The following is a 57,671-nucleotide window of genomic DNA, read 5'->3' on the forward strand; positions in this document are numbered from 1 at the left end:
GGATTAATCGCTTATTGCCATCAACCTAAGAAACCCAGCCTTCAGATGGAGTGGCTTTTATCTCAACCTGCTTAACCCGAACTCAGGTTACTTAAGTTGATAGCGATCGCCATTAAACAAATTGTATAATTTGATTCAAAAATCAGCTTGAGAATGTGAGATGAGCGAGCGAATTGGACGCAATAAATCAGCCGCATCAACTTTTACGAATCCATCACTTGCCTCCCCAGGTATTCCCACACTGGCGAATCCAATACGCGGCTTTGGCTCACAAATCAATACTGTCCCGCCTCAAACAGTAACTGAGGTAGCACCAGACCTTCAAGAGGCGCAGTCTGCTGATGAGCAATCTTTGGAGCCAGAAGTTATCCAAGAAAAGCCCCTTAGTCACGACATTAGTCGCATACCCTTGCGTCGTCCCCAAGCTAAACTTATGGTTGGGCAGCCAGAAGATCCTGACAAACAGCAAGCAGACTGGGTTTGTGACCGGATAATGCGTATGGTGACACCTTGGACGGCGAATCAAGTCATGCGTCAGGTTTTGCCAAGGCAACTTCACGTTTCTAGTGTGCAACCTATGCAAGAATCCTTGCAGCTAAAAAGTGCCGCCGATGATGGGTCAAAAATAATACAACGAGAAGATGTACCAGCCAAACAGGAAGATCCTTGGGATTTGATGGCTCAAGAATTAGGTAAAAATAGCTACGATGAATGTGTGGCTGAACTGAAAGAAACGACATTTTTGGGACAATCTGTTAAGCAGGTACATCCAGAACTAATAGATATGTTGCAGAAAGCTGAACCAAACATCAAACAAGCTTTGGGAAATGATTATAAGATTGGTGTCAGTAGTACCTTAAGAAGAAAACAAAGTTTGCATGGTTGGGGGCTAGCAATTGATTTTGATGTGTTACACAATCCCTATATACTCAACGAAGCTGGCGAACAAAAACTCGATCAAGAGTTAACCACAGCCTATGATGAGATTGCTAATTTTATGCTTGGTACTTCTTCATCTATCAATTCGATCAAACAAGGTAGAAGTGGATTTGGCAACTCAGTAGGTAATGCTTACGATAAGTTGAAATTAGAAAGTGATGCACAAAAACAGTATTTTGCCTTTATGAGTGACGAGAGTAAACTTAAAGAATTTTTATTGAATAATTGGCAGAGATTACACCCAGACAATGCAATGTCACCAAATGAAGATACATTAAACGCAGAAGTAAAAGAAGTACAAAATAAAATAAAGAATAATTATCTGATTCTTGGTGGTAAAGATGAAAACAATAAACCGTTACCAGTTAAGAGCGGAGGAGACCGACCTTTTGCACCTAACTCTGGTGGGGGTAAAGGCGACCCTAAAACAGGTTTTTTGAATATGCCAAAAGAGTTTGTTATTGCCATGACAGATGCTGGTTTTGCTTGGGGTGGTATAGACTTAGCAGGAGCATCGGGAGATATTCAGCATTTTGATACTCGCAAGGGTACATACGGCAGTACAGTTTTACCAATAATTCGGAAGTATAGACCTAAGAAAAAATAGACCTCTCTTTTTCTCGTAAGTGATTAGCCAGACTTGATATTACTATGACAGAGCTTTGAGCAGCGAGGTGGAAATTTTTTCGACTTGCTTCGGAGCTTTTATTTCAGTAAATAATTGAATTGCTCGATTAAAATTCATTTGACTTTCATTAAGCTTTACCATTTTTTGATAAGTTAAACCCAATTGAAAATAAGCTTCAGCTAGGTCACACTTTGCACCTATTTTATCTAAAAGTTCGATTGCTTCTGTCTGATTAACAAGAGCTAATGCAAAATCTGTTTGTTGTTGATGAATTTCTGCTAAACCATTGAGTGTTTTTGCTTTTACCTGTATATAATGACTTTCTTCAGCAAAAGTCAAAGCTTGGTAGAATATCTGATTTGCCTGGGAAAATTCGCCTAAATTGACGTAGGTTTGACCCAAAATTTGCATGAAATAGACAAATCTTCCGGTTTGTTCTACCAGTTTTTCATTTATTATATTTTGATAAGCTACATCTGCTAATGCAGAAGAGGCATCACGCAAACCTAAATAAGAATATACTAAAGCTAAACAGACTGAAGCTTTTTCTGCCCAGCGATGATGCTCAGTATTTTGAGCTAGATAAATCACTTGTTGAAATAGCTTTGCGGCTGCCTCTAGTTCCCACAAATCTATCTTGTAAAGACCAATACTTAATAAAGAATCTACCTCTAACATCCTCAGATAGTAAACTGTATGTTTATTTTTTGGCTGAGGTACAAGTGATTTGAGTGCTTGCGTTGCTAAAGTAATAGTCTTTTCTTGACAAGCAATCGCTTGACTAATTTTACCTGTTATCCAATATAAATCACCTAATATATTATAAAGTTCGCTGAGATTTTGGTCATCTTCCAGATTGTTAACAACTTGCTCAATTGCCGCAAGTATCGGTTGAATTAAACCCATTCGGTACAACGTACTTCCAAGAGGTAAAAACTGCTGCCATTGATTATTTCGGCTTTTTAAAATGACTTTACCTGCTAACTCAAATTCATTAATATCTATGTAGTGATAATATGCTTCTAAAGCTTGTAAAGCATCCTTAAAGGTTTCAATTTGTTTAACACTAATTGTCCAAAATTCTGCGGCTTTGTGGTTGGCAATTTCCCATTCATTGCTGGGGCGTAAACGTGCGATCGCTTCTTTTTGAATCACCGGATGTAACCAGTATTCACCTTTATCGCACTCCACTAAAGACCGATTTCTCAACGAGGCGATAATTTGGCGATGTTGCTCAGATGGGACATCCCAAAGCAAACAAAACAATCCTTGAGATGAAATGGTGGGTATATCTTGGTAACGATAGCATCCCAAACGACAAAGCAGGCGATATGCTTGGGGATCGAGGGCTTGCAGGCGATTAATTTGACTAACTGCTAAATTTTTTAAGTCGGTTGCTGCTAACGGATCGGCATGATTTTCTTGCCAATAAAGAACCATGTCACCATCGAAATCCTCCAGAATCGAACCACAGAGAATTCCCATTGCTTTAGCATTACCGCCATAAGTGCGATGCATGATTTGCAAAGTTGGTGAGTTGATAGCTAATCCCCGGTTGCTAAAAAACTGTTACCATACGCTTTCATCTAAGCCAGGAAGCCGATAGTGATTCACATTTAGCCCAGGTTCACAAAGGCGATCGCGACTGGTAATCAAGGTAACAGATTGCACTCTAGCATCAGCCAACACCCGTAATAGTTCTACATAGTTGCGGTGAGAAGCAATCAACCCACCTTGTCGATCTAATGCAGGTTCGAGATTGTCAATTAATACCCCAATCCGCCGATTGTGGAGTTCGCGCTTGAGTCGTCCCAATGTAACCCCAAATTCTACCCCAGGTTCTTGATCGAAATCTTGTTTGAGCCATTCCTCTACTACTCGTTCGGCGGGGGTGATATTCTGCGTTTCCTTCGCCATCAGCAGTTCTAAAACCAAGTCAAACCCCTGATGAAGATACTGCTGCGCTAGAGTGGTTTTGCCTAAACCTCCTTCACCTTGGATCACAATCACTTTCGATCCCTGATTTACCAAAGTATTCAGGTGAGCGATCGCTTCTGTTCGTCCAATAAAATTGGTATCCTCTAATTTTGGGATGGGTTGGGGCGTTCTGGAGTAATCAATCAGACTGGATGATATAGCAGTAGTTTTTCTCAGAACCCGTTCCAAAGTAGCGCGACAATTACTTTTGGTAATCTTTTCGCGCAATACTTTAGAAAGCAGCTTCCATAACTGAGAACCAGCATCCTTGGCGTGTCCTTCCGTACAACCGTAAGAATCAGCGATATCCAAGTATTTTCTACCCAACCAAACTTGCACAAGAATCACTTTTTGCAAATCGCTCAACCGTTCCCCAGTCTGAGGGGGAATTATGGCGTCTAACCATGCTAATGCTGCTTGGGCGTCCATTGTGTAACGAAGAGGGTAGGTCAGATTTTAAGGACAACTATAAATCAATCTACAGTTATGTTGCTGAAGTTTTCGGATAAGATTCTGTAAATCCGACTTTTTTCCCGACTTTTGCAAACTTTATTCAAAATTCAGCAACAAGTTGTTGAAAGGATTGCTGTTATGCCAACGGTAGGTATTCTAGAATAAAACTCATTAGGTAACATCAGCACCATTATTACTTATGGTGAAATCAGACCCCCGTCAATTGCCTAGTAGTGCTGAACTTCCTTGTTCAGACGATACCCCTGTGGATAACGAAGACCAGAATTTTATTCCCAACCTGCTTCTCTTTTTGCTGCAATACATTTGGGCAAACCGTAATGACTGGTTTTTCAGTGTGGATATGGGCGTTTACCATACCACAGGGGTTAGTCCATTTGTGCCGATTGTACCAGACGGATTTTTGAGCTTAGGTGTAGAACGCCGCAAGGAAGGTAAATCTCGTAAAAGCTATGTTGTTTGGGAAGAAAACAATATTGTGCCTATCTTGGCTTTAGAAATTGTCTCTTTAACTCCGGGTGGAGAATACGATAAAAAACTAGACATTTATGCCAAGTTAGGTGTACTGTACTACATTATTTACAATCCAGAGTATTGGCAAAGAGACCGTCACCAACCTTTTGAAGTTTATCGCTTAGTAGATGGTAGTTATCAATTGCAAATTGGTGAACCCTTTTGGATACCAGAAATTGGTTTGGGAATTGGGCGTTCGCAATACGTATCTGGTAATATACAGCGTCAGGTTTTGTATTGGTATGACCAACAAGGAAAGCGCTATCAAACATCAGAAGAACAGCTCGAATTAGCGCAAAAACAACTTGAGCGTTATCGTCAACAATTTGGGGAACTGCCAGAAGTGTAAGGCATAAGGCGGCAATCGCTCATATTTTTTATTAACAATAGATTAGCCCTCACCTATAAATATAGGATGAGGGCTGACATAGCTAATATAAAAAAATAACTAGTTAAATCTTAGGCATTCCTTTAATGTAAGGGCCGACAACAGTTCCATTTTTATTGATGTAGCTTTTAACAACTTTTATTTTAGTTATTTTAGGTGCTTTGGGTGGTTTTGGTGGCTTTGGTGTTTTAGACATTTTCTTGCTTCCTTCTAAATAAATAGCCTCTAAGACTGTTTTCTATCATGAACTTGGAAAGGGAAAACCACCTCAGCAAAAATTCTAATTTTTATAGATAACTCGTAAAGACAATATAAATATGTATGAAAAGCTTAAAAAGTACATAGTTTTTTTGATACTTTAAATTTTTCTTTTTATCTGATTAGCCCATTGTCAATTAGGACTTACGCAAAATATCTCTCAAGCTCTGATTTCTCCGTGCCCTCTGTGCCTCTGTGGTTCGTTATTCCGTAACTCGTGCGTAAGTCCTATCGATATCAAATCACCACAATTCAAATCCGACTTTTCCAACTCAATCAGATAAAACTGCCGACTTCAGCCGACTGACAAAAGCAAGTGCGATCGCTTAGGCTATTGGGCATAGAGATAACAATTTAAGTATAAAAATATGCTTAATACCCTTAGCCCAATTGCAGAAGACTTAGCAGGTAAAAGCTATCCTATTCCTGATTACTTGCAAACACAGCGCCGTATTCGTTCCCTCATAGATAAATATATTGCAGTCGAAAAACTACACGAGCGTCTGCAAGATTTACCCTTACAGTTTGCCAATCCTCAACCGCGTCCTTGGAAACTTATCGACTGGCAAACAATTAACCGCAATCAAATTATCGGCTTAGACGCAAATGTATTTCTATCTATATTGATCGGTGCGATGGATACAGAAGCTCCCATTCGCAGCTATACCCAAACAAGTCGCCAGTATTTGGAAAAATTGCATCCTCAGATGGCTCGGTTTGTTGGTGGAACTGTCAATGAAGATGGCGAATTGCTAAAACTTGGTTTATGGGAAAAGGAAGAACGTCAGCACACACCTGCATTAATCAAAATCTACACCCAATTAACAGGCGAGAAAATTACCCCAAAATTTCGTACTGTTAGAAGCTATCTCCCTACAGATAACGCTAAGGAAGACTTATATCGCCACGGCTTACACCGCATTGCCACAGAATACGGTGCTACCTGTCTTTATATTTGGCTCATGGCTCACACTACTGGCGCACTCCAGGATGTTCTAGAGGAACTAGCACAGGATGAAATCAATCATACGACCAAATTCTGGGGGTTTGGAGTCTGGGCTTTCCCTGATACTGGGTTGATGCGAATTGGACGCACGCTAATCAAAACGCGATCGCCAAACTATCAACGCAACAACCTCATGCGTACTCTTTGGCGGATGATGGGTACTCTCAACTGGAATGCTTGGTCATTAACCAACAAAATAACTCTCTTTTTCACCTTCACTTACACAATGCATCGCTTGTGGAGTTGGAACAATAGCCTCACACCAGACTATCTACAAAATTTATTTGAAACTAATTAGTCAAAACAAAGGACAAATCACAAATGACAAATGACAAATCAAAATTACCCACCGATTTAAACCCCCAAAAAATCCCCCAACATATTGCTGTGATCATGGATGGTAACGGACGATGGGCAACCAGTCGAGGATTACCACGCATTGCTGGACATCGCCAAGGAGCAAAGACACTCAAAGAACTATTGCGTTGCTGCAAAGATTGGGGAATCAAAGCGTTGACAGCTTATGCTTTTTCTACAGAAAATTGGCAGCGTCCCGTTGAAGAAGTGGATTTTCTCATGCATTTGTTTGAGCGATTACTACGCCGTGAGTTAGCTCAGATGCATCAAGAAGAAGTACGAATCTCGTTTATTGGAGATTTATCGGCTTTACCCAAGTCTCTACAGACAGAAATGGAACGTTCAATGATAGAGACGTTGAACAATCAAGCAATCCACTTTACAGTTGCAGTCAATTACGGTAGCCGCAACGAAATTGCTAGAGTTTGTCGTCAAGTGGCTCAACTGGTGGAACAAGGCGAACTCAGTGCCCAAAAAGTGAATGAAAGTCTTATAGAAGAACATCTCTACACGGCAGATACTCCAGAACCCGATTTACTGATTCGTACCAGTGGTGAAATGCGATTGAGTAATTTCCTCTTATGGCAAATGGCGTATACAGAGATGTATTTCACCGATATTCTTTGGCCAGATTTTAATCAAGAAGCATTTCATCAAGCATTGTTGAGTTACCAAAATCGCGATCGCCGTTTTGGTCAAGTCAAAGCTTCATTATCAGCTTAGTGTACTAAACACTAGACATCGTGTGAAGAAGGCAGGAGGCTGAGGGCAATATTCCTTCTGCCTTCTGCCTTTCTTGATAAAGTAAAAGCACCCACACTACCACGATGGTATATGAGCGCTCACAAATAAAACATTATCGAGGATAATCTATCTGCTATGACAGACCGAAGTAACTATAAGAATAGCAGGCGGTGGGTAAATAAACTGCAAGGGTAGTTACAAATGTTTTGTTAAAAATATTACTTCCCGTAAATATGATGCTTGATTTAAGCAAAATCCAATTGATTGCAAAATCCTATTATCCTCAAGAACTCTTTGCTGCCTTGGTTTGGCAGCGTCGGTTCAATGAGTTTGATGGCGAAGAAGTGATTACTGACCTTTCCAACCACAGAAATCTATGGGCAAGCTTTCTGTTCACAAAACCAATCTTTGCACCAGATGAAAACGGTTTAAGCTTTGGTGGTATGGTCGAGACCCTACTTGCAATGGCAAACTATCGTCCCATGCCTGAAACCAGCATCATCCATTTCATTGCCTATCCTGCCGATACACTATACATCCTTGCAGAGAACCAAGACACAAAAGTGTCACAGCTTTCAGACTGGGGCAAAAAATGGCGAGCTGATTCAATAGAAGTAAGTGATGGCACGAATGAAGATTATGGTTTGCGCCTGAAGCGCCGACTGAGAACTAGATTGGAAGGAGCGCTATGGGGTGAAGATGTTCAGCAAGATTGTGATGCGGTGGTTGTTGCCTATTGGTGGGATTAAATACTTGAAAGTTATTTCCACCGTTTTCCTTCCGATCTTAGCCTGCACCCAAATTGAGCAGCGATCGCAGCCTCTTAATTTTTTTGAGTCAATTATTCTTTATTAGGTATTGAGCCGAAATCCTCGGCTCAATACCTATATTCATATATCACAAAATCAGACTTATATAAATTATTCTTCTGTCAATAAGTAGGTCGGCAGAATAAAACCAAACTATGTTAACAAAAATGAACGAGGCTAAAACCCTCTTTTATCTTGCCTCCTGCCTCCTGTCCCCTGCCTTATCCCAACGACTAATATTTTTGTCCACTTACTTATAGCAATTCTTTTTTATATTTGAACAGAGAAAATTTGTAAGGTTTATGAATCAAGCATTTTACGCAATGCGTTGTTCAAAAACCATTCAGGATTGCTATCGTGATTATAGAAACTATCAATATGATGTATTGTTAATTCTTTCCGAAAATAGTATTTACTAGAATTTAATACCTGCGATATAAGCTGACGTTTTGGTAAGTTAATTCAGAAAAAATCCTGATATCCAAAATTTAAAGTTAACAAGACTCTCTTGCTAAATCTACTTTAAATTTACTTATCAATCCATTTTAAAATCGCAATGAATTTTTCCACTATTTTATAGGTGTTGGGAGTCATGATGGCAAAATATCTACTAGCTTTTGCTAGTGGGATGGGATTTTTATGTTTAATTGTCGGGTTATCACCTGTGCAAGCCCTTCCTAGTTTAAAAATTGCAGATAAAAACGTAGCTGTTAATCAAAATGACGGCAGCTATGAAAAGAATTATTCTCATCAAAGCAATTTAACAAATAATCTTTCCAGTAAATTGCTGATAGCTAATGAAACTCAAAAAAACTTACCCTCAGTCAATCAACAGCAAAGAATTCAAGATATAGGAGTAAATTCTGCTGTTAACTTGTCGCAGCCAATCATACCACAACCTGCAAGTTCATCTACAACCTCATACAAACTTGCACAAGTAACATCTGTATCCCAGTTGTCTGATGTACAGCCGAATGATTGGGCTTTTCAGGCACTCCAATCTTTAGTCGAGCGCTATGGTTGTATCGCAGGTTATCCCAATCAAACCTATCGTGGTAATCGGGCGATGACTCGCTATGAATTTGCTGCTGGCTTAAATGCTTGTTTAGACCGAATTAACGAATTGATTGCAACTGCAACTGGTGATTTGGTCAATAAACAAGATTTAGCCACGTTGCAGAAACTACAAGAACAATTTGCGGCGGAATTGGCAACATTGCGGGGTCGAGTAGATGCTGTAGAAGCTCGCACAGCAGAACTAGAGGCAAATCGGTTTTCTACTACAACCAAACTCACTGGAGAGGCAATTATTGCTGGTATTGGTGCTACTGGTGGCGCTCCTAATCAAGATGACCCGAACATCATCCTAGTCAATAGAGTGCGGTTAAATCTTACCACTAGCTTTACTGGTAAAGATTCATTAATTACTGGATTGCAAGCCTATAACTTTTTGGGTGGAGCTGATGGACAAGGTAGCCTGCAACAAAGTTTAGGATTAGCTTCGCCACTTTTAAGTGCAAGTAGCGCTCGTACCAGTTTTGAGCCGCAATTTCCGGGGTTAAATGTCAATACTTTGTCGGGTGTTGGCGCAAACAGTATTCAGGTTTATAAATTGCTGTATGTCTTTCCCGTCGCTAATAAATTAACCTTGTTTGCGGGAACCGCGGCAGAAACATCAGATGCTTTCCCAGTAATTACACCTTTTTATGGTGAAGGACAAGAGTCAATATCTCGTTTTGGCAACTTGAATCCTGTGCTACGAGTTTCTGGTGGAACTTCGGGTACTGGTTTAGCATCGGCAGCGGGATTTATTTTTAACATTTCGCCAAACTTTGATTTAAGAGCTTTATACGGCAGTGTAAATGCCAATTTACCTGAAAAATCTGCTAATGAAGCAGTACCAGGAGTTTCTACTACACCTTTGGGAGCAGGTTTATTCAGTGGTAGTAGTATTATTGCTACACAGTTAACCTTCAAGCCAAGTTCTGCTCTGGATATTGGTTTAAACTATGCCCACAGTTATCACGAAATCAATATTTTGGCTACAGGATTAGTTAGTAGTGATATCGGTGCTTTATCAGGAGTTGCAGTTGGAACACCGCTCACACTCAACTCTGTTGGCGGTACGGTAACATGGCGATTGTCTCCCAAAATAGCATTATCTGGCTACGGTGCAGCAATATTTGTTGATGCTGCTTCCAATGCCGTGGATGCTTCGACCACCTTTACAAGTTGGATGGCGGGAATTCACTTTAAAGATTTATTCAAGTCAGGAAATACTGCCGGGATTCTTTTTGGTCAGCCGCTTTTCCGTAGTGATACTGGTGGTGCTGCTCAACTTACGCCCGCAGGCGACAATCGGGCAACTCCTTATCATCTAGAAGCCTATTACCGCCTTCAAGTTAGCGATAATATCAGCATTACCCCTGGTGCGTTTGTTCTCTTTAACCCAGAAGGTAACAGCAACAATGATACTACGACTGTAGGTGTACTTCGGACTACTTTTACGTTTTAAGAGATTGGGAGTAGGCAGTCAAAATCCCCCAAGAAATTGGGGGATTTTGAGATTGGATAACAAAGTTTACAGTAGACCTCTTGCATAAATCAACAATAAAGAATTCGACTCCACATTTGAGTAATCTGTGGCTATCCATTAGTCACATTTTTAAATGGAGTGTCGAGGATAAAATAATAACTAATAAATACGTAAAAATTCGGTGAGGTTTTTTGAATAATATTGTTTGGTTGTTAACAGAAATATAGTCGCATCGCCCAAAATCTGTTATGCAAAACTAGTGCGATGTTTATGGTGGTGACTGAGCTTACCGAATGGCCAAAGTGCGGGCTACATTAAAAATAAACTGTGTAGGTGTAGCTCATCGTAGATATCGCCCCACAGATAACCTAATTATTTCTTTTACCTAATTTAGCAGTTTGATTTGAAAGGTGGTGCTTTTGTATAACCCGCTCAATCTGGCAAGTCACCGCATCTATTCTATTTTTAACCTTATCAAAATCAATATTCGCCCAAATATAGGCTTTCTCAAGTCTTTGCTGCTTTCTTTTCATATATGGTTTTACTTGTCAATATGTTTTGTTATATCTATACAATATAGTCTTTTCAATTTCTGAACTACTTTCTCTAGATATATAAGTAAATATGCTTAACATTTGCTTAAGGTTTATCGCAATCCGATTTGATTTTTAAACTTATTTGCGTGGTACTCAAAGTACAGCACAAGCGCCAGAGGCTGAGAGTAGGGAATCAGCCTTAGTTATACAGAGTTTTTTCACGCAATCAAATAGGAGTCTTATAGCTCCTAAAAGTTCAACCAAACAATGATTAGATTAATATGGGCGCAGATTATTATCTATCTATTGAAAGAGACGCGATATTTCGCGCCTCTAAGAACCAAAATCAAAATTCTAAGTGTTATTAAACCTTTGTTTGTAGATATTGCACTAACTGCGGTGCTTGCATCACTCCCTCTATCCGATCCACAGGTTGACCCTGCTTAAACAATACTAAGGTTGGGAGAGCAGCAATATTATACTGAGTAGCCAAATCTGTGTATTTCTCTGTGTCAATTTTGACAATCCGTAAGCGCTCCTTAAGTTGGGCATTGACTTGCTCTAAAATTGGCACCATCATTTGACAGGGGCCACACCAGTCAGCGTAAAAATCTACTAATACAGGTACATCAGAAGCAGACAGCATATCTTCAAAACTGTTAAATTGCTTTTTCGTTGCCATGTGACACACACCGATTTTCAATTGTTTGTTTCAATAGTAGTTCTTAAAAAATAAAATCGGTATAGGTTCACGGGTTTTTGTTAGTAAAAGATTAGATTAGTTAATATTAGGATGATTTGCCAACCAAAAATCTTAAATAATTATAATAAAATACGTATATTATGTTAGCTTATGCATTTGAATTAAATATGTATTTATTATCACGTTCGACCAAATCATTATAGAGGCTTTCACAAGAGTGATGTTTAGGAAGGCTGTAGATGCAACACTTTCTAGTCTATCCAGTTAGGCGAATATATTACTTAAACTTATTCATTTATTTACAGAGAAGTAACTATAGATATTTAATTAGAGTAAAACGTTAATTATTGTTATTCGAGTTATATAGGAATCTTATTTGATTTGTGAGAATTGTAAATCGCAGATTCTCGATAACTTTTATGAAGTCGGGAATCTTGTTTTTGCGTGTTTGATTCAGCATAGCTATATCTAGCTAAATACGACGTATAACTTTATCTATTAGCTATCTAACTTTCAGCATGACAGCAAGATTGTCACCTTCCAAGAGTTAGATATTATTCAGACAATATTTAGATGTTCCCGAAATCGCCATAAGATAATTAGCGCGGTATTTCTAAGATTGAGGAACATTAAATGACGCTATTACAAGATAAAGTCGCAATTGTCACAGGTGCATCAAGAGGAATTGGCCGAGCGATCGCAATTGAATTAGCCGCCCAAGGAGCGATCGCAGTTGTCAATTATGCTAGTTCAAGTGCCGCTGCTGAGGCAGTTGTTACAGAAATTACAGATACGGGAGGTCAGGCGATCGCTATCCAAGCTGACGTTTCTAAAAGCGATCAAGTAGACGCACTAGTTAACGCCGTTATGGAAAAGTTCAGCCGTGTGGATATTTTGGTCAACAACGCAGGTATTACCCGCGATACACTACTTTTGCGTTTGAAGCCAGAAGATTGGCAAGCTGTGATAGACCTTAATCTAACTGGTGTTTTCTTATGTACACGCACTGCCAGTAAAATCATGCTAAAGCAGCGATCAGGGCGGATTATCAACATTACCTCTGTTGCTGGGCAAATCGGCAACCCAGGTCAATCAAACTACAGCGCCGCCAAAGCAGGTGTAATTGGTTTCACCAAAAGTGTTGCCAAAGAACTCGCTACTCGCGGTATCACCGTTAACGCTGTCGCCCCTGGATTCATCACCACCGACATGACTAGCGATCTCAATAATCCCGAAGATATTCTCAAATACATCCCACTCAGTCGCTTCGGTCAGCCCGAAGAAGTCGCTGGGATGGTGCGCTTCCTCGCTGCCGATCCCGCCGCAGCCTACATCACTGGACAAGTTTTTAACGTCGATGGCGGCATGGTAATGACCTAAATAGTAAAGAGACGATTAATCACCTCTCTACAGCAATATTTTGTAGGGTGTGTTACGCCGAAAGCGTAACGCACCGATTTTATTTCAAGTAGTTCACTCTCGTTAATCGAGTTTTCAACTTCAAAATCAACTTTTCCACAGCAGGAGATTTAGTAGCTTGGTTGCAAGACAATTTAACTTAAGCTCTCACCCTACAAGCAACTAGTACTACGGTGTAAATAAACCACCCATTCCAAATCGCCAAAAAGTGTGCTATATAAGCTTTTTGACTTTTGACTTTTGACTTTTGCCATGCGGTACTAGGACTGTTGGCGTATCCTTTGCCAGACTGTAAAGCCCAAAAGCAGGATAATACTACTGGCGGTTGTCAGCATCACAGCCAAACTCATACCTTGTATTCTCATCGCTAGCAAGTTGAAAACTAAGGTAATTGACCAAAGGGTAAATGCAGCATGGCGCTGGGAGAGTCCCCAAGCAAGTAAGCGGTGGTGCAGATGATCTTTGCCAGGAGTACTCAGAGGGTTATTTCCTGCTAGTAGCCGTCGCACAAATACTTGAGTAGTGTCTAGCACCGGCAATAATAGAAATAAAACCGTGGGAATTAGTGCATAAACTGTGTTTTGTTGCAGTTTGCCTAAAATACTAGTTGCTGCCAGCACATAGCCAAAAAAGTATGCTCCGGCATCACCCATAATAATTCGTGATGGATGGAAATTATGGCGCAAAAATCCCAGCGCAGCACCTCCCAATGCTGCTAGTACTAAGATTGCCGCAGCACGATTGTTAAATTGAGCACCAACACCCAACAAACTCATGGCGGTAATAAAGCTGATTCCTCCTGCCAAACCATCCATACCATCCATCAAGTTGATGGCGTTGGTAATCCCTACTACCCATAGTACTGTTAGTAACATGGACAGAAGCGAGTCGATGGGAGTGCCAAACAGGACTTTGACGCTGATGCCATTAGCTACGAGCAAAAGTGCCGTGACAATTTGTGCCCACAATCGCACAGAGGGCGGTAAGCCAAACTGATCGTCAATAAAGCCCACAAGAACTAATATCGAACCCCCCAACAGAATAGTGAGTACCTGAGCCAATACGTTTTGGAGTTCGATCGGTCGTAAAAGGCTAGCTAATACCAGTGCGGCAATCACACCCGCGTAGATAGCCAGTCCGCCTGCATTGGGTAAAGGTTCTCGGTTGAGTCGCCGGGCGTTGGGTTGGTCAGCCCAACCTACGCGCAAGGCGAATTTGCGTACTGTCGGAATTAAACGCCAAGTTACAAGGCAAGCCAAGAGGAACGTAAATACTACTGCCAACCAGCCGGTGCCGCTAGGGTCGGCAATACCAAGGGACTTAAGGGAGTTGTCTAGATTCATCTCCCAATTCAAGCATTACTGCCTGTATCTAATATGAGCATCACCTGTATATTAATCAATTTTTTTATTTCCATTTGTAACTTGAGCCGCTTGAGAGATTAGCACTCTGGCGCTGTGAGTGCTAAATTGTCTAATGGAAGCGCTGGAGAAATAAAACATGGCGAAAATTATTGCATTTGACGAGGAATCGCGGCGATCTCTAGAAAGGGGTGTTAACGCCCTTGCGGATGCCGTAAAAATCACCTTGGGGCCCAAAGGTCGTAATGTCCTTTTAGAGAAAAAATTTGGCGCACCTCAAATTGTCAACGATGGTATCACTGTTGCCAAGGAAATTGAATTAGAAGATCCTTTGGAAAATACTGGTGCAAGACTCATCCAGGAAGTGGCCTCAAAAACTAAAGATGTCGCTGGGGATGGTACAACCACCGCCACAGTTTTAGCGCAAGCCCTGATTCGAGAAGGTTTGAAGAACGTCGCGGCGGGTAGTAACCCTGTTAGCTTGAGACGCGGGATCGACAAAACTATTGAGGCCCTGGTGCAAGAAATTGCCAGGGTAGCCAAGCCGATAGAAGGAAGTGCGATCGCTCAAGTTGCCACTGTTTCTGCTGGTAACGATGAAGAAGTTGGTCAAATGTTAGCTCAAGCAATGGAAAAAGTCACCAAAGATGGTGTAATTACCGTTGAAGAATCCAAATCCCTAACCACCGAACTAGAAGTAGTTGAGGGGATGCAGATTGACAGGGGTTATATTTCTCCCTACTTCGTCACCAACAACGAACGGCAAATCGTCGAATTTGAAAACGCCCGAATCTTAATCACAGATAAAAAAATCAGCAGCATCCAAGATTTAGTGCCGATTTTAGAAAAAGTTGCTCGTTCTGGTCAGCCTTTGCTAATTATCGCTGAAGATGTCGAAGGTGATGCTTTGGCAACTCTGGTGGTGAACAAAGCGCGGGGTGTACTGACCGTGGCTGGGATTAAAGCGCCTGGGTTTGGCGATCGCCGCAAAGCTTTGTTAGAAGATATTGCTATTCTCACCGATGGACAGTTGATTTCAGAAGAAATCGGCTTAAGCTTGGATACCGCTTCTCTAGAAGCGCTGGGAACTGCCCGCAAAATCACCATTGACAAAGAAAGCACCACAATTGTCGCTGGCAGTGTCACCAAGCCAGAAGTACAAAAGCGGATTGGTCAAATTCGCAGGCAGTTAGAAGAAACAGATTCTGACTACGATCAAGAAAAACTCCAAGAACGCATCGCCAAGCTTGCTGGCGGCGTGGCAGTGATTAAAGTGGGGGCGGCAACCGAAACCGAACTCAAAGACCGCAAACTGCGGATTGAAGACGCGCTGAATGCTACTAAAGCTGCTGTGGAAGAAGGTATTGTTCCTGGTGGTGGAACAACCTTAATTCACTTAGCTAAGGCGGTAGAAGCGATTAAAAACACCCTACAAAATGACGAAGAAAAAATTGGGGCTGATATTGTTGAACGAGCGCTAGAAGCCCCCTTACGCCAAATAGCAGACAACGCTGGTGCTGAAGGTTCTGTGATCGTCTCGAAAGTCCGGGATAGCGACTTCAATATTGGCTATAACGCCGCTACTGGCGAATTTGAAGACTTGATTGCTGTTGGTATTATCGACCCTGCCAAAGTCGTGCGTTCAGCTTTACAAAACGCTGGTTCCATTGCTGGTTTGGTCTTAACCACCGAAGCGATCGTTGTTGAAAAGCCAGAGAAGAAATCTGCTGCTCCTGCCCCTGATATGGGCGGCATGGGTGGCATGGGTGGCATGGGTGGCATGGGCGGCATGGGTGGCATGGGCGGCATGGGCATGTTCTAACTTCTGCTGACCCAGATAAATATTTTTTAAACAGTTTGTCTTGCCAAGGCAAACTGTTTTTTGTAGCATTGCTGATTCAGAGCCAATATGTTATCTCTATTCCTGGGAAGTAGCTGGGCATAAAGAAAAATAATCATCATGGTTATCAGTAATTAGTCGTGAGTACTACTAACCACTAAAAAAATACTGATTCCTAAATTACTCAACCTAAATAATTCTTTAATCTAAAAATTACAGTCTTTACATTAATTTTTGTAATATCAATAGTAAATAGGATCGCTGGTTGGTTCTTTTTAGCAATGTCCAATTCCCAATGCCAATGTAGGTAATATTGTATGGCACAAAAACTGCGTCGTCTTCCAAAAATAGTAACTAGGTTATATGAAAATGAGTTCTATCACCAACCGGGGACTATACCTGGAACCATTTTTATTGATGCAGATGCTCCACCACCAATAATTTTTTTGATTGACTATAACCAAACCAATTTTATCCGCGAACAAATAGAAACTCCAGAGGAGTGTGTCCCTTATCTGGAGGCGGAATCGATTTCTTGGGTAGACGTACAAGGTTTAGGCAGTCAAGACATATTACAACGATTGGGTAAGGTTTTTAAGTTACCTCCTCTAGTTTTAGAAGATATAGTTAATGTACCAGAGCGTCCCAAAATAGAGGATTATGAAGACCAATTACTATTCATTGTCCGGATGGTAGTACCAAAGGAAAAAACATGTGGTTTTTACAGCGAGCAAGTGAGTTTGATATTAGGGAAAAATTATTTGCTGACAGTCCAAGAAGAACCAGAACATGATTGTTTTGAAGGAGTGCGATCGCGAATTGATAAAAACAAAGGTACCATTCGCAAACAGGGAGCGGATTATTTAGCTTACGCTCTGTTAGATGCAATTATTGATGGTTTTTTCCCAGTACTGGAGCTTTATGGTGAACGCATCGAAGAGTTAGAGGAGGAAGTAATAGTTAAACCTACTCCTCAAACACTGCAAAACATTTATCAAATTAGGCGAGAATTACTACAACTACGTCGTGCTATCTGGCCCCTGCGGGATGCAATTAATTCCTTGATTCGAGATGGTAGTGAACTTATTAGTGAAGAAGTGCGAATCTACCTGCGAGATTGTTATGACCATACAGTGCAAGTGATGGATATGGTGGAAACTTACCGAGAACTGGCATCTGGATTAATGGATGTCTACCTTTCGGCAGTGAGTAATAAAATGAATGAAATTATGAAAGTACTAACGATAGTTTCAACAATTTTTATTCCACTGACTTTTATTGCCGGAATATATGGTATGAATTTCAGTACTGAAAAATCGCCATATAATATGCCTGAATTGAATTGGTATTGGGGCTATCCACTTTGCTGGGCAGTGATGTTAGCGATCGCATTTGGTTTGCTATTCTTTTTTTGGCGACGAGGCTGGCTGCAAAATTCTATAGAAATTAAGCGCAATTAAAAATTGTAGATTAGCGACAAGTCAAATATACATTCATTAGTACTAGGAGTTAAGATTTTTGAATTATGAGGAGTAGCGACCAGAATTTAGTAGTTTTGACGATTTATATTATCGGTGTTTCTTATGTTTTCAACCGCATGATTGAATCCATAGATGACCAAGTTAAATTTGAGTTTAAAAAAGGAATTGTTGACGAGCAACTCAAAGAACACAATCTCGACGATAAAATTGGAATTTCCTTTAAACTCAAACCCTCATACCCAATTGACGATTTGAAAGATTTAGGAATTAGCATTGAAAATAAATCGGATAATATTGCTCTATACGTTGACTGGGATAACAGTTCTTTAGTTGTTGAACATAGTAAGCAATCGCGCCGCGTAATTCGGAAATCACCAGACTTAACCCGCGACTTAGCAGTACCCCAAAGTCCTAGCCTGATTGCTCCCAGGAAAACACTTTCTGAAACAGTGACAGCAGAAGATGTTTTCGAGCGCGATCAAGTAGCTGGAACCTATTTAGCAAAAAAACCACTAATTGATATCAATGGGCTACAAAAAGGACAAAAAAAATTGTACAACGACTTTCTTAACAGAAAAAAAGAGTTGGACTTTTCTTTGCAATTAGTACTTAGGATATCTGAAGTGCGTTTAGGTCTAGCCCCAGGTGGCGATTTTCCTCCTATTAGTATTATCAATTGTCCTTTCACAGTTAGGAAACTACCTTGGACTTATGCTCTACCTTGGAATAAAAAGAAGTAATAACCTGTCAACCCCTTGTGTCAACCGGGTACACTGGATCTAAGGAGAGAGTAGGCGCAGGCGGTTGCAGATCGGTCATAGTTACTGATTTGAGGAAAGTCCGGACTCCCGAAAGACCAAACTTGCTGGATAACGTCCAGTGCGAGCGATCGTGAGGATAGTGCCACAGAAAGATACCGCCTTTTCAGTGAGCAGTGAACAGTTATCAGTAAACAGTTAATAACTGACAACTGATAACTGGTAACTGATAACTGAATAGGGTAAGGGTGCAAAGGTGCGGTAAGAGCGCACCAGCAGTATCGAGAGGTGCTGGCTCGGTAAACCCCGGTTGGGAGCAAGGCGATAGGAACTACGGTTGGTCTTTTACCAGTTCCGCTCAATGAGAGCCGCTTGAGGCGTTTGGTAACAGGCGTCCCAGATAGATAACTGCCCTCGCAAGAGAACAGAACCCGGCTTATGTCCTGCTCTCTCCCCTGCGGAGTATAAACCTTTGACGGTTTGTACTCCATTATTTTTATACGGATTTTATGCGTAAGCGTTCGCGTAGCGTCTCGTAGAGAAGCTCGTCGTAGACATCGCTAATTCATCATTTAAAGCATTCCCAGGATCTCTAATGCTGTATCCAAATGCCATTTAACCCGATAGAGTCCAAAGAGTTTCTCTTGACTGTACCGTGCTGGGTATTCTAGCTTCCTTCCCTCCATCGTCACCTTCAGTAATGCTGACTGCTCTGGTGTCGGTGTTCCCATAGCTTCTAATGTCGCTTCTATCGCTTCTACTTGAGAGAATGTAGGAGACTTTAATCCTTTATTTTCTGATACTTGCTTGCAAGCTACAACAGGAAAAGTCAGGAGTGCGTTAATGTAAGATGCTTTATCAGCAGGGTTTCCTATTGCTTGGATGCCGTACTGTATCAGGCATAAATCGCGTAACGCTCTCAAGCTTTTAACTTCTAATTCTGTGCGCGTAAACATAAAATAGAGTTACCTCTTGTAAAAGTGGGAATCGGTGGTGAACTAGTTTGCAAGACACGAACACCACCGATATAAAACTCTATTCCGTTGTTAACATCGACTTCAAGCTATATTTACGTTTCTATATAAATGGCTAAAGCTAAGGGTAAACCTGAAAATTTTGGAAATCAACCAAGCAAGGAATTAACAGAACAATTGAATTTTCGTGTCACTAAAGAAATGAAGGAAGAGGTAAAAGCTAAAGACGATCCTCCTGAATTTTGCCGTCAAGCTATCCAAGAAAAGCTAGATAGAGAGAAGTAGCAAAAAGTTGTTAGAGTAGATAGTCCAAGAACTTTAGAGATATAAGATAGATAGTTGCCTTTCCCTGCTAGCCTGCTCCCCTGTACCCTGTCCCCTGTCCCCTGTCTCCTTGTCACGTGATGCCCCTCGCTTATCCACGCCGTCAACGGCAACTTGAAAGTTTAGTCCAAAAATTTGGTTTGTCGCTAGAAGCACCTATAAAATGGGAACTGCTGGATTTAGCGCTAACTCATCCCACTGTCTCTGATTCGGCAAATTATGAACAGCTAGAGTTTGTTGGCGATGCAGTGGTGCGACTGGTGTCGGCTGTTGTGTTATGGGAAAATTATCCCGATTGTCCAGTCGGGGATTTTGCGGCAATTCGTTCGGTGTTGGTGAGCGATCGCATCCTTGCCCAATTGGCTAGAGTTTACGGTTTGGAGTTATACTTACTAGTCGCTGGCAGTGCTACTGCTGATAAAGTTGGTCTAGAGTCACGACTGGCAGATGCCTTTGAAGCAGTTTTGGGTGCGCTTTACTTAAGTACTCAAAATCTGGAATTGATTCGCTCTTGGCTAGATCCCCACTTCCACCAACTAGCAACAGAAATTCGCCTCGATCCTGCCAGACTTAATTACAAAGCTGCTCTGCAAGAATGGACTCAGGCGCAATTTAAAGTTTTACCAGAGTATCGGGTTGTGGAAATCACTCAACCGCATCGCAATCAAGAACGTTTCATGGCTGAAGTGTGGCTGCACGGAAAGATGCTTGGACAAGGTAAAGGACGCTCAATCAAAACCGCAGAACAAGCAGCAGCTAAAGTAGCTTTTTTAGCAATTTCTAACCCGCAAATACCCTGAGCTTAAAACAAGGGCGATTAGTCGATAATCAGTTGATTGTCAGTGGTCATTTGTCCCTCGTCCTTTGTATACAAATGACAAATGACAAATAACAAATGATAAATGACAAATGACAAATAAAATTAATATTGCTGTCATCGGAGTTGGGCGTTGGGGAGTGCATCTGCTACGGAATTTCTTAGCACATCCCCAAGTAAATGTAGTTGCTGTAGTAGACCCCCATCCAGAACGATTAGCGGCGGTAAAGCAGCAGTTTAATTTAGATGAAAATGTACTATTAACAACCCAGTGGCAGGATTTAAAGAGAGTACCAGGGTTGACAGGAGTGGCGATCGCAACTCCAGCTACCACCCACTATGCTTTAATTAAAGATGCTCTCCAACAGGGATACCATGTTTTAGCTGAAAAACCCCTAACTCTCAATCCAGCAGAATGTCGGGAACTTTGTCAGTTGGCAGAGGAGCATCATTTAATACTAACGGTTGACCATACTTATTTATTTCACCCAGCAGTTGAGCGAGGAAAAACTGTAGTACAAGCGGGTAAATTAGGTGATTTACGCTATGGCTACGCCACTCGCACCCATTTAGGGCCTGTCCGCCAAGATGTTGATGCGCTGTGGGACTTAGCTATTCACGATATTGCTATCTTTAACGCTTGGCTGGGTCAAATTCCTGTGCAAGTACAAGCAACGGGTACAGTGTGGCTACAGGGAGCAGGGGAGCCGGAAAGCAGGGAAGCAGAGGGAAAGAAAGATACAAATTCTCCTCTGCCTCAAGGTTTGGCTGATTTAGTATGGGTAACACTGACATACCCAGATGGCTTTCAAGCTTATATTCATTTGTGCTGGCTGAATCCTGATAAACAGCGACGGCTGGGGATTGTAGGTAGCCTTGGCAGCTTGATTTTTGATGAAATGTCAATATCATCACCCCTAACCCTGCTATATGGGGAGTTTGAACAGCAAGGCAATCAATTTATTCCTGTGAATCAAAGCCAGATAGCGCTGGAATTAGAAACAGGCGAACCATTGAGACGGGTTTGCTCCTCCTTTGTTGTCTCTATTCTCAACAATACTCCCTCAGAGATTTCGTCTGGCTGGGTAGGCACACAGTTAGTAGAAATTCTTGCTGCTCTGACTGTATCTCTTGAGCAAGGCGGCAAACCTGTTTTTCTGAACAACTGCTCTCAACTGTAATTTTTCGTTAAATAAAACTTATCCAAAGTTTTCCAAATTAGACCTTTATACTATAATCCACAAACCTCTGAGATTCATCAACGGAGTTCAAAAACTCATTCACGAGTATCAAAGACTCATTCACGAGTATCAAAGACTCGTCGGCGAGTATCAAAGACTCATTCACGAGTATCAAAGACTCGTCCACGAGTATTAAAGACTCGTCGGCGAGTATCAAAGACTCGTCGGCGAGTATTAAAGACTCATTCACGAGTATCAAAGACTCGTCGGCGAGTATTAAAGACTCGTCGGCGAGTATCAAAGACTCATTCACGAGTATCAAAGACTCGTCCGCGAGTATCAAAGACTCATTAATGCAGTTCAAAGGCTCATTAATGGAATTCAAAGGCTCGTTCATGAGTATGTCTCAAAGATTCATCAGGTTTTTAGCGAGTTTTTCGTGAGTCCTGATAAAATCTGAAAAGGTATTAGCATGATTATGCACAACCGTATATTTACTATTTTATTTTTAACTCTATCTCTGGCTATCACACCTCAGTTTGTAGTTGCTCAAAACAATATTGAACAGCTATTTAAACAAGGCGACGCTGCCGAAACAGTGGGTAATAACTCCCAAGCAGAGACAATTTGGCGTCAAGTTTTGCAACTTGAACCCAATAATGGCAAAGCTTATAACAATTTGGGAAATGCTTTGCGGCGACAGGGGAAACTAGAGGAAGCATTAGCGGCGCACCAGAAAGCATTACAACTCAATCCTAATGATGCCGAAGCTTACGTTGGTATAGGGAATGTGCTAAATGCTCAAGGGAAATCAGAGGAGGCATTAGCATCTCTTCAGAAAGCCTTGCAACTTAACCCTAACTTAGTAACTGCCTACAATGGTCTCGGCAATGCCCTGAGTGACCAGAAGAAATTAGATGCAGCAGTTGCCGCCTACCAAAAAGCAATTCAACTCAACCCCAACTTTGCTGATACATACTACAATCTCGGCATTGCCCTGAGTGAGCAGAAGAAATTAGATGCAGCAGTTGCCGCCTACGAAAAAGTAATTCAACTCAACCCCAACTTAGCTGAAGCTTACATGGGTCTCGGCGTTACCCTCAGAGAGCAGAAGAAATTAGATGCAGCAGTTGCCGCCTTCCAAAAAACAATTCAACTCAACCCCAACGATGCTGATGCTTATATCTATTTCGGCGTTACCCTCAGAGAGCAGAAGAAATTAGATGCAGCAGTTGCCGCCTACGAAAAAGCAATTCAACTCAACCCCAACTTAGCTGAAGCTTACATTAATCTCGGCAATGCCCTCACAGAGCAGAAGAAATTAGATGCAGCAGTTGCCGCCTACGAAAAAGCAATTCAACTCAACCCCAACTTAGCTGATACTTACATCAATCTCGGCAATGCCCTCAAAGACCAAAAGAAATTAGATGCAGCAGTTGCCGCCTACGAAAAAGCAATTCAACTCAACCCCAACTATGCTCAAGCTTACAGCAATCTCGGCAATGCCCTAAGTGACCAAAATAAATTAGATGCAGCAGTTGCCGCCTTCCAAAAAGCAATTCAACTCAACCCCAACTATGCTCAAGCTTACAGCAATCTCGGCGTTGCCCTGAGTGACCAGAAGAAAATAGATGCAGCAGTTGCCGCCTACGAAAAAGCAATTCAACTCAACCCCAACTATGCTAATGCTTACTACAATCTCGGCATTGCCCTGAGTGACCAGAAGAAAATAGATGCAGCAGTTGCCGCCTACGAAAAAGCAATTCAACTCAACCCCAACTTAGCTGATACTTACATCAATCTCGGCAATGCCCTGAGACACCAAAAGAAATTAGATGCAGCAGTTGCCGCCTACGAAAAAGCAATTCAACTCAACCCCAACTATGCTGATGCTTACATGGGTCTCGGTAATGCCCTGAGTGAGCAGAAGAAATTAGATGCAGCAGTTGCCGCCTACGAAAAAGCAATTCAACTCAACCCCAACTTTGCTGAAGCTTACATTAATCTCGGCAATCCCCTGAGTGAGCAGAAGAAATTAGATGCAGCAGTTGCCGCTTACGAAAAAGCAATTCAACTCAACCCTAACTATGCTAGTGCTTACTACAATCTCGGCGCTGCCCTGGGTGAGCAGAAGAAATTAGATGCAGCAGTTGCCGCCTTCCAAAAAGCCCTAACATTGCCAGAAGAGAATTCTGGAACTCCAGCCAGCGTTCATACTCTTGCTCATAATGGCTTGGGTTTGGTGTTCCAACAGCAAGAGAAACTAAAAGAAGCCATTGAACAGTTTGACAAGTCAGAAGAGATTGACCCCAATTTTGTCTATGCCAGTAACAACAATATAGAAGCAAGGCAGTTATGGAAAACCAAAGACGATACCCAAGCTAAGAGCGTAGAAGATGATCGCCAATGGTTGCCTAAAGATGATCCAACTGTACCCGTTAAGCGTTCTGTGGTACGCATCACTGCCGAGTTTTCTATCAGGGAACGCCAGGGAACAGAGATTGGTACTGGTGTAGTCATTCAGCGAGAAGGCAACCGAACATTAATCCTCACCAATCGTCATGTGATTTTTGATGGCTATGAACAGGGTAAAAATATTCAGGTTGAATTTTTCAGTTCACCGCCGTCAAACCGAGTGCGAATGCGGCGAGATGCCAAGCTGTTCAAAATGACTACAGACGAACAACTCGATTTAGCTGTGTTGGAAGTTAGCGATAATCTGCCAGAAGATATTCAACCCTTACCCATCTCCTCAACTGCAATCACCACGAAAATGCCCATTCGGGTTATTGGTCATTCTGCTCAAAGAGGTGAAGATAAATCTTGGTCTATGGAATTAGGACAAATCAGCTATCAAAACCAGCAATTAGAAATATCTCAAGCTGCACTCAAACCCGGTTATTCTGGCAGTCCTGTAATTGATTTGCAAAATCAACTTTTAGGTATTGTCTTCGCCCAAAAAAAAGGTGAAGGCCGAGATTTGGCTTATCCGATGTCTGAAATTCAAAAACAACTGTCTACCTGGAAAATGAAATAGACGCGATGAATCGCGTCTCTACAAGTGATTCATCACTTTTCTGTTTCTTTAACTTTGAATAAATTATGAATTATAAAATTATTCTTGCCAGCCTATTAATCCTCAGCATCAGCCATCTTCCTGCTGCTGCTTCTTGCCCAGAAGGAAACCCCAAATCTACCGATTACATCCGCCGCAAACCACCCAATCGCTGCGAAGGTATCAAAGAAGAAGAATTAAGCGGCAATAGCTTGAACCTGATTTCTATTGCTACCCGAAACTTAACCAATTTTGGCAAAACTCTCACAGTGCAAATTCCCCGCATCAATGGAGGTAAAAATCCTCAAGTAATAGTGAAATCCTTGGGAGATAATTATCACTATCAAATGGATGACTTGTTATTGTCTAATAATGGTTCGCGTTTCAGCTTTAGCTGGGATACTTACGTTCTCAGGCAAGCAAAAATACCAGCTAACAGCCTTCGTGCTGTGGCATCCTATAACCTTGGTTCCCAGCCTGTGTATGTTCCAGTTATTCTAGGGCAAACTTCGGGTAAGTATGAATTTGTCTTTTATTCCCAAGACAGAGTGAGATTTACCAACTTTGAAATCCTCTCCAAAGGTCAACCAGCAATCTATAGCACTTCCCGCCCCAACCCGAAAAAGGGTGAAACTATTTTTACCTGGGATGGTCGCAATGCGCCATCTGGGCGCTATGAACTGCACTATGTTGCTAATATTGACCGGAGAGATGAACCTAGCGATCGCATCGAAAGGCGAATTGTATTTGAACATAACCCAAATTGGTTGAAATAAATCATGGCATCTCGGCAAAAAGCCAAACAAAATTTTCCCAACTTCATCAAGATTCGCCAATGGTTGAATTTTATAAAAAGAAATTTAACTGCTTTGTTTGTAGTCAGTACTTCCGGGCTAAAGCGCTTACTACGAACAATTTCAAACCATCAAAATTCATTTTTGGTACTACTGTTACTTTTATTTTTTACTTTCCTCACCTTTGCCGCTATTGTACCAGGCACTCATATATTTGAAGGTAATATCATTGCTCAAGAAATGAGTTTTGTCTATAACGGAGAAGAATCAAAACTCTTTCTTCAAGATATTCGCGGCATCAATAAACTAGAAAATCAAGGCAGACAAACCCTAACTTTCACAGGAAATTTTCAAAGTGAAACTTGGCCAGAAATTAATAAATTAAACTCTTTAAAAATTCAACTTAAAGACAGCGAGAGTAGATGGATTATGGCGTCGGCTAATCCTCAAGATACTAGTGAAATCAGCCTTGATGAACTACGGCTACAACCAAATACAAAAGTAACTGGATTAAGCTATGACTTTTATCGTAATCAACTGGCTTTTTCTCTGCAACCTAACTCTAATTTTAACCAAAAAATTAACCCAAATACGTTAGACCTAGATTTAGGTGAACAACCAATCAAAGTTATACTAGAAGGTTACGAATTACTAGATTTTAAATTACCAAATCAGCCAGACACCCAAGTACCATTAGAGTTTATTGTCAACCCAAATAATAAAAAAATTAACTTAGAGATAATGCAAAAAACCAGTATTGATATTACTGTAGCTAAAACTCCCAAATATGAATCAGAAGAATGGTTTAGAGGAAAGATAAAAACCGAAAATCTGCAATTTATAGATGTAGATAGAACTGGTAAAAATGTCAGAGACGATTTAAAAATTTCTACTATTGTGGAAGGCAAAATCCGCATGGCAGAACAGGAACGAGATATTAAACAAAATCAGTTTCTTATGGGAGAAGACCCTAAGATTCCTCTAAACATTCAAGAAATACGCCATCTGCAAATTGTCCCTAAAAAAGGTATAGAAGCCCGCTTTTTTGGGAAAACTAAAGAGATTCAAATCGGTCTAGATCCAGATTTTCCAGTTTCCAGAATACAGGGTAGCTGGTTGGATGGTATTTTACCTCGTGATGCAATTATTGCGCTGTTCTCTTTTGGGGCCGCTACAGTTGCAAATCTTTTATCTTGGTTATTTAGTAACGCTTCTAAATCAGCACCAAAAGCATAGCGATCGCGTTGATGAATAATTTGGGGTGAAGCGATCGCTAAAAAGGATATGTTGTAGTAATTCGTTCGGTTTTGGTGGGCGAGAATGCGATCGCCCAATTAATCAGAGAATATGGTTAGGAGCTATATTTACTAGTTGCTGGCAGTGCTACATCTAAGTAAATGGACTTTTGACTCAATTACCTCTTGAAAGTCCCATTTGCATAAACTCCTCCTTTTGGAAGACTTACCAAAATAGTTTGTAAGGGCGAAAGACGAATCTCGCAAGTCTCATTTCCAAATAGCAACTGGGACTTCGGGAACTTTTCTTTGTCTACCTTTATCACAGACTTGTTGATCCCCAAAGAGGAACTTCCCCCAGACTCCTGTAGACTAGGATAGCGGTTTGCCTTTACTCCCTCATCCCCAGAGGAGAATCCCAGATCCCCGACATTTGCTTCTTTATTTGGAACAGCTAACAGCGAGATATCAATCAAAGGTAAGGTAATTTTTAGTGTCGTACCTTGATGAAGTCCCGCACTCTCAAGAGTAATGCTACCTCCCATGAGTTCAATTAAGTTTCGTGAAATCGCTAGTCCTAGTCCAGTACCTTCAAACTGGCGTGTCGTAGTGCCATTGACCATTACGAAAGGGCGAAATAGTTTGTGCTGTTGAGTTGGATCGATGCCTATACCTGTATCTTTGACAGCTACTACCACCTGAGATTTACCATTACTAGATTGAATTTCTGTAGCAATGGTGATGCTTCCGGTGTCGGTGAACTTGGTGGCGTTGCCGATAACATTAATTAGCACCTGCTTGAGTTTTCCCGCGTCTGCCTTAATTGGTATCACTTTGGAAGCTAACTCACATTTCAATTGCAAGCCCTTTTGTTGGACATTAACTGATTGTAAATTAATTACCTCTAACAATAGTTGTCGGAGGTCAATAGGTGTAGAGACGACTGAAAGCTTACCTGCTTCGATTTTAGAAATGTCCAGTAAATCATTAATAATATTTAATAAGTGAATCGTTGTTTCATCGGCACGTTTGAGAAACTCCATTTCTTCTTCTCGGTCATCACATAAGCCTTCTTCAACCAAGCGAATACAGTTAATAATAATATTTAATGGGTTTCTCAATTCATGAGAAGTCGTAGCCAAAAACTGACTTTTAACTTGGTTAGCGCTTTTTGCTTCTTTCCAAGCTATTTCTAATTCTTCCGATCCAGCTTTCAGCCGTTCTACCATTTGGTCTAATGCTTGGGCTAGCTGATTAAATTCCCGAATTTGAAAATTGTGCGGAACTGGTTGTGCGGCATGGTGAGAGTGAATATTGAGAGCGTAGTCTCGCAATTCTTCTACAGGACGTGCCAAGTAAGGAGCTAAATATAGAGATGCTAATAAACTTGCACCAATCAAACCGACTGTCAAAACGATAAGAATTAATTTGATTTCCTCTAAACCAAAAAGTGCATTATCGACGCTAGTAACAGCTAAAACTATCCATTTTTGCTGCTGCTGTTGGGTGAGTGGATTTGGAATTGCTGTATAACCAGCGACTAATTCTTTTCCTTCGGTAAAAGAGAAATTTATCGAATCGTTTTGTCCTGTAATTGCATTTTTAATTATGCTTTTGATTTGGGAAGAATGGGGGTGCTGATTGATATTAGTTCCCACCCAATCTGTGAATGGGTGTGCCAAAATTGTGCCATCTTCAGCAATCACTACCATAGCACCTGTGAGCGATCCCGGCGGATTTTTGGTTTGTTGGGATAATGCAGACTGAATACTTAAGCTGTAAACTGAATTTCTTCGGCTATCAAAGACTGGTGCAGATAAAACTAGTCGCAGCTGATTTTGTATGTTTCTTTTTCCAGTCATTCCTGCTTTTGGCGGGAAGATTGCTTTAACATCAATTCCCTCACTAGGGAAAGGTAATCTCAATTCGCCAATTTCTTGATCCCCACAGCTACTTGTAATTATCTTGTGGCTTTGGAGATTTGTTAATTGGATGCACTCAATACTAGCTGGAAGTTGTTGCCTTAACTGCGTGAGAATTTCTTGCTCTTGTATAGGCGAATCCGATGGAATTACCGTCGTTTTGCTTACATTCTGTAAATTGGCTTTTAAGATTGCGATCGCATCACCAATTCTCTCTCCTTTACTGATGGCGCTTTCTGTTAAATTTTGACGCGCCGTTCCCAATATACTAGAACGTGCCTTATTCAAGGCAACAATTTCGCCTACTAGTAAAACTGGAACAAACAGCAGCAATATTCTTGTTACTAAAATTCGACGAAAGGAAGATTGGCGGGAATTAGTCATCAAGTGTCTCACTTTGCACCTGCAATCTACAACACCAAAGATATGCAATTAGACTAGCTAGATGAGACATTTTATTAAATGATCAGAATTTTATTTTCAATGTTTAAAAATAACAAATTGCTATAATTCAAAAAGAAACGTGGTATACCAAAACTCGTATATGCTAGATGTAAAAGCGATTTATGTTGCATATCAATAAGGGGCTGAAATTATAAAACAGTAGCTTGCAGGTATGGTTTTGTTTGAGAATCTACATCTGACCAAAGAAAATATTAAAACTATCAAATCAATTTAATGTCGCAACATCGTCCTCATACTACAGTTGTTTTAGCAATGAGTGCAGATGGCAAGATAGCAGATTTTAAGCGATCGCCTGCTCGGTTTGGCTCAAGGGTTGATAAAGCACACTTAGAAAAACAAATTGCTGCCTCTGATGCCGTTTTGTTCGGTGCTGGGACTCTGAACGCTTATGGAACAACACTTACTGTAACCGATCCAACTCTAGTGGAAGTTCGGGTGCAAGGAGGGAAGCCTCGGCAACCAGTTCATATAGTGATTACAAACTCTGCAAGCCTTAATCCGGAAATTCGCTTTTTTAAGCAACCAGTTAGACGCTGGCTACTCACTACAACAGCAGGAGAAATTTCGTGGAAAGAACGCTTACAGACGCTTTCCTCAACTCTGGCAAACAGAGTACAAGAGTACCCTTCAGAATTTGAGCAGATTCTGGTTTTTGAAACACCAACGCGAAAAATTGACATTTCCGCAGCTTTGAAGTATCTAGCCACTCTACATATAACACGGTTGGCGGTTTTGGGTGGAGGTGAATTAGTCGCTTCCTTATTGGAACTAGATTTAATTGATGAATTCTGGCTAACTATCTGTCCGCTGATTTTAGGTGGTAATACTGCACCCACACCCGTCGAAGGGAAAGGATTTTTACCTGATTTGGCTCCCAAGTTACAACTTATAGAAGTTCATACAGTTGAGCAAGAAGTGTTTTTGCACTATCGCCTGCAACGAACAGCAGATTAGATTACGCTAAGTAAAGTTATTGGACATTGGGGATGGGGCATTGGGCATTAATTATTCCTCCCCTGCCTCCCGGCCTCCCGGCCTCCCTGCCCCTTACTACTCCCTACTCCCTACTCCTCTAAGATGGTGGAACAACTTAAGCCTCGCTATTCTGTCGTTTGGACGAATAAAATTGCTGAAGTACCCCAAAATGCCTGGAATGCTTTGGCAATGCCACTCAAAACGCCATTTTTAGAATGGGAGTGGCTGAACAATCTTGAAATCTCCCAAAGTGTTACGGCTAAAACTGGTTGGTTGCCAAATCACTTGACATTGTGGCGAGATAGAACACTGATTGCTGCTGCGCCACTTTATCTCAAAGGACATAGTTCTGGTGAATTTATTTTCGATCACCAATGGGCAGAGTTAGCCGATCGCATTGGAATTCAATATTACCCAAAATTGTTGGGAATGACACCATTTACTCCAGCGGAAGGTTATCGGTTCTTAATCGCCCCAGGAGAAGATGAAGATGAAATCACAGCGCTGATGGTGCATGAAATTGACACTTTTTGCTCCAAAAATCGGATTTCTGGGTGTCATTTTCTCTACGTCGATCCCCAATGGCGTCCAATGCTAGAACGGCATGGTTTTACAACTTGGCTGCACCACAGCTATATCTGGGAAAATACTGGCTTTAAAACTTTTGATGACTACTTAAAGGTGTTTAACGCCAATCAGCGCCGCAATATCAAGCGGGAACGTAAAGCTGTGGAAAAAGCAGGTTTACGACTGCAACCGCTCAGTGGCGATCAAATTCCTCAGTCTTTGTTTCCCTTGATGTACCAATTTTATGCTGACACCTGTGATAAGTTTGGCTGGTGGGGTAGCAAATATCTCACACGCAGGTTTTTTGAGCAGCTACACTTTGATTATCGCCATCGAGTCTTGTTAGTTGCCGCATATAGCGAAGAAGATAACTCTCATCCTTTAGGAATGTCTTTTTGTTTATTTAAAGATGACAAACTCTATGGACGCTATTGGGGCAGTTTTCAAGAAATAGATTGCTTACATTTTGATGCTTGTTATTATGCACCGATTGAGTGGGCGATCGCTAACGGCATCCAAATTTTTGACCCTGGCGCGGGCGGGCGACATAAAAAACGGCGCGGTTTCCCCGCTATGCCCAATCACAGTTTGCATCGCTTTTATAATAATCGTTTAGGAAAAATTTTACTTCCCTATATTAAGGAAGTGAATCAACTTGAACAGCAGCAGATTGAGGCAATTAATGCAGAGTTGCCATTTAGTGAGAAAAATGGTTGAGGAAAAGGAACTACTTTCGTAACATTTGCCGAATAATTAAGTTTTACTCGGCAAACAGATACTTATTTTCCTTATTTTCAAAATTGTGAAATTAAACTGTTAGCGATCAAGATGGTATTTCTACTACCATTCGTCAAAATTCACCCTCTTTAATGCCTCGTCGAATACTATCTGCCAGTTGTAGCATTGCCTCTGCCCATTGTGGTTCTCCTCTGGAATTGTAGATAGCCGCAGCCTTCTCGGCATCTTCAATCCCTTTTTGTGGTTGTCCTTCTAAAGCCAGAGCATTACCTCGAAAAAAGTAAGCAGCAGCATAGCTAGGATCAAGCTTGATTGCTCGTGTGTATTCAGTAATTGCCTGTTGAGATTGGCCTTGTCTATCAAAATTACGCCTACTTTGGAAAAATTCTTCAATATCTGAAAGATATCAAGAAGACTAAGGAAGATACGAATTACACTTGATATAGAGTGTAAAAACCCTGAAAAAAGAAAATTTCTTTTTATAATGCTTATGGATTTAATAGTTGAAGATTTAGCCGCAATTGATGATAAACTTTCCCAGCGTCATATTGACCTCGATCCTGGTGGATATTTCATTATTTACTTAGATCGAGACGCAGGGTTAATTTATGCCAAGCATTTTACAAATGTGATTGACGATCGCGGTTTAGCTGTCGATCCTGAAACGGGAAAGGTAATTCCGGCGCGAGAAAAGGTAGAACGAACTCATACAACAGTTTTTAGCGCCAGAACGGCGAAAGAACTTTGCGTGAAGATTTTTGAAGAAACTCAGCCCCCTCCTGTAACTCAATTAGATCATGCAGCTTATCTAGGTCGAGAATTTGTCCGAGCTGAGGTAGCTTTAGTTACAGGGCAAGAGTATGTTCAAGATTAAAGTTAGGAGTGAGGAGTTAAGAGTTAGAAATTCATAACTCCTAACTCCACTCCTAATGTCATTACCCATTAGATGAAGGCTGATTTATCTGATAGATATAGTAAGTTGCCATTGGGATAACGGTGGCAGCAATTAATAATCCTACTACCCAAGCAGTAGCATTACCTTGGTTGGTTTCTTCTGCTTTCTTGAAAGTGCCTCCAACCTGTACATTGTCACTTATCTGGGGTGGTCCTGGATCGGCTTTGCCAGAGAGGACGGCGACAAGGCGATCGCTTGCATCGAGAAACGCCTGATTGTATTTGTCACCATTGCGTAACGGCACACTTACTGTTTCAGTAGCTACACTCTCGGCAATAGAGTCAGTAAGCATTGGCTTGACTTGATCCCCAGTAATAATAGCGGTACCATTGGTAACTGTATCAATAACTAATAAAGTTTGATTAGCTTGGGCTGCTTTTGTCGGAAACCATTTTTCAAACAGTTCTTTAGTAAAGCTTTCTGGTGTTTCGCCATAGTCGAGTCGGCGAACAGTAACAATTCTGACTTCCTTATCTGTTTGCTTTGCCAAATCCTTAAAAGCGCTGCTAATCTTGCCTTCATTCAGACGGCTGATAACTTCACCTTGATCCAAAACCCAGGTGTCATCCCCTGCCGTCAGGCTGGGTATTTGATACACACCTGTGGCTAAAGCAGGTGTAGCAAACAGCGAGGCTGCAAAAATAACCGTCACCAAAGGTAGAATTAGCCGGATGAGGTGTTTTTGACTGCTAAAAACTTGTTTGAGGAGCTGTTTCATCGTGTGATCCCTAAGACAGACTTGCACCAAAAATACAACAGAACCACTGCAAAAATCACCTCGTTCCCGATTTTCTCCAGTGTAAAATTTCTGAGATTCCCAGCAAATATGTATATTGTAGGGGATTTTTGATTACACAAACTTGTTCTGAAGGCGGTTGCAAGGATTAACCTAACGTTAATTCCCTTACTAGTGACAAGAAATACCGCCCATTTTGGGAATTAACCCAAATGCTTAGGGCGGAATTTGCAAACCATCTAGAAATTATATCGCACGAGCGATATTTTTTGCAGAATCAAGCATATTTTTTCATATATGCAAGTAGCTTTTCTTGGCGTACTCATTAGATATTTGAGAGAAAAGATTGTAGAGACGTTGCAGGGCAACGTCTCTACAAGAGTTCTGGATAATGCATACTTAATTTATAACAGATGTCTATGTGATGGTTGATCTCTGCATTTTTCTAAAATTTTAGCTAAGTCAATATCATATATACATGACTATACTTTTAACTAACGACGATGGCATTGATGCCCCCGGTATCCAAGCGCTGCTCAAAGCTGTAAATGGCAAAAATTCTATTATCGCTGCTCCTGCCGATCATCAGTCTGGCTGTGGACATCAAGTTACTACTACTCGTGCTATCAACCTCCTGCGACGTTCTGAGACTGAGTATGCGATCGCAGGTACTCCCGCTGATTGTGTAAGAATTGCTATAACACAAATTCCCGCAGATGTCAAATTTGTACTTTCAGGTATCAATGCTGGGGGAAACTTGGGAGTCGATGCCTACATTTCTGGCACAGTGGCCGCCGTGCGGGAAGCCGCGATGCACGGTATTCCCGGAGTTGCCATTTCCCACTATCGTAAAGCCAAGCAGAATTTTGATTGGGATCTAGCTGCCAAATTCACAACTGAAGTTTTAGCGGATTTACTCAAGCGTCCCCTAGAACCAGGAAGCTTCTGGAATGTGAATCTGCCGCATCTGCAACCAGGAGAACCACATCCTGAGATGGTGTTTTGCCAAGCCTGTACCAAACCTTTGCCCGTGAACTATCGAATCGAAGGCAATGATTTTTATTATGTAGGAGAATATAGCAAACGCGATCGCACTCCTGGCAGCGATGTGGATGTATGTTTTTCCGGCAATATCGCCGTCACCCAGTTAAGAGTTTGACATCAGCTATCAGTTACTAGTTAACTGCTACCACCTTTTAGTGGATATTGAGGAGAGCTTGTAGGGTTATTAATTAATCTTATGGCTATTGTTGGTGCGATCGCGATCAAAATTTTCAAGGATTTGAAATCTGGTAAAGTTTCAGTGGTACTGAACACTAATTTCAAAAAAGGAGAAATATATGCAGTTTCTCAAAATTGTTCTTGTTACTCTGGTGTTGATGGTGAACTTGCTAATTGCTCAACCCTCTTGGGCAGGTAAGGATTTTACTAAGGGGGCTGACTATGCTGAGGTAACTCAAGCGCTCAATCAACTTCTAACTGTCAAGAGTACACCTGAGCAGGCTGGCTATACACCAGAGCAGTTCCAGCAGCGATTGGCACAATTACAGTTTCAGAAAAATGTCATAGAAACAGCTAGAAAGCGTGCGCAGTGCCGCAATGAAACTGGAAAGACTTTGGCTGTCTATGCCAATAAACCAAAAAAATCTCCAACCCAACTCTACTTTCTGGGTGCAGGAACAATCACCGATGATGATTGGGATTGCGATGGCATTTACTTACCCACAGGTTCGCAAGTAGTTTTAGGCCCAAATACTCAACTACAAGAACTGACCCAACCAATTGCTGTTAAGTTTGTTGATGGTACACAGTCTCTCGCTAGAACCAATTTAGCCACTGGTGCAATTGAATTGAATGTTGAACCTGCCAAAGTATTCAAGGCGGGTGAGAGCAGTTGGGTGCTCCCAACTTATTCCCAAGCGGATATCGATAGGCAAATTCCTACTCCACAACTCATTGACTAATCTTATCTAAATAATTCAACTTTTATGTACTTCCTGCATAAAGGTTGAACTAAAAAAACAGGATATATAAAGGAAAATCTTTAACCATTGAATAATCAACTTTTAATTAAAAAAAAATTACAAGTAAAGCTTGAGAATATTCAAACTAAGAGCGATGGCTCTCCCATTACTGATTTGCAGCTAGACAAAACCTTAGCCGCAGAAATTGAACAATTGACGACGGAACTAGAGAGCGTCAATCCCAATCTCAATCCTCTTCTCTATGCTACTTCTTTGCTAGAAGGAGCTTGGCAACTGCAATACTCCACAGCCAGAGAAATACGTTCTTTAGCTTCTCTTCCATTGGGATTAAAACTGGGTAAAGTTTATCAAGTGATTGATGTTGCAAATAAATTGTTTTTCAATCTAGCTAAAGTTAAACATCCTCTGGGGCTAGTATCGGGATATGTCAAAGTGACAGCTAGCTTTGAGCCTGCCAAAGAAGATTTAGAGCCTCCATTGAACAAACGTATCAACGTCTATTTTGACAAACGCTACCTATCAATTGAGAAGATTGTCGGTATTCATACGCCCCAACTCAACCCATTTCAGGTTGTCCCAGCTAATAATCCTACTAGCAGAACTGCTACATTAGACATTACTTACTTAGATGAAACCTTAAGAATTGGACGTGGAGGAGATGGAAGTTTATTCATTCTTAGTAAATCTGAGGTAGCGGGTCACAGTTATCAAAACGGTAAGGAGTACGGAGATTAAAAGGGCAAAATCTTACAGCCAACTTGGCTTTGCGGGCAGAACCTTGGCTGGTCTGGGGTAATTCAATTTTTTGTTCAAAACTGGCAAGCTGTGCAACGAGCTTTGACCAAAGACGTTCATTATCAGAATCTAAACTGTGGTCATGAGCCGCACGAACAACACGAACAAGAACTCCAGTGTGCTGAAGTTGACGAACTTTGTAGAAAACTTCTGTGACATTATCTTCTCGGTCGAAAACATGAATTATGTCTTTAACACACAGCACTACATCGTATTCTGCAACAGTTTCCGCCGTTATCTAACAGTGCGGCTCTAAAAGCTATTGAAAATTCTACTTTTGAGTTGGCAAAAACTCGTAAGCCCTCTTAAGTACAGTTGCTTTGCTGAATATTTCCAACAGTGCTTTGCCAAATCCAAGACTTAGAGATAGCCTATCAACATTGCACGCTCATTCAATCGGCGTTAGCGTTCGCGCAGCGTGTCGTTTTGCGACTCAGCTTAACGAAGTTATCGCCTAGTTAACAGGTTGCAAAATTTTTCTCCCACTAGTCCAGCATTGCTTGTCACCTTTAGCACCCAATTTCCATTAGTCTACCGTATATGCTGTGCTGTTTATTAAATCATTTTTCAGTAGGCCTTTTAAGACTTAACGGGAAAAATTAGATACTGAAACCGGATTTTTTTAAGCTGAATCGGGACGTAGTTTTTGCTATAAACCTTTTTGCTGACGATATTCTCCTGAGTTAGATTAAGACTTATCAAAGAGATCGACCAGATTCTTTTGAGAAACTCTCCGACGACGCAGACGAAACATATTCAAACCTGTAACCAACAAGATAGTTGGAGATAATCCTACGAATACGTACAAGATTTTGGTAGGTAATCCACCAAAAACGCCAAAATGTAGGGGTACTGCATAGTTGTAAAAACGGCCTGATAAGGACTTTGTTTTAGTCCCATCAACCACTTGTAAAATCTCACCCGTGTATTGATCGATATGCACCTCACTGTCCCAGGATTGCGTTCGTGGAGAAATCATCCGAAAGTCGTAGCTTCCTGCTTTTGATTCATCAGGCACGTCTATGCTAAATATGGAAAAGTTCGGTAAGGCAGCTTCAGCTTTTTGCACGATCGCATCTAAGGCAAAAGGAGTTTGACCTGGAGCCGGAGTCAAAGCCTTGCGGGGAGAGTCTACTGTCTGAGGTGTTTGAGGCGTAAAAATGGCAGCAACAGCATCTACAGGCGTAAAAATGGCATTAATAAGGGGATTAATTAATGGAACACCACTCCACATAGCACCTGTTAAGACAGGCAAAATCAACACTACGCCTAAAATGATGCCAATTACTTTATGAATATCAAAGTTTAGTCGTTTGAGATGACCATTCCATTTAATTTTGAATCCGCTACTCAGTTTTCTCCATCCGGGCCAGAGGACGATCCCCGTTACGCTCAGAATTACCATCAACAAAGCCGCTACTCCAAGGATGTAGACACCCGTATCGCCCATCAGCAAGGCAACGTGAAGCTCATACACTTTGCCGAAGAATTCACTGCCAAACCAGGAGGGATTTTGGGCTAAAAACTTCCCTGTGTAGGGATCTACCAAAAAATCCCCGATTGCCGCAGGCACATTGGGTTTTGGTGCTGAATTATAGTAAACTCCGTAAGGAAAAATCCGACCGAGCTGAAAATCTGGATCGTTGGAATGAGCGGCTTTTACCCTGTCCACTAGCACGGATAAAGGTAGGCGATTCTCTTGAGGGATCACTGCTCCATACTTATGAGCGAAGGCGAAATTATCGATCTCGTGCATAAATACCAGCAGGCTACCCGTTAAGCCAGCGATAATTGCGATTAAGCCAAGCACTAAACCAAGATAGCGGTGCAGATTGAAAATCAGATTGCGGAATTTTTTAGATTTGCTCATGGTTAAAACTTCTCCTGACTTAAAACGAGCAAGTCACCAAGGGGAATACTAAAATATGGGCAGCGTAATGTCATTATGATGAGAGTAAATTCAACCGCAGACTTTGAGAAGATCAAAAGCGCACTCTGAGTGACCCACGAATCGTAAAAGGTGCACCTAGAGTAATGTCCCCAGGACCGCGCGAATTGACAATATATTCCGAATCAAATAAGTTTTCAAAGTTGAGCGCAGCCTCCCAGTTGTTGCGTCGGTAAAATAAAGCCGCATCAAATCGTGTATAGGTAGGTATCTTGTAGTCGGGGTAGTCGCGCGCAATAAATTCACCACCTGGGCGCTCATCGACAAAATATATGCCTAATCCAAAGCCCAAACCTTGCAAATCGCCGCTTTGAATTCGATAAGTTGTCCACAAATTAACAGAATTATGTGGCGTAAATACCACCGGACTGCCCACTTCATAATTATTATCTTTAGTGATGATCGCATCAATGTAAGAATATCCTGCTGTTAAATTCCAACCCGGTAAAATTTCACCCGTCAAAGTGAAGTCGATGCCGCGACTGCGCTGTTCTCCAATCTGAATCGAAAAGCTTTCGTCCTCAGTATTGAGGGGATCGGGTGTCAACACGTTGGTTCTCGTGATTTGGTAAGCGGCTAAAACTGCTGAGAGTTTACCGTCTAGAAAATCACTCTTGATACCCGCTTCATATTGAGTACTGCGCTGTGGATCAAAGGCTTGACCCGTTCGAGAACGACCACCAGTATCGGCAGTGTCAAGAGACCGACTGTAGTTAGCGTAGAGTGAGAGCGGCTTGATCGGTTGATAGACGATGCCAATGCGGGGACTAAATGCACCTACAGGGTTTATATCAGCAGTACCTCCAACATAGTCACTCGCCTTGACTGTCACCCAATCATATCGTCCAGCCACCACCAGGATTAAGTTATCTAGAAACTTAATCTGATCTTGTAGGAAAACCCCATAGGAGTCATTGTTGTATTGTTGATTATAGTTTATAGGTGCATCGCTGGATGGTAATTCGATATCATAGTCTGGGTTGGAAATGTCGAGCGGTGACAATTCGTCTACACTTAAACCAAAAAATCTTTGCCTATTAAGATTTGCATTAAAACCAAACAGTACCTGATGGGCAACCGAACCGATATTAAAGTTTGCTAGCAGATCAGTTTGCGTCGAATAGGTTTCATACACGTATCTATCGTCACTGTATGACCTTCCAATAAATCCATCATCAGATAAACTGCCATAACTAATTCCTCTGCCATGTCCAGGTGCTGAGCTGAAGGCTAGCGAATTGCGAAGCTGAAGATTTTTATTGAACCGATGTTCAAAAAGATAGCCTCCTTGAATTGAGCTATCGTAAGTGTCTCTATCATCAAAATAATCATTATCAATAGGTCGCGGCAAAAATAAGCCATTCAAACCTTGGACTCCATAAGATTTTGATGGTTGACTGAGGTATTCAAAGTTTACGGTGAGTTTTGTATCATCGCTGATATCCCAGGCAAGGGTTGGTGCAACAAACAAACTTTGTGAACTCAAAAGGTCTTGCGAGTCGTAAGCATCCTGGAGCGCAATGTTCAGGCGATAGCGCAGATTTCTGTTTTGAGTCAGTGGGCCTGAAAGATCGGCCGTCCCCCGGTAGAAACTATCGCTGCCGACATTCAAGCCTAACTCATAAAATGGCTCAAACAAAGGTTGTTTGGTCGTAACGTTGATTATGCCTCCAAGTCCGCCATTTCCGAACAAAACTGCTGCTGGCCCGCGCAGCACTTCAACCTGTTCAACGTTAGAAAAATCTCCACCGCCTGACAACAAACCACTATTGCTTGTCCTTTGTGCATTGAAGCCCCGAATTGTAATATTTCCAAAACTCTGTTGAACACCGCTGACGTTCTCCAACGCACTGTTAACATCGGTTACATTACGATCTTTGATCACCTGTTGCGGCACAATTTGAATGGTATTGGGAATATCTCGCAAGGGCGTATCAGTGAGCGTTCCCACACTCGTTTGTGAGGGGTTGTAGCCCTGGTCTTGTTCACCCGTTACCACGAGTTCAATTGGTTCATTACTTGCTGGCGATGGAAGACTAGGCTGTGTTTGACTCCCTGGCTGCTCTTGTGGCTGAGTTGGTTGCGTTTGAGGTTGCTGTGCTCTAGACGCAGCAGTTGCAACAGAGAAGATGATACCTTCATCTGGACTGTCAAACAACTCAACAATTGGTACACCCGCTTCACCTGTCACGTTCACACGGATAGTATTAGCATCAAAGTTTGTTACCGTTATTTCACTAACCCCTGCAATTGGTTTAGTAGAGCGGAATATGAATGCCTCGCCACTCGGTAAGTGCAGTTGGGCATTGGGAATATCAGCAATAAAGTTATTGCCAAAAGAGCGATTCACTATTTGCAACTGTTGCCCTTTATCAGTCTGCAAAATCACCTCCACACCCGAAGAGGTGGGATTTGCCTCCACTGAAGTCACTTGTACAACTTCACCCTCCTGGCTTTGGGCTGGCGGGTTTTGCTGTTCTATCTGAGCGAACCATTCTTTGACTGTTCTTGCGGAACGGTCTAATTCTTGTATACTTTGAATTTCAGTTACTTCCTTTGCCTGAATAGGTTGTATGACAACAGCAACAACAAAACAGGAAATAAACAGCGATCGCAACACTTTCATTACTCCATACACCCAACCGGATTTTTCAAAACAGAGTCGATTTTTGAGAATTATTTTTATTTAACTCTGTTTATGAGAATACGGGAAATTGAGTGATCGCTGCAACAATTCAATAAGAGATTATTTTTCCCCACGGTGTAATCTGAAATATCAGTAATTTCAACACCTTTGCTTCTAAATACATTAGTCTAAGTGTTTCTCGAAACGGAGACTGCAATATTTGTTTGAGTACTAACTGCATTGCAGACGTAGTTGCTCCTAACAGCTGATTTTTGCCAAAATTTCTGTCTGTAGGCTCTTATTTTGGCAAAGGTATTGTTAGGTATGAAAATATTTTCGACTTATCAATGAAACCAAGAGAATTGCGAGAAAATATTGTAGTTAAAGGTATAGAATTTGATAATATTTATGGGAAGATGGTACTCTATATAATATAAAATAGACATTACTGTAATTTTCATAATATTTTTAATACGCTTCTGTATTCAGAATTTTATCAAGATGATCCCTGATTTTTGATTTGTTTAGATGTAGCTTCCATAAAATCGATAAAAACTTTTATGAGCTTATGAATTCCCTCACTACCTCCTGCAATTAAACCTCCTGTCAACAATGCATCTAAACAACGGAAAATAATTACTTGTATGGGATTATCTAAATCAATAACTACAAGTGGCTCAATTGAGCGAATACCTATTGCGCTCATTAAAAGACCAAATAAAAGGGATGTCCATAGAGCAATTGTTCGTGTATCAGATTTATAGGCTGTTCTTTGGCGCTCTTTTTCATTTATATCATCCATTTGTGGCTTGAAAACTTTTAATGAATCTTGTTGATTTTGTGTAAAATTTTGGATAATTTGCTGTTCTAAACTCATTCCTTCTGGTGGGAGTACACTGGTTTGATTGGATTCCAAAGAAGGGAATTGGTTCTGTTGTACTTCCATAAGTCTTATTTTCTCAGATATTAGAGCCTTTTCTTGCTGAATTCTAATATCTAATTGTTCGACGAATGGGCCACGCCAAGTAGTTATAAAAACTTCTAAAGAACGCTCTAACAACAAAGAAATAAATAATTGTAATGTGAGTAACTGGACAATATCATTAACTCCAAATGGTTTTAAAGCGAATGGTTTAGATGATAACCAAGTTGACAAAGTTACTACTAGAAAACTAATAATGATTAATACAATAAATAGAGGAGATTCGGGAGAAAGCTTTAGCAACGTATCTATACTCCTGTTTCGCGTCACAATATTTAACACAGCCTGGAGGTAAAAACTACACCTGCTGAGTAACTTAACAACGTTAATTTGATAAAACAGTAAATAATTTATAACCCGTCCCTTTTTTCTAAAAGTTTGATAAGTTAAGCCCTTGTGGGAGCAGAAAGCATTCCAGTGCTACTGTGCATAGGATGACGCTAGAGCAAGTAGCAACTGTAGCACCAATTAAAAACCCCTCTAAAGTGTTGCAGGGGTCAAAGTAATTTTTGCTTGCAAATGAGATGGTGATTAGGAAGAGACAGCAGCTTTTTCTGCTCGGTTACGCATTTTCTTGTCATCGACCTTTATCTATTGTTTGTTGCAAACACTACCAAATATGTTCTAAGTGCGGATACAGGCAAAGCATTGTTTCTCAAATTTGAAATGGCCCCCAATCTCCCCCACTACATCCAAACAGATGAAGGTAAACTCCGCCAAGTTTACTCAGACTAGCAAAGTAACGTTGCAGGTAAGCTTGGGGATTAGGCTGCAGGGAGCAGGGGGCAAGGAAGAAAATTCCTCTCCTCTGCACTCCTCCCTCTGCCTCTTCTCAATCCCTAAACTCATTCTGCTTTGGCAGAAAAATTGGCAAATTTAGTCCGCAATTTTTGCTTTGATGAAATTATCGACTTAACTGAGGAAAATACCCAATTATGAATAGCAAAACTAAATTCTTGACTTTTGTGACCGTAACACTAACAGTTTCTTCTTTGACTATTAGTACAGTTGTAGCAAAGGCGAAACTAACGAATCAGTCAAAACTGTTTATTAACGGTATTGGTACAGTACAAGTTGGCATGACTGTCCCTCAAGCGGCAAAAGCTGCTGGTACTAAGTTAGTGGGCGATCCACCAAATAATAATTGCTATTATGTTAAGCCACAAAATGAACCCAAAAATCTTTCGTTCATGGTGACAAAAGGTCGGATTTCTAGAGTAGATGTGAGGCAAAATAATCAGATTACTACCCTCAAAGGTGCAAAAATTGGTGACACAGAAGCGCAAATCAAGTCCCTTTACCCAGGACAAATTCAAGTCACACCTCATAAATACGTCCAAAACGGACATTACCTAACTTTTATCCCGAAAGACCGTGGCGATCGCAACTATCGTCTAGTCTTCGAGACTGATGGTAAACTTGTCACTGAGTTCAGAGCGGGTAAATTGCCAGAAGTCGAATATGTTGAGGGCTGTTCTTAATTTAATCATCTTGCACAAATGCAAAATTTGCCCTCATTCCCCAACCCCTTCTCCCAAAATTGGGAGAAGGGGAGGCAATTTCAAAGTCCCTCTCCCAAGCTTGGGAGAGGGATTTAGGGTGAGGGCTGATATTACTCCTCATTTATCGACTTTATTTCTTCTGGTAGCAAGGTAGTTTCATCTTTAGGACGTTTGCCATCTAAAGATTTGGCTATAGTTATATACGGTTTGATAATCAAACTGACACCAATTGTCCAACCTAATGTAACCATCCAACCTGCAAGAATATCACTAGGAAAATGAACTCCTAGATAGAGACGACACCACGCAATAGCTATAATGTATAAGCTGCCTAATATGAGAACCAACCAGCGCCAAGAGCTAGTCCAAGTTAAGAATAGCAAAATTGCTACCAGTGTTACACTCGTCATCGCATGAGCGCTGGGAAATGCAAAACTAGACTCTGGTGCAATGGACTGCCACAATTGTGGACGCACTCGATGCATTAATTCCTTAGCTGTGCGGTTGATGATAATGCTTCCTGCTGAGGTAGTGAGTAAATAAGCTAGCGATCGCCAGCGTTTTTGAAGTAGTAACATCAGTGCGATCGCACCCGAAATTAGCATCGCCGTCCAAGGCAACCCAATTATAGCTAGGGTGACAGCTAAAACATCTAACTGTGGGTTTGCTGTAGAATGAACTGCTAACAGAATAGGTACATCCCACGGAAACCCCGCTTGATTCTCCCATATCTTCACTGTTAGGATTTCAAAAACTTGCAAAGGTAAATAGACTCCGATCAAAAGGAGTAAGAGTGATCGCCAACGAGCAATCAACAGGTTTTTAAGAAAATCAAACGGCGACTGACTCTCTTTATTGATTTGTTTCGCTTTTTCCATATCTAAGTTAAAAAAACCGCTCGACGGCTTCACTGATTACAAATTATTGGAAACTTGAGAAGTTCCACAATGTTTACAGTACGACAAATGTTTATAAGTAAGATTATGACAGTTCTGGCATTCAATGTACTGATAATAACCGCAGTGTGGACAGTAAGTATCAAGTCGAATTTTCTTGGCACAATTGACACAGCATGATTGTTGAACTCTGCTAGCAGCTTGGACTTTAGCGTTAAAGACAAATTTTTGAAAAAACTGGATGATTCCAAAACCAATAACTGGAATTAGCAAGATATAAACATAATTTATTAGGAAAACTAAACCGCCAAAAATGGCACTGATTATATCAAATAAAAATTTAAATATTGCACCTATTTGCAGAAATTCAAATATTTTAACGATTAGTGGGATAAAAAAGATAACTAGCAAATGCCAGCTAATTAGCGAAACGAGTCCATATCCTCTTCTTTGGGCAAATTTATGAACTGATAAGGCAATAAAAATCAGTGGTAAAAGAAAGAGAGACTGAGAACCAAGCTGAATACTTGGATACCAAAATGATGCCTGATGATAACCTTTATCTACTTCTTGAAATCGATTGTCATCTTTAAAAAAGGCTAGAAATTTAATGATTTCCTGTTTAGCAAGTAGTTCAGTTTTAAGAGTAGAAATGAACTGTTTACGCGTAGAAATTTCGCGATTATTTTGTTCTAATACCTGTTTAGCTTTTTCAGCACTGACTTGATTAATTGATTGTTCACGACCTTGACCTGCAATTTTTTCTAATAACGTTGAGTCATATTCGGCTTTAATAGTGCGATTCTTTTGTTCCAAAGTACTGATTTTCGCTTGTTCCTCATCAATAGTTTTGATGATTTGCTGCTTTTCAGGATTGTTAATCTTATCTTTGTAATCGGCATATTGCAAGCACGTTTGAGAAACCTTACCCAGATGTCTGGCTTCAGTTTGTTGATAGTTTCGCCGAAAACTGAGTTGATTGTTTGTGTAAGATGACAATGAAAGTCTAACAATTTCATAGTCTTTATCTTTATTAGTTTTTGCCCGGTAATTTTGCCACTCTGAATAACATGGATAAGCCTCATTCGGACTGATATGCCATCTGCTAATATCATCGAGTCCGGTAAAAACATTAATTAAGATAAAAATATCAATTATAATAATGACAATCAAACTTACCTTATTCAGTGGTTCGTTGTTGATTGTCCTTGATCTACTAAAAAATTGACTCAAAATTCGGCGGATTCTGGCAAACATATTATATTTTAAATAAATAGAAATTTAATCCGAATCGATTTTATCCGATCGCTAGTGAATAGCTGGACAAAAATACATCTATTCATCTGAAGATTTGTTAACTGTTGACGAAAAACAAAATCCCCGACAACTTTTACGAAATCGGGGATCTGTGGTTTTCAATTCTCACAAATCAGGCTACGGTCAAAAATATCATGACTTTCATCTGAAGTTGGTGCAATTGATGACTGTGTACCCCAACTCAATACCGCTCGGTTAAGAATATTCGTAGCGACTGTTTTAAAAGTCAAGCGATGCCTACGGCGGGCTACGCCTACGTACCTGTGTATCGCGGTGCGACAAACTTTGAAGTACTCCAACACGACTTCGGAGTACCTCAAAACGACTTTGGAGTACCTCAAAACGACTTTGGAGTACCTCAAAACGACTTTGGAGTACCTCAAAACGACTTTGGAGTACCTCAAAACGACTTTGAAGTACCTCAAAACGATTTCGGAGTACCTCAAAACGACTTTGAAGTACCTCAAAACGATTTCGGAGTACTTCAAAACGATTTCGGAGTACTTCAAAACGACTTTCAAGTACTTCAACATGACTTTGAGGTATCTGTATGTTGGTTTTTGTTCTTCAAACGCTACTTGCTTCTCCCAAGGGGAGACGCTCTTGCTAGCTTGCTTACAGCAGTTTTCATGTATTTGAACCACATCTGTTGTAGGGGCGCAAGGCCTTGCGCCCCTACTGCGTGGTCTATTTACCTGAAAATAGCTGTAAGAGCAGGGGTACAAGCCGGGGAACCCGTCCAACGCAGTGGCTCCCCAACCTAGACATTTCTATTTTTTAGGCAAAACCTACGCAGTATTGCAACCCTACTTAACCCTGTTTAGCAGCGAAGTAAGCTTCTAGTGCCTCAGAACCACCAATTAATTTACCATCGATAAATACTTGGGGAACTGTTGTCGCACCTGTAACTGCTTTTAATGACCGGGTGGTGATATCCTTGCCCAAGGTAATTTCTTCGTAATTGATGCCATGTTCCTTGAGCATTGTCTTAGCACGGGCACAGAAAGGACAACCCACTTTCGCAAACAGGGAAACTACTTCAGGCTTCACTGCTTGGGGGTTGATGTATCTGAGCATTGTCTCAGCATCAGACACTTTAAAGGGATCTCCTGGCTCCTCTGGTTCAATAAACATCTGGTCAATTACACCATCTTTCACCAGCATAGAATAGCGCCACGAACGCTTCCCAAACCCTAAGTCTGATTTATCTACCAACAAACCCATACTTTCAGTAAATTCACCATTTCCATCAGGAATTAGTGTGATATTTTCTGCTTCTTGATCCTTTGCCCATTCGTTCATCACAAAGGTATCATTAACAGAAATACAGACAATATCATCGACACCATTTGCTTTGAAAACCGGAGCCAATTCGTTGTAGCCAGGGAGATGAGTAGATGAACAAGTCGGAGTATAAGCACCCGGTAAAGAGAAGACAACTACTGTCTTATTAGCAAATAGCTGATCGGTTGTCACATCTATCCACTCGTTGTTATTGCGAGTATGAAAAGTGACATTGGGTACATTTTTTCCTTGATGATTGGGTAACATAGTTTTGCTTGCGTTTAGTAATCAATTCCAGTCATAACTTATCATGGGAGAACTGGTACAATCTAACTATCAATCAACTAAAAAACTTCATTAATGAATGGAGCGATCGCTGCTACAAATTCAGTGGTTGATTCATAAGGTAAAACATTACGTCCATTTATTTTTATACCTCGACTTTGAGGCAAACAAGTAAGGTAGTGATCCAAGCGTTCATCTGGGGTTTCTTTTTTATTGTCTTGGCTAATACTCGATGCAATCTCTCCCATAACTGCTAATGTTGGTTGCTGAATGGAGGTAATAAAACTAGTATAATCATCTCGCCAAAACCCTGCTAAAAAAGAAAACACTGCATGACGGCTAGCAGGATTTTCTGCACCTGCAAGCAATGTATTCAACCACTCTGCATCCACAGCATTTTCAGAAGCAAAGAGTTGACGAATTGAGAAAGAACGTAAAAATTTTGGGGTGCGTGCATAGCGATAAAAAGCACTGCCAAAAGGCGAATCTAACAGGTTCCAAAAAACTTTTTGCTGCCATTCTGGTGATTTATTTGTCATCAAAACCCACGTTGGCGGCCCAGAAAGTACCAGTCCAGAAATTAAATTTGATTCCTTTTGCACTAGTTGGATGGCAACTGGCAATAAAGCACCTTGTACTACAACAATAACCGGTTTTTGGATTACTGTTTGTAAAAAGGACTGTAACTGTTCTGCCCAATCACTAGGAGTGTAAGCTACATGGGGCATATCACTTTCACCACATCCTAATAAATCAGGATTGTAAATTGAATTACGCTGACCTGTATTATGCCACTCGCGACAAAATCGCTGCCAAAATCGCCGCGACAATCCCACACCAATTGGATGAATTAATAGTAAGGGAATGCCCTCAGATGTTGTATTGATTGGTTGATGAACTTCGTAGGCGCAACGATAATTCTGCCAACTGTAAAACTGGCTAGTAAATACTGTCAAATTGGTTATGTTAGCTGTAGCAGATGGTTGCATAATCCCTAGTTTTTAATACTTGCTAAAAAATCATCTGTGAATGAATTAACTCGTATCCAGCTTCTTTGAGCTTTTCATTCGATACCCAAGCATTATATGGACGAGTATTCTTGATAGATGTATCCCATTTTACTTTGGGTAAATTGTGTTTTTCAAATAAACTATCTAGCAAGTCTCGGCTGGTGAGGTGTGCATCATCTACTAGATTATAAATTCCTTGCAACCGACGATGACGGGCAAATTCTATCGCACCAACAATATCATCTAGATGAACCCAATTTGTGATATCTTCGCCATTGCCTGGACGGGTTGTATCAGAATATCTACCAAATATTTTCAACAGTTCTCTACCAGTTCCATAAATCCCTCCTAAGCGAAAGATACAAACACGGAGATTTTCGCTAGATGCTGATAGCAACACATCTTCTGTTTTTCGGAGAATTTGTGCATTTAAATTAGGAGGTGCAAGCGGTGTTTCTTCATCTACCCATACACCATTTCTGTCACCATATACAGCATAACTACCTGTATATATTAATTGTTTTACACTCTTCATCTGCTGTAGACATGAAACTAAAGTTTGGGCAGTTTGTAGATAAGTTTCTTCATAAACTTCCCCACTTTTTGCCCCAACACTCAAAAGTACAACATCTTGATTGTGCAAAACTGATTTTAGACTATCTATGTCATTACCACAGGTAACTACAACTCTTTGAGATACTGATTGTAGTGCAGGGACACGCTCAGGCGAAGTTGTGGTTACACTGACAACAAAATTCATATCTTGCTGCCAATATTGAGCAACTTTATAACCAACATAACCACAACCAATGATTGCAAGATTCATGACAAATTAGACACAAATAAATTAAACTACTCATTGAGAGAAGATTCTCAATTAATTGTCTGGAAGTAAATAATTTTAACAGTCCAGAGTTAACAGTCAATAATTAATATAGGACTCCGATTTGATTTTTGAAAAAATACTGAGACTGAAAAGCCCATTTTATCAGGGTTTCATCTGAAATCCTGTTCATAAATCAGATAGGATTCCTATAGTACAGAAATTTTTACCTAATGACTATTTCGCTAATTCTTTCTCAATTATGGCAATTATTTCTGGTGAATTTGGCTGGACACTACTATTAAATCGAGCTACCACTTTACCTTGCTTATTAACTAAAAATTTTTCAAAGTTCCAAGCAACAGTTCCTGTTGGCTCAACGGCTTTAGTAAGTCGCTCATAAAGTGGATGCTGCTGTGAGCCTTTAGCATGAACTTTATCGAATAGTTCAAAGGTAACACTATATTTACTCGTGCAGAATTGCACAATTTCTTCATTGCTTCCTGGTTCCTGCGCTCCAAAATCGTTACAAGGAAACCCCAAAATACGTAAACCTGCTTCTCCATACTTTTGGTTCAACTTTTCTAACCCCTCGTATTGAGAAGTATAACCGCAGAAAGAAGCTACATTTACAATTAAGAGTACCTTCCCGGTGTAGTCGTTTAATTGCTTATCTTCACCGTTAATGGTCTTGACTGCAATATCCGAAATTGCGTTACTCATCTTAATTCTGATTTATAGGGAATATTGCCAAGTCTCCCATATTACAGGTACTCTAAACCCGGTTTCTTTAAGGAAATTAGATTTGTTAGCCTTGTTGTAACAATTCTATGTGAGTCATGTAATTGCAAAACGCTATATCTTGTATAAATAGCTTGGCCAAGCCGCTATCTCAAGATAAGCGTGAGAAATTTGTGTTGCCTTTAATACAAAATTTTGAGTGCAGTGATGAATTGATGTACCTTTAAAGTCACAAAGAATTAACTCTTTGTATAAAAAGTTAACAACATCCAAAATTGTCCAATTATAATATCGGAAAATACGTAGCTATAAAGGATATAGTTACTTTTTTATTGCATCATAAGTTATATTTCATCACAAAAACTCAGAAAATGTGTTTTATGATACAGTTTTATTAGTTAGAGTAAATAGACAATCAGTCAAATTTATCCGTTAGGGATAAATTTACCAAAGTGAAATCAGCAACTAATCTGATAATTTCTGTGAAAAAATGTTTATGTTTTGATTTAGTCAGAGTTTTTAATATTAGAAAAAGTGTGTTTCCAGAAAAATAAATAACTGATACGGAGAATGAGATGATTATTTACTAAAAGTGTTGACTAAAAACTGAATTTGGTTAGCTTAATTAAATTATTTGATTGTGCTAAATATATTACTAATATCAATTACCATTTTTACAGCAGAAAAAATAACCAATGAATAAACGTATTATTCCCTGGCATCGCCTACTAGCATTAGTACTCACAGGTTTGAATCCCTTGTGAATAAAACCTTCTGCCTGGTTGTTGAGCGTAGTCGAAACCCTGCGCCTTGTCTGCTTCAATAATTTAGCGATCGCATTTTACCTTGTGAAAATTTTATGCTTAAAAGCTTAAGAGTTAGTATGCTGCTATTGGCAGTGATGGGAAATTTGGCATGGTCATTTAGTGCCAAGGCAAATTTTAACAGCAAACTCACCGTGGAAATTGATGGCTTGAAGAATAAAGAAGGACAAGTCTGTGCCAGTATATTTGCTAGCAGTAAAGGATTTCCTAGTGATCGCGATCGCGTCTTACAAAAGCAGTGTACCAAGATTACTGAAAATCCCTTACCAATTACCTTTGATAACTTGAAAGCAGGTAGTTACGCTGTTGCTGTCTTCCACGATCAAAATAATGACCGTACTCTCAATAGCAATATTTTTGGTATACCAAGCGAAGGTTTTGGATTTTCCAGCAACCCAGAAATTCGCACAAGAGCGCCCAAATTTAGCGAAGCAGCATTTTTAGTAGCAGGACCAGATACCAATATCCAAATCCAGTTGAAATATTTTTAAAAGGACAAGCGATCGCCTTTGTTTTTGCCGCCCTATCCGTTTTCCTTCTTGCAAAGGTAAACTGACAGTCAAGGTTGCAGAGAATGGTACGCAGGCAAGTACCACAGTTGACCAGAATAAGCTAATCAGTGCGATCGCAGCCTTTAAAAGAGAAAATATGTATGTTTTGTTGCTCATAAAAACATTTACCTACTGAGTTCTGCTTTTTATTGCCTAGACACCAGAAGAATATGAAGAATATACAAAGCTTAGTAATCGTATATACATTTATCGACAGATAATGTGAAGAGTATGTAAAGATGCCTATCTAAATATAGACATCTAAGTACGATATGACTATATAGTTATTGTGAGACTATTTAAATATTCTATATTTTTAAGCTAGTAGGACTTAAGCGCTGGCAAAAAAATCAAATATAAAGAGTGAATTTTAGGCATTCACTCGTCAGATTTTTTGACACTTGTTCAGTGATTTATACAGAACAAAGATAATTAAAAAAGCCTGAAAGGAAGGATTTTCCTGATTGCACACGCTGATGAATTTGTACAGTGCTTAAGACTTAGATAGTTTGAAATAGTTAGCTAAGTGCGACATAAAAACCTTGGAATAAGGTGAATCTTCGAGAAATATTACTGTCTTTCAAAGGTGACGTATCAAGTGTGTCGAAAACGTCAAATTTCAGTGAGTTTTTGTCCTCTAAAACAGCATTAACTCAGGGTTGAGAACTTCAAGTTACTGAAAAAATCGATTGAAGTAGGTAAAAGTTATGGCAAATATCATTGGAACCAATGGTAATGATACGTTAGTGGGTAGTAATGATGCGGACACGATTAAGGGTCTTGCAGGCAACGATATACTTAGAGGTGGTGCAGGGAATGATACTCTCATTGGTGGCGCTGGTAATGATCGCTTGAATATTGATTATTCAGCAGGCAATAACCTACTCTCTGGTGGTGATGGCAATGATTCTCTTTTTGCCTCTGGTGCCCAGGGTAATAATACTCTCAACGGTGGTAATGGCGATGATATCCTCACAGTTGGTAATGGCAATGACTACCTCACAGGTGGCGGTGGCAAGGATAAATTTGTTTACAACTCCTTAGGCTACAGCACGGTTAGTACTATCACCGATTTTGGTGGAGTAGGTAAAGGAACAAATCCCACATCAGCAGTCATTGCCGAAGTGGACACTTTAACATTCCTTGGTACAGGCATCACTGCCCAAAATCTGCTACTAACCCAGAATGGCAGCAATCTGGAAATCACCTTTGAAAGGGACTTTAATACTACCAAAGTCATCCTGCAAAACTTTGCCCTGGAAAACCTGGATAACCTAAGTTTATCTACAGGAGCCAGTGTAGACTTGGGCAATATCCTATTTGATAGGCAAACTAGCATCACCGACAGCTTTGATGTCTTCAATGCTAACTCTACCCAAAGCACTATCTTCAATAAGAATACAGTCACCTTTCTTAACGACCTGAACAATAATGTTAACGGCTTTGACAACTCAGATGATGTGATCAATGGTCAGGGGGGTGATGACATCATTGACGGCTTAAGTGGCAATGACTTGTTGCGTGGTGGTGCGGGCAATAATACCCTCAACGGCAGTACTGGTGAGGATACCTTGCGTGCTGACTCTTCACCAGGCAATAATCTGCTCTCTGGGGGCGATGGCAATGATTTTCTTAGCGCCTCTGGCTACCAGTACTACGACAGCTTCTCCAAACAAAACAACGACCTTCGCTCACAGGGTAATAATACTCTTAATGGTGGTGCAGGTAACGATACATTGAGTGCTAGCGGTTCAAAAGGCGATAACCTGCTCGATGGTGGCGATGGCAATGATTTTCTAAACATCTCTGGCGTCAAAAACTCCAGCCGTGACTCTCGCTCTTCTGGTAATAATACCCTCAACGGTGGCGCTGGTGATGATTACTTGAGTGCTGGTGGTTTATTAGGCGATAACCTGCTCAATGGTGGCGATGGCAATGATTTTCTCTCCTTGTCTAGCTTTTTCTACTCCACTGGCGACTCCAGTGGCGACTCTCTCTCCTTAGGCAATAACATATTCTCTGGGGGCGATGGCAATGATTCCTTCTATCTATCCTATGAAGATTATGGCACTGAATCCCCATCATCCAATACGATAGATGGGGGGACAGGTGACGATCTGTTATCGGTTGATTACACCTACAGCTATGCTACAGGTATCACAACAATATTCAATGCCACTACAAATGAGGGAGTAATTACGACGGGCACTGTACTAATTACCTACAAAAATATCGAACGATTAAATATCTTAGGTGCAGGCGACGATGACAACATTGTGGGGAGCAATGGGAACGATACGCTCTCCACGGGATTCGCTGGTAATGATACCATAGATGGGGGAGCAGGTGACGATTTGTTGTCCGTCAATTACATGTATGATACAGGGGGGATCACAACGACATTCAATGCCACTAGTAACATTGGAGCAATTACGGCAGGCACGAATAGCGTTAGCTACAAAAATATCGAACAATTAAATATCTCAGGTACAGAATACAATGACAACATTGTGGGGAACAGTGGCAACGATACGCTCTCCACGGGATATGCTGGCAATGATACCATAGATGGGGGAGCAGGTGACGATGTGTTGTTGTACGATAATTATAGTGGCGGGGGAATCACAACGACTTTTAATAGCACTACTAACATTGGGTCAATTACGGAGGGTACCCGTTTAGTTATCTACAAAAATATCGAACAATTAAATATTTCAGGTACAGCCTACAATGACAACATTATGGGGAACAGTGGTAACGATACTCTCTCCACAGGATATGCTGGCAATGATACCATAGATGGGGGAGCAGGTGACGATTTGTTGTCCGTAAATTACATTGATGCTACAGAGGGGATCACAACGACATTCAATGCTACTACTAATATTGGATCAATTACGGCAGGCACGGATAGCGTTAGCTACAAAAATATCGAACGATTAAATATCTCAGGTACAGCCTACAATGACAATATTGTGGGGAGCAATGGCAACGATACACTCTATGGATATGCTGGCAATGATAGCCTCTATGGAGGCAATGGTAATGATACCTTTGCTTTTGAATATATTGACACAGTTTCTGATACTGGTACTATTTATGACTTCGACGCGACTAATGAACTCATTCAGGTATCGGCTAATGGTTTTCGTGGCGGGTTATCAATAGGTTCACTTAAACCAAGTCAGTTTACCCTTGGAACATCTGCAACCACAAACAATCAACGATTTATCTATGACAATATTACAGGTGCACTGTATTTTGACCCAGATGGTAGTGCCAGTGCAGCGACTCAAGAAAAATTTGCACAACTATCAGCCGGATTGTCATTAACTGAAAAGAACTTTGTGGTTATTTAATCTTAATTAGCGCTCTATGATCGCTCTAGGCATGAAATGGGAGGTACTTAATACAACACCTCCTACCATTCAATTTTTCAATGCAATTAGTACAAACAGAGAGTAGATATTGGGTTTGGTTCCTTAACTTTCGGCATAGGTGCGGATGCTTTGCACTATTCTTGATTAAGTTGGTTTATGTCTGCGTTGAGAATTTTTATAACTTATAGCGATTCTTGCACAGATATATATTGGCAGGCGATCGCTCAACAATATCCTGACACTAAGGTTCTCGTCCTCACCACCTTTGATGATGAGTATATTTTCCAGGCGATGCGGCTGAGTGCAAAGAGCTATTTGCTCAAGGACACCGAACCAGATGAATTAATGTTGGCAATTCGATCCGTCTACAAGGGACAAACCTTACTCGCTCCAGGATTGTTTGAGAAAGCACTCACGCCAATTACTGCAACTGTACCGTCTGTGCAACCCCCTCTAGAATTGGCGCAACTCACAACTAGAGAGTTAGATGTATTGCGGTTAATTGCTTGTAGAGCCAATAACCGTGAAATTGCTGAATCGCTGTTTCTTTCAGAAAATACTGTTAAAAATTATGTTACCAATATTCTGAGTCGGTTAAGTTTGCGCGATCGCACTCAAGCCGCTTTGTTTGCCCATTCACTTTTTGGTGGACTTAAATAGAGTCTGCTTGGAATCAGTTATCAGTTATCAGTTATCAGTGACCAGTTATCAGTCATTCACTTTTTGGTGGACTTAAATAGAGTCTGCTTGGGCAAGGGTATCGTTTACTAGAAAGATAAATAGCTGGGAAACGCAATCGATACAATGCCATTGTTAGTTGATGCAATGCAATTGTCGGCCGATACAATGGCATTGCAGGTTAAGAGATAATACTGTTCAGTTAAGGCCCAAACTTTTGGATGTTCAAATTTTGTGATTTAGGCAAAAAGTCTATTGCACATTGTATATTAATGCACAACAACTGAATATAGATATTTTGACACACCCTTTCAGGGATAATTCTTGTTATACAGCAGCCTACAGGGAGAACTAAATATGACATCTCCAGAAACGGTTATATGGCTACAAGAACGGACGACTTTAGGAATTCTCTCACCTGAAGTATTAAATGCGATCGCTCAAGTAATTGAAGAACAAGTAGTGAATGCCGAAACTGACTTAGTTAGTGAAGGCAATTCTCCAGAAGCCCTTTATATTCTTGTAGAAGGTCAACTCGAAAGCAACACCACCAATCAAAGCAACCCAGCTTTAGCTTGTGGATTTCTCCCTGGTGCAGTGATTGAACTCAAAGAATTGCTGTTGGAAGAATTAACTCCATTCACAATTACTACAGTAACCGAATGTCACTTCTGGGTTGTGCCTGCTGCTAAATTTCGGGAATTAGTCACCCAATACCCCGAAATTGCTCAGGCTTTTTCGCGCCAATTGGCTCAAGAATTAGCTCAAGTCACATCTGCACTTGGCTATGAACAAGAACGTTCTATTGCCTTGCGGCCATATTTAGTCACCAAAGCGCAACGGGGAATTATCGGTACAAGTCGCTATGCTGTGCGGCTGCGGGAGCAAATTCGAGAAGCCGCAGCTAACCGCAAATCAGTGGATATTTTCGGAGAACCAGGGTTAGAAAAAGACAATATCGCAGCCCTGATCCACTTTGGTTCTCCCAAACGGCGAGAGCCAATTATTAAACTAAATTGTGGTATTCTCCAAACTAGCGGTGCAGATTTATTTGGTCGTGCTGGCGGCAAACCAGGATTGTTGGAATGGTTGGGAGAAGGTACTCTGGTTCTCAACAACATCCAAGAATTGCCCGAAGAATTATTACCTGCCGTGACGCAGTTGCTCAAAACTGGCACATATACTCCCGTCAGTCGTTCTGGAGATTCAGCCGCCCAACCTCGTCCCAGTAAAGCCAGAATTCTGATTGTTTCAGAAAAAACTCAGTCGGCAATTGAACGCTGTATTGGTCACATTATTAAAGTACCACCGCTACGGGTGCGCAAAACCGATATTCAAGCTCAGGTTGAATATTACACAAGTCTTTATATTCGGGCTAGAGGTATTTCTAAACCGCACATTACCCCAGAAGCTTTGCGTCGCCTCCAGTCCTATGATTTTCCTGGGAATCTTAAGGAATTGAAAAATCTGGTAGAAAGAGCGATCCTGCAAGCGGAGGGTGCGAATGAATTAACAGAAGAAATTTTCTGGCCAGCCGAAACGAAGAAAAAACGTTTTCGGGTGAATCTGTTAAATGCCTCTCCTCGTTTGCGGCGGTTTTTACGTAGTCCGTGGTGGCCTGATCGCATTAATTATGGTTTTACTGCAACGGCTTTTGCGATTGTTGTGGCAGTATTATTTATTGGGCCGCAAACCCGCGATCGCAATTTCGTCTTAAATCTATTTTGGGCTTGGTGGTGGCCTTTCTTCTTATTTCTCTTTCCTTTTTTGGGACGTATCTGGTGTTCTGTTTGTCCCTTCATGATTTACGGGGAAATTACCCAAAAGCTCTCTTTATGGCTGTGGCCTCGAAAACTCAAACGCTGGCCAAGAGAACATGCTGAGAAATGGGGCGGATGGTTCCTCTTTGGGTTATTTACCCTAATTTTTTTATGGGAAGAACTCTGGCATTTAGAAAATACAGCTTACCTTAGCGCTTGTTTGCTGCTGTTAATTACTGCTGGGGCAATGATTTTCTCGGCTCTTTTTGAACGACGGTTTTGGTGTCGGTATCTCTGTCCCATCGGCGGGATGAATGGTTTATTTGCCAAACTCTCAATGACGGAACTCCGCGCACAGCAAGGTATATGTTCTGCCAGTTGCACCACTTATCAGTGCTATAAAGGTGGGCCGCAAAAGGGCGAAGGGCTGGAAACTAATGGATGTCCCTTATACTCGCACCCAGCGCAGTTAGAAGATAACCGAGATTGCGTACTGTGCATGACTTGCCTCAAAGCTTGTCCTCATCGTTCCGTTGAGTTCAACTTGCGTCCCCCTGGTATTGAATTGTGGACAACTCATGTACCCCGCACTTATGAAGTAGCATTATTGTTTTTGCTGTTGGGTGGTATCTATCTACATCGCTTGCCAGAGTTGCAATCTTGGTTGGGGCTGCAACTGGATTTAACTCAGTTTTGGCAGCATTTGGGATTATCGCTGCTAGTGTTAATTATTCCAGCGGCTCTTACTTTTGGGGCTTATGGTTTGATCCAAATGTTCAATTTTAACCGTAAGCCTCGATCCTTTGTAGAACTTGCCTATGG

General features: G+C 40.9%; 49 protein-coding genes, 1 other RNA gene and 1 pseudogene (1 of these 51 running past the window's edge). 29 read left to right on the plus strand and 22 right to left on the minus strand.

All coding sequences use genetic code 11. The features are described from left to right. Positions 1–160 precede the first annotated feature (160 nt). On the plus strand, positions 161–1,546 hold the full coding sequence (locus V7K89_RS10880) for a M15 family metallopeptidase (RefSeq protein WP_335186981.1): 1,386 nt from the start codon (positions 161–163) through the stop codon (positions 1,544–1,546). A 42-nt stretch (positions 1,547–1,588) separates the two neighbouring features. Here the strand turns inward: V7K89_RS10880 and V7K89_RS10885 are convergent. Then, positions 1,589–3,973: pseudogene (locus V7K89_RS10885) on the minus strand (tetratricopeptide repeat protein). A gap of 223 nt (positions 3,974–4,196) precedes the next feature. Between V7K89_RS10885 and V7K89_RS10890 the strand changes: the two are divergent. Then, positions 4,197–4,877 carry a Uma2 family endonuclease gene (locus V7K89_RS10890; RefSeq protein WP_335186983.1) on the plus strand — a complete coding sequence of 227 codons (681 nt, stop codon included), beginning with the start codon at positions 4,197–4,199 and terminating at the stop codon, positions 4,875–4,877. 103 nt (positions 4,878–4,980) lie between these two features. Here V7K89_RS10890 and V7K89_RS10895 read toward each other — a convergent pair whose 3' ends face one another. Next, the gene (locus tag V7K89_RS10895; protein WP_335186985.1) at positions 4,981–5,112 is read right to left on the minus strand and encodes a hypothetical protein; all 132 of its coding nucleotides are present in this window, start codon (positions 5,110–5,112) and stop codon (positions 4,981–4,983) included. Between the two features lie 430 nt (positions 5,113–5,542). Here V7K89_RS10895 and V7K89_RS10900 point away from each other — a divergent pair, with 430 nt between their 5' ends. The 4 genes from V7K89_RS10900 (at position 5,543) to V7K89_RS10915 (ending at position 10,605) form a co-directional block, all read left to right on the plus strand. Then, the gene (locus V7K89_RS10900; RefSeq protein ID WP_335186987.1) at positions 5,543–6,478 is read left to right on the plus strand and encodes a ferritin-like domain-containing protein; all 936 of its coding nucleotides are present in this window, start codon (positions 5,543–5,545) and stop codon (positions 6,476–6,478) included. 23 nt (positions 6,479–6,501) lie between these two features. Further along, a complete protein-coding gene (locus tag V7K89_RS10905; RefSeq protein ID WP_335186989.1) occupies positions 6,502–7,260 on the plus strand; it encodes an isoprenyl transferase in 759 nt (252 codons plus the stop codon). Between the two features lie 254 nt (positions 7,261–7,514). Further along, positions 7,515–8,030: a hypothetical protein gene (locus V7K89_RS10910; protein ID WP_335186991.1), complete on the plus strand. Its 516-nt coding sequence runs from the start codon at positions 7,515–7,517 to the stop codon at positions 8,028–8,030. Positions 8,031–8,685: 655 nt separating this feature from the next. After that, positions 8,686–10,605 (plus strand): iron uptake porin, encoded by a 1,920-nt coding sequence (locus tag V7K89_RS10915; RefSeq protein WP_335187068.1) that lies wholly within the window; start codon positions 8,686–8,688, stop codon positions 10,603–10,605. Between the two features lie 389 nt (positions 10,606–10,994). Here V7K89_RS10915 and V7K89_RS10920 read toward each other — a convergent pair whose 3' ends face one another. Next, entirely contained in the window at positions 10,995–11,159 is a 165-nt protein-coding gene (locus V7K89_RS10920) for a hypothetical protein (protein WP_335186992.1), read from the minus strand. Positions 11,160–11,526: 367 nt separating this feature from the next. Next, positions 11,527–11,844 carry a thioredoxin gene (gene trxA / locus V7K89_RS10925; protein WP_335186994.1) on the minus strand — a complete coding sequence of 106 codons (318 nt, stop codon included), beginning with the start codon at positions 11,842–11,844 and terminating at the stop codon, positions 11,527–11,529. Positions 11,845–12,498: 654 nt separating this feature from the next. Between trxA and fabG the strand changes: the two genes are divergently transcribed. After that, positions 12,499–13,245 carry a 3-oxoacyl-[acyl-carrier-protein] reductase gene (fabG, locus tag V7K89_RS10930; RefSeq protein WP_335186996.1) on the plus strand — a complete coding sequence of 249 codons (747 nt, stop codon included), beginning with the start codon at positions 12,499–12,501 and terminating at the stop codon, positions 13,243–13,245. A 299-nt stretch (positions 13,246–13,544) separates the two neighbouring features. Here the strand turns inward: fabG and V7K89_RS10935 are convergent, their stop codons facing one another. Next, entirely contained in the window at positions 13,545–14,627 is a 1,083-nt protein-coding gene (locus V7K89_RS10935) for an MraY family glycosyltransferase (protein ID WP_335186998.1), read from the minus strand. 157 nt (positions 14,628–14,784) lie between these two features. On the opposite strand from V7K89_RS10935, the gene groL reads away from it, so the two are divergent. The 4 genes from groL to rnpB all read left to right on the plus strand — a co-directional run bounded on the left by groL (position 14,785) and on the right by rnpB (position 19,178). Continuing rightward, positions 14,785–16,467, plus strand: coding sequence for a chaperonin GroEL (groL, locus tag V7K89_RS10940; protein WP_335187000.1), 1,683 nt, complete (start codon positions 14,785–14,787; stop codon positions 16,465–16,467). Positions 16,468–16,802: 335 nt separating this feature from the next. Beyond that, positions 16,803–17,945, plus strand: a complete 1,143-nt coding sequence (gene corA / locus V7K89_RS10945) for a magnesium/cobalt transporter CorA (protein ID WP_335187002.1) — start codon at positions 16,803–16,805, stop codon at positions 17,943–17,945. Between the two features lie 65 nt (positions 17,946–18,010). Continuing rightward, entirely contained in the window at positions 18,011–18,706 is a 696-nt protein-coding gene (locus V7K89_RS10950; RefSeq protein WP_335187004.1) for a hypothetical protein, read from the plus strand. A 47-nt stretch (positions 18,707–18,753) separates the two neighbouring features. Then, positions 18,754–19,178: RNase P RNA component class A (rnpB, locus tag V7K89_RS10955), an RNA gene on the plus strand. A gap of 118 nt (positions 19,179–19,296) precedes the next feature. Here the strand turns inward: rnpB and V7K89_RS10960 are convergent. After that, on the minus strand, positions 19,297–19,680 hold the full coding sequence (locus V7K89_RS10960) for a hypothetical protein (protein ID WP_335187006.1): 384 nt from the start codon (positions 19,678–19,680) through the stop codon (positions 19,297–19,299). 129 nt (positions 19,681–19,809) lie between these two features. On the opposite strand from V7K89_RS10960, the gene V7K89_RS10965 reads away from it, so the two are divergent. The 3 genes from V7K89_RS10965 to V7K89_RS10975 all read left to right on the plus strand — a co-directional run bounded on the left by V7K89_RS10965 (position 19,810) and on the right by V7K89_RS10975 (position 22,020). Continuing rightward, positions 19,810–19,983, plus strand: a complete 174-nt coding sequence (locus tag V7K89_RS10965) for a hypothetical protein (RefSeq protein ID WP_273765553.1) — start codon at positions 19,810–19,812, stop codon at positions 19,981–19,983. Between the two features lie 119 nt (positions 19,984–20,102). Next, positions 20,103–20,822: a ribonuclease III gene (rnc, locus tag V7K89_RS10970; protein ID WP_335187008.1), complete on the plus strand. Its 720-nt coding sequence runs from the start codon at positions 20,103–20,105 to the stop codon at positions 20,820–20,822. Between the two features lie 109 nt (positions 20,823–20,931). Continuing rightward, positions 20,932–22,020, plus strand: coding sequence for a Gfo/Idh/MocA family protein (locus V7K89_RS10975; protein ID WP_335187010.1), 1,089 nt, complete (start codon positions 20,932–20,934; stop codon positions 22,018–22,020). A 37-nt stretch (positions 22,021–22,057) separates the two neighbouring features. Here V7K89_RS10975 and V7K89_RS10980 read toward each other — a convergent pair whose 3' ends face one another. Further along, positions 22,058–22,417: a hypothetical protein gene (locus V7K89_RS10980; protein ID WP_335187012.1), complete on the minus strand. Its 360-nt coding sequence runs from the start codon at positions 22,415–22,417 to the stop codon at positions 22,058–22,060. Positions 22,418–22,498: 81 nt separating this feature from the next. Here V7K89_RS10980 and V7K89_RS10985 point away from each other — a divergent pair, with 81 nt between their 5' ends. The 3 genes from V7K89_RS10985 (at position 22,499) to V7K89_RS10995 (ending at position 27,105) form a co-directional block, all read left to right on the plus strand. Further along, positions 22,499–25,057 carry a serine protease gene (locus V7K89_RS10985; protein ID WP_335187014.1) on the plus strand — a complete coding sequence of 853 codons (2,559 nt, stop codon included), beginning with the start codon at positions 22,499–22,501 and terminating at the stop codon, positions 25,055–25,057. A 65-nt stretch (positions 25,058–25,122) separates the two neighbouring features. Beyond that, positions 25,123–25,851, plus strand: a complete 729-nt coding sequence (locus V7K89_RS10990) for a hypothetical protein (RefSeq protein WP_335187016.1) — start codon at positions 25,123–25,125, stop codon at positions 25,849–25,851. Positions 25,852–25,854: 3 nt separating this feature from the next. Further along, the gene (locus V7K89_RS10995; protein WP_335187017.1) at positions 25,855–27,105 is read left to right on the plus strand and encodes a hypothetical protein; all 1,251 of its coding nucleotides are present in this window, start codon (positions 25,855–25,857) and stop codon (positions 27,103–27,105) included. Between the two features lie 178 nt (positions 27,106–27,283). On the opposite strand, the gene V7K89_RS11000 is transcribed toward V7K89_RS10995, so the two are convergent. Next, a complete protein-coding gene (locus V7K89_RS11000; RefSeq protein WP_335187019.1) occupies positions 27,284–29,410 on the minus strand; it encodes a sensor histidine kinase in 2,127 nt (708 codons plus the stop codon). A 294-nt stretch (positions 29,411–29,704) separates the two neighbouring features. On the opposite strand from V7K89_RS11000, the gene V7K89_RS11005 reads away from it, so the two are divergent. Both V7K89_RS11005 and V7K89_RS11010 read left to right on the plus strand, forming a co-directional pair. Beyond that, complete coding sequence (locus tag V7K89_RS11005) at positions 29,705–30,445, plus strand: RibD family protein (RefSeq protein WP_335187021.1); 741 nt, start codon at positions 29,705–29,707, stop codon at positions 30,443–30,445. A gap of 123 nt (positions 30,446–30,568) precedes the next feature. Continuing rightward, positions 30,569–31,750, plus strand: a complete 1,182-nt coding sequence (locus V7K89_RS11010; protein ID WP_335187023.1) for a GNAT family N-acetyltransferase — start codon at positions 30,569–30,571, stop codon at positions 31,748–31,750. Positions 31,751–31,883: 133 nt separating this feature from the next. Here V7K89_RS11010 and V7K89_RS35845 read toward each other — a convergent pair whose 3' ends face one another. Further along, entirely contained in the window at positions 31,884–32,165 is a 282-nt protein-coding gene (locus tag V7K89_RS35845; protein ID WP_442941639.1) for a tetratricopeptide repeat protein, read from the minus strand. Between the two features lie 96 nt (positions 32,166–32,261). Here V7K89_RS35845 and V7K89_RS11015 point away from each other — a divergent pair, with 96 nt between their 5' ends. Then, on the plus strand, positions 32,262–32,645 hold the full coding sequence (locus V7K89_RS11015) for a DUF4346 domain-containing protein (RefSeq protein WP_292873130.1): 384 nt from the start codon (positions 32,262–32,264) through the stop codon (positions 32,643–32,645). Between the two features lie 61 nt (positions 32,646–32,706). Here the strand turns inward: V7K89_RS11015 and psb32 are convergent, their stop codons facing one another. Continuing rightward, on the minus strand, positions 32,707–33,444 hold the full coding sequence (gene psb32 / locus V7K89_RS11020; protein ID WP_335187025.1) for a photosystem II repair protein Psb32: 738 nt from the start codon (positions 33,442–33,444) through the stop codon (positions 32,707–32,709). A 496-nt stretch (positions 33,445–33,940) separates the two neighbouring features. Between psb32 and surE the strand changes: the two genes are divergently transcribed. From surE to V7K89_RS11035, 3 genes are all read left to right on the plus strand, one after another. Next, the gene (gene surE, locus V7K89_RS11025; RefSeq protein WP_335187026.1) at positions 33,941–34,621 is read left to right on the plus strand and encodes a 5'/3'-nucleotidase SurE; all 681 of its coding nucleotides are present in this window, start codon (positions 33,941–33,943) and stop codon (positions 34,619–34,621) included. Between the two features lie 181 nt (positions 34,622–34,802). Further along, positions 34,803–35,426: a hypothetical protein gene (locus tag V7K89_RS11030; RefSeq protein ID WP_335187028.1), complete on the plus strand. Its 624-nt coding sequence runs from the start codon at positions 34,803–34,805 to the stop codon at positions 35,424–35,426. A gap of 87 nt (positions 35,427–35,513) precedes the next feature. Next, positions 35,514–36,182, plus strand: coding sequence for a PAP/fibrillin family protein (locus tag V7K89_RS11035; protein ID WP_335187030.1), 669 nt, complete (start codon positions 35,514–35,516; stop codon positions 36,180–36,182). Here the strand turns inward: V7K89_RS11035 and V7K89_RS11040 are convergent. The 5 genes from V7K89_RS11040 to V7K89_RS11055 all read right to left on the minus strand — a co-directional run bounded on the left by V7K89_RS11040 (position 36,124) and on the right by V7K89_RS11055 (position 42,041). Beyond that, positions 36,124–36,447, minus strand: a complete 324-nt coding sequence (locus V7K89_RS11040) for a hypothetical protein (RefSeq protein WP_335187032.1) — start codon at positions 36,445–36,447, stop codon at positions 36,124–36,126. The genes V7K89_RS11035 and V7K89_RS11040 overlap by 59 nt on opposite strands. Positions 36,448–36,513: 66 nt before the next feature. Beyond that, positions 36,514–36,579 (minus strand): hypothetical protein, encoded by a 66-nt coding sequence (locus tag V7K89_RS35850; protein WP_442941640.1) that lies wholly within the window; start codon positions 36,577–36,579, stop codon positions 36,514–36,516. Between the two features lie 351 nt (positions 36,580–36,930). After that, positions 36,931–38,112, minus strand: coding sequence for a PepSY-associated TM helix domain-containing protein (locus V7K89_RS11045; RefSeq protein ID WP_335187034.1), 1,182 nt, complete (start codon positions 38,110–38,112; stop codon positions 36,931–36,933). A 112-nt stretch (positions 38,113–38,224) separates the two neighbouring features. Then, positions 38,225–40,828 carry a TonB-dependent siderophore receptor gene (locus tag V7K89_RS11050; RefSeq protein ID WP_335187036.1) on the minus strand — a complete coding sequence of 868 codons (2,604 nt, stop codon included), beginning with the start codon at positions 40,826–40,828 and terminating at the stop codon, positions 38,225–38,227. A 484-nt stretch (positions 40,829–41,312) separates the two neighbouring features. Then, the gene (locus V7K89_RS11055; RefSeq protein ID WP_335187038.1) at positions 41,313–42,041 is read right to left on the minus strand and encodes a hypothetical protein; all 729 of its coding nucleotides are present in this window, start codon (positions 42,039–42,041) and stop codon (positions 41,313–41,315) included. Positions 42,042–42,733: 692 nt separating this feature from the next. Between V7K89_RS11055 and V7K89_RS11060 the strand changes: the two genes are divergently transcribed. Then, positions 42,734–43,279, plus strand: a complete 546-nt coding sequence (locus tag V7K89_RS11060; protein WP_335187039.1) for a hypothetical protein — start codon at positions 42,734–42,736, stop codon at positions 43,277–43,279. A 131-nt stretch (positions 43,280–43,410) separates the two neighbouring features. Here V7K89_RS11060 and V7K89_RS11065 read toward each other — a convergent pair whose 3' ends face one another. Both V7K89_RS11065 and V7K89_RS11070 read right to left on the minus strand, forming a co-directional pair. Next, a complete protein-coding gene (locus tag V7K89_RS11065) occupies positions 43,411–44,178 on the minus strand; it encodes a phosphatase PAP2 family protein (RefSeq protein ID WP_335187070.1) in 768 nt (255 codons plus the stop codon). 36 nt (positions 44,179–44,214) lie between these two features. After that, positions 44,215–45,453, minus strand: coding sequence for a hypothetical protein (locus tag V7K89_RS11070; RefSeq protein ID WP_335187041.1), 1,239 nt, complete (start codon positions 45,451–45,453; stop codon positions 44,215–44,217). 293 nt (positions 45,454–45,746) lie between these two features. Between V7K89_RS11070 and V7K89_RS11075 the strand changes: the two genes are divergently transcribed. Beyond that, entirely contained in the window at positions 45,747–46,277 is a 531-nt protein-coding gene (locus V7K89_RS11075; RefSeq protein WP_335187043.1) for a hypothetical protein, read from the plus strand. Between the two features lie 46 nt (positions 46,278–46,323). Here V7K89_RS11075 and V7K89_RS11080 read toward each other — a convergent pair whose 3' ends face one another. The 4 genes from V7K89_RS11080 to V7K89_RS11095 form a co-directional block, all read right to left on the minus strand. Then, positions 46,324–47,064: a glutathione peroxidase gene (locus tag V7K89_RS11080; RefSeq protein WP_335187045.1), complete on the minus strand. Its 741-nt coding sequence runs from the start codon at positions 47,062–47,064 to the stop codon at positions 46,324–46,326. Between the two features lie 77 nt (positions 47,065–47,141). Beyond that, positions 47,142–48,071 carry an alpha/beta fold hydrolase gene (locus V7K89_RS11085; protein ID WP_335187047.1) on the minus strand — a complete coding sequence of 310 codons (930 nt, stop codon included), beginning with the start codon at positions 48,069–48,071 and terminating at the stop codon, positions 47,142–47,144. 22 nt (positions 48,072–48,093) lie between these two features. Next, positions 48,094–48,918: an SDR family oxidoreductase gene (locus V7K89_RS11090; protein ID WP_335187049.1), complete on the minus strand. Its 825-nt coding sequence runs from the start codon at positions 48,916–48,918 to the stop codon at positions 48,094–48,096. 234 nt (positions 48,919–49,152) lie between these two features. After that, entirely contained in the window at positions 49,153–49,638 is a 486-nt protein-coding gene (locus tag V7K89_RS11095) for a glutathione peroxidase (protein WP_335187051.1), read from the minus strand. Between the two features lie 877 nt (positions 49,639–50,515). On the opposite strand from V7K89_RS11095, the gene V7K89_RS11100 reads away from it, so the two are divergent. Further along, entirely contained in the window at positions 50,516–50,971 is a 456-nt protein-coding gene (locus V7K89_RS11100; RefSeq protein ID WP_335187053.1) for a DUF2141 domain-containing protein, read from the plus strand. Here the strand turns inward: V7K89_RS11100 and V7K89_RS11105 are convergent. After that, the gene (locus tag V7K89_RS11105) at positions 50,921–51,148 is read right to left on the minus strand and encodes a hypothetical protein (protein ID WP_335187055.1); all 228 of its coding nucleotides are present in this window, start codon (positions 51,146–51,148) and stop codon (positions 50,921–50,923) included. The genes V7K89_RS11100 and V7K89_RS11105 overlap by 51 nt on opposite strands. A 590-nt stretch (positions 51,149–51,738) precedes the next feature. Between V7K89_RS11105 and V7K89_RS11110 the strand changes: the two genes are divergently transcribed. The 3 genes from V7K89_RS11110 to V7K89_RS11120 form a co-directional block, all read left to right on the plus strand. Further along, positions 51,739–54,390 carry a beta strand repeat-containing protein gene (locus V7K89_RS11110; protein ID WP_335187057.1) on the plus strand — a complete coding sequence of 884 codons (2,652 nt, stop codon included), beginning with the start codon at positions 51,739–51,741 and terminating at the stop codon, positions 54,388–54,390. Positions 54,391–54,567: 177 nt separating this feature from the next. Next, positions 54,568–55,071 (plus strand): response regulator transcription factor, encoded by a 504-nt coding sequence (locus tag V7K89_RS11115; RefSeq protein WP_335187058.1) that lies wholly within the window; start codon positions 54,568–54,570, stop codon positions 55,069–55,071. Between the two features lie 375 nt (positions 55,072–55,446). Continuing rightward, on the plus strand, positions 55,447–57,671 hold the 5' portion of the coding sequence (locus tag V7K89_RS11120; RefSeq protein WP_335187060.1) for a sigma 54-interacting transcriptional regulator. It continues 301 nt past the right edge of the window; the window shows 2,225 of its 2,526 coding nt (coding positions 1–2,225); it begins with the start codon at positions 55,447–55,449; the stop codon falls past the right edge of the window.

The sequence above is a fragment of the Nostoc sp. genome (genome assembly GCF_036917515.1).
Classification (GTDB): Bacteria; Cyanobacteriota; Cyanobacteriia; order Cyanobacteriales; family Nostocaceae; genus Nostoc.

Coding starts and splice junctions, on each gene's coding strand:
- V7K89_RS10890 (WP_335186983.1), top strand. CDS start 4,197: ATGGTGAAATCAGACCCCCGTCAATTGCCTAGTAGTGCTGAACTTCCT.
- V7K89_RS10975 (WP_335187010.1), top strand. CDS start 20,932: ATGACAAATAAAATTAATATTGCTGTCATCGGAGTTGGGCGTTGGGGA.
- V7K89_RS11070 (WP_335187041.1), bottom strand. CDS start 45,453: ATGTTTGCCAGAATCCGCCGAATTTTGAGTCAATTTTTTAGTAGATCA.
- V7K89_RS10990 (WP_335187016.1), top strand. CDS start 25,123: ATGAATTATAAAATTATTCTTGCCAGCCTATTAATCCTCAGCATCAGC.
- V7K89_RS10985 (WP_335187014.1), top strand. CDS start 22,499: ATGCACAACCGTATATTTACTATTTTATTTTTAACTCTATCTCTGGCT.
- V7K89_RS10900 (WP_335186987.1), top strand. CDS start 5,543: ATGCTTAATACCCTTAGCCCAATTGCAGAAGACTTAGCAGGTAAAAGC.
- V7K89_RS11045 (WP_335187034.1), bottom strand. CDS start 38,112: ATGAGCAAATCTAAAAAATTCCGCAATCTGATTTTCAATCTGCACCGC.
- V7K89_RS11095 (WP_335187051.1), bottom strand. CDS start 49,638: ATGAGTAACGCAATTTCGGATATTGCAGTCAAGACCATTAACGGTGAA.
- psb32 (WP_335187025.1), bottom strand. CDS start 33,444: ATGAAACAGCTCCTCAAACAAGTTTTTAGCAGTCAAAAACACCTCATC.
- surE (WP_335187026.1), top strand. CDS start 33,941: ATGACTATACTTTTAACTAACGACGATGGCATTGATGCCCCCGGTATC.
- fabG (WP_335186996.1), top strand. CDS start 12,499: ATGACGCTATTACAAGATAAAGTCGCAATTGTCACAGGTGCATCAAGA.
- V7K89_RS11115 (WP_335187058.1), top strand. CDS start 54,568: ATGTCTGCGTTGAGAATTTTTATAACTTATAGCGATTCTTGCACAGAT.
- V7K89_RS11100 (WP_335187053.1), top strand. CDS start 50,516: ATGCTTAAAAGCTTAAGAGTTAGTATGCTGCTATTGGCAGTGATGGGA.
- V7K89_RS11110 (WP_335187057.1), top strand. CDS start 51,739: ATGGCAAATATCATTGGAACCAATGGTAATGATACGTTAGTGGGTAGT.
- V7K89_RS10910 (WP_335186991.1), top strand. CDS start 7,515: ATGATGCTTGATTTAAGCAAAATCCAATTGATTGCAAAATCCTATTAT.
- V7K89_RS11030 (WP_335187028.1), top strand. CDS start 34,803: ATGCAGTTTCTCAAAATTGTTCTTGTTACTCTGGTGTTGATGGTGAAC.
- V7K89_RS10960 (WP_335187006.1), bottom strand. CDS start 19,680: ATGTTTACGCGCACAGAATTAGAAGTTAAAAGCTTGAGAGCGTTACGC.
- V7K89_RS10965 (WP_273765553.1), top strand. CDS start 19,810: ATGGCTAAAGCTAAGGGTAAACCTGAAAATTTTGGAAATCAACCAAGC.
- V7K89_RS10905 (WP_335186989.1), top strand. CDS start 6,502: ATGACAAATGACAAATCAAAATTACCCACCGATTTAAACCCCCAAAAA.
- V7K89_RS10915 (WP_335187068.1), top strand. CDS start 8,686: ATGGCAAAATATCTACTAGCTTTTGCTAGTGGGATGGGATTTTTATGT.
- V7K89_RS11085 (WP_335187047.1), bottom strand. CDS start 48,071: ATGCAACCATCTGCTACAGCTAACATAACCAATTTGACAGTATTTACT.
- V7K89_RS10950 (WP_335187004.1), top strand. CDS start 18,011: ATGAGGAGTAGCGACCAGAATTTAGTAGTTTTGACGATTTATATTATC.
- V7K89_RS11080 (WP_335187045.1), bottom strand. CDS start 47,064: ATGTTACCCAATCATCAAGGAAAAAATGTACCCAATGTCACTTTTCAT.
- V7K89_RS10980 (WP_335187012.1), bottom strand. CDS start 22,417: ATGAACGAGCCTTTGAATTCCATTAATGAGCCTTTGAACTGCATTAAT.
- V7K89_RS11090 (WP_335187049.1), bottom strand. CDS start 48,918: ATGAATCTTGCAATCATTGGTTGTGGTTATGTTGGTTATAAAGTTGCT.
- V7K89_RS10895 (WP_335186985.1), bottom strand. CDS start 5,112: ATGTCTAAAACACCAAAGCCACCAAAACCACCCAAAGCACCTAAAATA.
- V7K89_RS11015 (WP_292873130.1), top strand. CDS start 32,262: ATGGATTTAATAGTTGAAGATTTAGCCGCAATTGATGATAAACTTTCC.
- trxA (WP_335186994.1), bottom strand. CDS start 11,844: ATGGCAACGAAAAAGCAATTTAACAGTTTTGAAGATATGCTGTCTGCT.
- V7K89_RS11000 (WP_335187019.1), bottom strand. CDS start 29,410: ATGACTAATTCCCGCCAATCTTCCTTTCGTCGAATTTTAGTAACAAGA.
- V7K89_RS11005 (WP_335187021.1), top strand. CDS start 29,705: ATGTCGCAACATCGTCCTCATACTACAGTTGTTTTAGCAATGAGTGCA.
- V7K89_RS11075 (WP_335187043.1), top strand. CDS start 45,747: ATGCCTACGGCGGGCTACGCCTACGTACCTGTGTATCGCGGTGCGACA.
- V7K89_RS11010 (WP_335187023.1), top strand. CDS start 30,569: ATGGTGGAACAACTTAAGCCTCGCTATTCTGTCGTTTGGACGAATAAA.
- rnc (WP_335187008.1), top strand. CDS start 20,103: ATGCCCCTCGCTTATCCACGCCGTCAACGGCAACTTGAAAGTTTAGTC.
- V7K89_RS11105 (WP_335187055.1), bottom strand. CDS start 51,148: ATGAGCAACAAAACATACATATTTTCTCTTTTAAAGGCTGCGATCGCA.
- V7K89_RS10995 (WP_335187017.1), top strand. CDS start 25,855: ATGGCATCTCGGCAAAAAGCCAAACAAAATTTTCCCAACTTCATCAAG.
- V7K89_RS11060 (WP_335187039.1), top strand. CDS start 42,734: ATGAATAGCAAAACTAAATTCTTGACTTTTGTGACCGTAACACTAACA.
- groL (WP_335187000.1), top strand. CDS start 14,785: ATGGCGAAAATTATTGCATTTGACGAGGAATCGCGGCGATCTCTAGAA.
- V7K89_RS10920 (WP_335186992.1), bottom strand. CDS start 11,159: ATGAAAAGAAAGCAGCAAAGACTTGAGAAAGCCTATATTTGGGCGAAT.
- V7K89_RS10880 (WP_335186981.1), top strand. CDS start 161: ATGAGCGAGCGAATTGGACGCAATAAATCAGCCGCATCAACTTTTACG.
- corA (WP_335187002.1), top strand. CDS start 16,803: ATGGCACAAAAACTGCGTCGTCTTCCAAAAATAGTAACTAGGTTATAT.
- V7K89_RS10935 (WP_335186998.1), bottom strand. CDS start 14,627: ATGAATCTAGACAACTCCCTTAAGTCCCTTGGTATTGCCGACCCTAGC.
- V7K89_RS11065 (WP_335187070.1), bottom strand. CDS start 44,178: ATGGAAAAAGCGAAACAAATCAATAAAGAGAGTCAGTCGCCGTTTGAT.